The sequence below is a fragment of the Porphyromonas endodontalis genome (assembly GCF_052173515.1).
Lineage (GTDB): Bacteria > Bacteroidota > Bacteroidia > Bacteroidales > Porphyromonadaceae > Porphyromonas > Porphyromonas endodontalis_A.
The window spans coordinates 1-57,671 of sequence record NZ_JBQMYL010000007.1 but is presented as its reverse complement, the minus strand read 5'-3'; the positions used below and the strand labels follow the sequence as shown (position 1 = coordinate 57,671).

Genomic DNA, 57,671 nt, shown 5'->3' with positions numbered 1-57,671 from the left:
TACTGCCATGATCGTGCGTTATGTGGTGCGAGACGATATAAGCCATGGGGTTACCAAGATACTTATTGCTTTGTCTCAGCGCAAGAGCCGTATCAAACCGCATAATATGTGGTCTTCTGTTTTGTCTAGTGCCATTACCATTGGGATGGGGGGATCTGTGGGAGCGGAGTCTCCTATTGTGCTTACGGGGGCTGCCATTGGCTCTAATTTGGGGCGTTTCTTCAAGATGGAGCAGCGCAACCTGATGCTCCTTGTGGGGTGTGGTGCAGCCGGTGCTATTGCCGGTATTTTTAAGGCGCCTATCACGGGATTAGTTTTTGTCATAGAGGTGCTTTTGATGGATTTGACCCTTGTGAGTATTCTGCCCTTGCTTACCACCTCCGTTACATCAGCCTCTCTCGCCTATATCCTGACGGGGCGTCAGGCTATGTTTAGCTTCATGCAAAGCGAAGACTTTATCCTAGATCGCATCCCCTATACCCTCCTGTTGGGCATCCTTTGTGGCTTCGTGGCACTCTACTTCTCCCGCATTATGTTCTTTTTGGAGCGGCGGTTTAAGCGTATCCCTAAGTATGTCAATCGCTTCCTCCTCTCGGCGGTGATTTTGAGTGTTCTCATTGTACTTATGCCGCCACTCTATGGCGAGGGGTATAGTGTTATTGAGCACTTGCTGACCAATGATTACAGCAGCATCATGGAGGGCTCGCTCTTTGCCACATTGGGAGACTCGTATTGGTGGATTGTGCTTTTCCTCACCTTGGTGCTTCTCTTTAAGGTATTTGCCTCGGTGGCTACCAACTCAGGTGGAGGTTGTGGGGGGCTCTTTGCTCCTACGCTTTTTGTGGGAGGGCTTACGGGCTTTCTTTTCTCGCATACCCTCAATTACTTCCCCTTTATCCGAGTCTATCTGCCCGAGAAAAATTTTATCCTCATGGGGATGGCTGGAACCATGGCGGCCGTAATGCACGCCCCTCTTACAGGGGTATTCCTTATTGCCGAGCTTACGGGGGGGTATAATCTTTTCCTTCCGCTTATGTTGGTTGTGCTCAGTGCCTATTGTACCATCCGGGTATTTATGCGCCATAGTATCTACTCGTTGCGTCTTGCCGAAGAGGGTAAATTGCTCACGCACCAAAAGGACCAAGCTGTGCTTACTCTGATGAATCTGGATAGTGTTATCGAGACGGAGTTTAGCATCGTAGCCCCCGAGATGACGTTGGGCGATGTGGTACGAATCATTGGAGAGAGCCGACGCAATGTTTTCCCCGTAGTGGATGGGGACAAACGTTTGGTGGGGATAGTTCTTCTCGACAATATCCGCAATATTATGTTCCGCCCCGAGTTGTACGATCGCTTCCAGGTGGAAACGTTCATGGTTTCTCCTCCTGCCAAAATCTTGTCTACGATGTCTATGGAGGAGGCAATGCGCACATTCGACGATACCAAGGCATGGAATCTCCCTGTCGTAGATGCCGAGGGGCACTACCTCGGGTTTATCTCTAAATCGAAGATCTTTAATACATATCGAGAGGTACTCACAGACTTAAGTCAAGGAGATTGACCTCTCTAGATCCTTTTTGTCGCACTATATGGAACAGCAAGATATACGCATTCTCTTTTTGGGTACAGCCCCTTTTGCAGCGCGGCATCTCACCTTTTTGGTAGAGGCCGGTTACTCTGTGGTGGGGGTGGTGACTACTCCGGATCGCCCTGCAGGGCGAGGGCATAAGTTGCAGCCATCTCCCGTAAAGGTGGAGGCTCTGCGCCTAGGGCTCCCCATTTGGCAACCGGAGCGGCTCCGAGATGAGAGCTTTCTTGCAGAAATGCGTGCCTTACGACCCACTCTGGGGGTGGTTATTGCTTTTAGGATGCTGCCCGAGGAGTTATGGGCAATGCCCGACCTCGGGACGGTAAATATCCACGCATCGTTGCTCCCTCGCTGGCGTGGTGCAGCACCCATCAATCATGCCCTAATGGCAGGAGACAAGGAGACGGGCGTTTCTCTTTTCCGCCTTACCAAGGGCTTGGATGAGGGGCATATCTTGGGGCAACGCACTCTCTCCATTGACGAAAATACCCTGTTTGGCGATCTCTATGATACTCTGGCAGAAGAGGGCATTCTCCTGCTCGGGGAGTTTTTACAGGCGTGCCGAGAAGGCAACATCCCCGAAGGTATAGCTCAACCGAAGGATACCGAAGAGCCCTATGCCCACAAGTTGACAAAAGAGAATACACGAATTGATTGGAGCCGATCTGCCCGAGAAATTCATAACTTTGTGCGTGGTTTATCCCCTTTGCCTACGGCATGGACTACTCTTGTCTCCCCCGGTATTGGAGAGCCTTTGACGTACAAACTGTTTGTCACACGCGTCGTTTCCGAAGATCCTCTGCCTGTGGGTACAACGCCCGGCACCGTGTTGCCCTCTCCTCGTCGCTCTCTGCATGTTGCTACAGGAGGTGGCATCTTGGCAATAGAAGAGCTGCAAGCCCCTGCTAAAAAACGCTTGCCCATCGCAGACTTTCTCAATGGAGTACAGCTAGGAGAGGGGGCATTTTTTGAATAATTGAAGGACTAATCACACACCATACAGCCTATTTTAATATGAAAATTCGATCGATTATACTTTCCGTCTCTCTCTGCACTGTCGTGGGAGCTAGTTCGTTGCCCCTTTTGGCTCAGTTGAGTTTGGGAGGGATGCCTTCTAATATCTCCGCCTCTTCTGAGCTTCGCTCCGCCTCGTTTGGGGCTGAAAAGGTCGTTACATTACCAGCGCCCCCAAAGGGAGAGATTGAGCGACTTTTGGAGGAAGAGAGCCTTGGAGCTCCCCTTGTGCGCGCTACATTTAGGATGGGAATCCCACAGGAGGTTGACCTCTCCCCAAGTAATAGTGGCACCCTATCGTACGACAACGAAGGGCATTTGATTTGGGAATTGGCCATCCGAAGTGAGGGGGCAGCCTATCTTCAGCTCTTCTTCGATCGATATTCTCTAGAGGAGGGGAGCCGTCTCTTTGTACTCTCTCCCGAGAGAAATATAGTGCGTGGAGCATTTGGAGCCCACAACAATACGGAGTCTAACAGTCTTGCTATCGCCCCTGTGGCAGGAGAGCAGCTCATCGTTCGCTATGAGTCCCCAAAAGGCGATTACTCTCTCCCAAATCTGCATATCGGGAGCGTTTCTTATGGATTTCGCTCTCTGATGCATGAGACCGCAGGGGTTTATAAGCCGGGCGAACCCTGGTTTGTCGGAGGAATAGACTGTGCCCCCAATATCGTAACGCATCCTGAACTCGACAATGTGAGCCGTAGCCTCGTGCTGGTTGTTGCTCGGGGTAGTGTTGTCTTCTCCGGAGCTCTCATCAATAATACTGCCGAAAATGGAGAGGCGTACGTGCTTACAGCTTCACACTGTCTTAACGGATCGTTTAGTTATGCCAACAACCAAGCTTATCGCGAAAATACGGCGCGGCAGTGTGTTTTTTACTTCAACTTCCGAAGTCCGACGGGTAATGTGCTTACTCGCCCCAGCGAAGAACAGACCCTCTCGGGGGCTGAGATTGTAGCATGGGATGAGGATCACGACCTTTGTCTCTTGCGCATTACGGGCGTGGAAAAAGAGGACGCGAATTCTGTAGGCAGGGTACCGGCTTCTTACCGTCCCTACTTTGCAGGGTGGAATGCAGGGGAGCATAATCCTCCCTATACGGCAATTCACCATCCTCAAGCCTCCACGGCTCGTTACACTCGCTGCGACAGCAAAATCCCTATTGTGGACTACGACGTAAAGAATAAGGTGTGGACTAATGCACACTACCACATCGATAAGTGGGCGGTGGGTACCACGGCCGGAGGTTCTTCGGGCTCTCCCCTCTTAGATCCGGAAGGGCGCATTATCGGAGGATTGACAGGAGGAAGCTCCTATTGTAATACCCCCTTTAATGACTATTATTTTGCTATCTCTCGTTGTTGGGAGGGTGCCAATATGTCAGATGCAACAAGGCTGCAACCATGGCTCGACCCTAAGTCTACAGGCAAGCGCAATTTGGGTGGACTTGATCCCTATGCTCCCCTTAATCCGCAACGTCTGTCGCACAATCTCTACTCGCTCCGGCGCGACTCTATTGAACGTACGGCAGAGTATGTCACCCGTATTTCCGGGGTGCGTACCTTTTATCATCTCTCGGATAGCTCTCGTGTATTGGGGCTTAAAATTGTGGCAACTACGGGCGGAACTTTCCCCTCCGGGGATATAACCCTCTATAGTGGTGATGCAAAAGGACCCAAAGAGGAGCTTTATACAACAAAGCTCCGTCACCCTAACTACACGCATTTAGGGGGTAAGGCTCCTCGTACGCTCGGAGGAGATATGGAGTTTTTTGTGCCCATCCCTCAGAATGTGACACTTACCAAAGATGCTTATTTGTACATCTCGGTAACAGGAGCAAAAGACAATTCTTCAACGCCTTTGCAGCTCCCCATTCTACGAAGCAAGCAGCTCCCACGCTCGGGTAACTCTACACAAATCCTTCCCCTTGGGGCTAGTTTGTGGCAAGAGTCGAATAGCGGGAATCTACCCTCAGACCTGCAATATACCGGATCGTTTTGGATCGATGCTATCGTTCAGCCCATTCAGAATGGGAATTCCAAGGAAGAAGACCCTGCAAAAGAGCGTCCTTTCGTTGTCCTACTCGATAATACGATGCGGATTGTTCTTCCTAAGGGGGGCTCCGGCAAAACCGCTGTTGTTTCTCTTTATACCATATTGGGAGAACGCCTCTGCCGTGTGACTACCTCGCAAAGCGTTACCGATGTTTCTCTCCCTCGGCTGGATTCGAATAAATGGGTACTTTGGTCGATTGAGTACAACGGAAAGGTATATAGGAATTTAACCCAGACTTTCTAAGACTAGAGGGGGAGCGTGTAAATATCAAAGAAGCCCACTATAATGGGGCATCGCGGTATCTATGTGTACAAAGAAAGATTGGGAATTGGAGGTTTGTGCCTCGCAGTATTACGATGCTCTTGCCGCAGAAGAGGGCGGAGCGCAGCGTATTGAGCTTTGTTCTGCTCTCTCTCTGGGCGGGCTTACTCCCTCTTTGGGGCTCTTGCGTCAGCTCCGTGCAAAGCTCAGTATCGCCATCTTCCCTCTTATTCGTCTGCGCGCAGGAGACTTTTGTTATACCCCGGAAGAGGTGGCAGTAATGGCAGAAGATATACGTTTGATGCGCCTAGAAGGTTCCGATGGATTTGTCTTTGGATGCCTTACCTCCGGGGGGGATTACGATACGGAAGCGAATGCAAAACTTCTAGAGGCTGCGGGGGGATTACCCTGTACTTTTCATCGCGCCTTTGATGTTGCCCCTCGGCGTGCCGCGTTGCTCTCTTCTATCATGGAGGCTGGGTTTGTTCGCCTTCTTACCTCGGGAGGAGCCGCTACAGCTCTTGAGGGGGCTGAGGAGCTACACGATCTTGTATCGCAGGCCAAGGATCGTATTAAGATCCAGTGTGGTAGTGGGGTGATGGCGGATAATATCCTCTCTTTGGCACAAAAGACGGGGGCCCGTTGCTTTCATGGTTCTTTCCGTCGCCCTCTTGCGGATGGTTCTCTAGCGACAAGTGCAGAGGAAGTGACACGTGCCAGGGAGCAACTTCTCCTCTTGTAGAGAAGTTACCCTTTCCCTTTTTGTTTTTCTTTTTAGTGATAGGTGAGGGTGAAAAGACGCTCGGGGGCGAAAAGCTCCTGCGCTGTGCATTGGAGTTGCTCCGCCGTGATGGCTTGTATTCGTCGCTCAATAACGTCTAGAGCATCGTACTTACCATAGAACAAAACACTCTTACCCATAGAGAGAAAGGCGTTCTCACGAGCATCGCCCGAGATGGCAAGTTGTCCCATAAGTTGCCGCTTGGCATTGGCAAGTTCGTCTGCTTCTAGAGGGATAGAAGAGAGTTTCATGAGTTCGTCTAACACCTTTTGAGTCGCTTCTTTGGCGTCTCGATGGGCGCATCCAAAGTAGATTGAGAAAAGCCCACCGCCTGAGAATATCGTGTAGTTACTATCCACGGAGTAGACCAGCCCGGCCTCCTCTCGCAGACTTAGATTGAGCCGCGAGTTCATCCCCGGCCCTCCCAAAATGTTGTTGAGCAGCGTCAGCACGATGCGTCGCTCGTCGTACATGCTGTAGGCAAATCCCCCCATAAGTTGGTGTGTTTGGTAGGTGTCGAAACGATGCGTAACATGCCGTTTGTTGGGGAGTAGAGCAGAGGTGGGATCCCAAGAGAGGGAGGGGCGCTCTATTTTTGTGGGAGGGGTACCCCCGAAGTGGTAATTGCAGAAGTCGAAAATCCACGCAAGGTCGAATTGCCCCCGGAGGCAGAGGATCATATTGTCTGCCCTGTAGTGATGCTGGCGGAAGTCTCTAGCCGCTTTGCTTGTAATGCGTTCTACCGAGGCGGTTGACCCTAAAATATTATGCCCGAGGGCGGTACCATGGAATAGATGCTCTTCAAACTCATCGAAAATCATCTCGGCAGGAGAGTCGCGATAGCTATTAATCTCCTCGATAATTACCGTCTTCTCTTTTTTTAGTTCCTCCTCGGGGATATGGCTGTGTAGTACGATGTCTGTAAGTAGTTGCAGTGTACGTATGGCATACTTCTGCCCAAAGGCAGCGTAGAGGAAGGTCTCTTCCTTGGTCGTATAGGCGTTTAGGTCGGCGCCCACCACCTCCATACGATGTATAATTGACTTGGCTTTTCGCAGAGGGGTGCCCTTAAACAGCATGTGCTCTACGAGGTGCGCCATCCCATGATACCTATTGGGGTCTTGGGCTGCCCCTGTGTGTACGATGTAGCCGGCGTAGGATATAGCGCTAGGCTCGGGGTAGTAGGCAATACGAAGTCCCGAGGGGAGTTGATACACTTGATAGAGATCGGTTTCGACGAGGGGTTGTAGCATAGCTTGAGCGTACGAGAAGACTCTTTTTCTATGGGCGAGGGGAATAGTGGAAAATCTTTGGTGGTGGGATGGGGAGAGACCCCTCTGTAATAAAAGTACCCCTCAAATCTCTTAGGATAGAGACCTGAGGGGTATTTTCTTTAGGGTTGCTTAGCCTCTAAGAACCCCCGACTATTATGCTTCGGCAGGAGCCTCAGCAGCGGGAGCTTCTTCCTCTACGGCGGGAGTTTCTGCGCTTATTGCGGCAGCTTCTTCAGCCTCTTTAGCGGCCTCTTCTTCTGCCTTTGCCTTAGCTTCGGCGGCACGCTTTTCGGAAAGGGCTTGAGCCTTTACTTTGTTGATTTCTTGCTCTGCAGAGAGACGTTCTGCATTTGCTTTCGCCTTAGCTTCGTTGCACTTCTCGGTTACGGCGTTGAGTGCATCTTGCTTTTTCTTGCGCCAAGCTTCGAAGCGGCTTTCTGCGGTAGCTTCGTCGAACGCACCCTTCTTCACCCCACCAAGGAGATGCTTTTTGAGTAATACACCCTCACGAGAGAGAATGTTGCGAGCGGTATCGGTGGGTTGAGCACCTACACCAAGCCAATAAAGAGCACGCTCGAAGTTCAGATCTATCGTAGCAGGATTAGTGTTCGGATTATAAGAACCTATCCTTTCAATAAATCTACCATCACGTGGTGCCCTGCTGTCTGCGACTACGATCTTATAGAAGGCGTGACCCTTGTGACCGTGACGCTGCAATCTGATTTTAGTTGCCATTTCTTTTTGTTTCTATTAGTGCTGTACACTTTACAGCGACGCAAAGGTACATCTTTTTTGGGAGATACGCTCCCTTCCCACCTGAGTATCTTTTTATTTCTCCCTAGAGTAAGGGGAAAACCCTCATTGTTCCGATTCTAGGGAACGAACACTTTTTCTACATTTCCTATCCCACCATTAGCTCGCGCTTCTACCACTAAATAGTAGGCGTGAGGGGGGAGAGTGATGCTTTTTGTCTCTCCTCGGGAGAGTGAGAGGCTTGCGATGGGTAGGCCTTCTGTCGTGTAGATGCGGTATTCTGTGGCTTGACTTTCGGGTGCCGTAATAAGGAGTTCTCCTCCGCATTGTGCGATCTTTATTCCCGGGCGGAGAGTTCTTGCTAGGTTGCTAGGGTCCCCTGGCCAGTTCTCTTTGAGGTCGATGCGCCACCCATTCCGGAGCGGTAGGGTGAGGTCTACTTCGCTAGCTCCCGGGTTGTTGGCGAGTCGCAGCCATTTCTTCCACCAAGCCTTATTCGCACTCACTGTTATGCCGGAGATGTCGGGTAGTTGATTGACTATCTTTTGTAGTTGGGGGGTAGAGAATTGGTTGTTGGCAAGGAATAGAGAGAATAGATTGCTGGCAAAAGGGGCTATGTCTAGTTCTGTGAATTGGTTGCCATCGAGCCAGAGGAGGTATAGGTCTTTGTTCTCCGAGAGGTTAATTTCCCTTAATTGATTGTCGGAGGCAAGTAGCTCGCAAAGCTCCTTGTTCGCTTTTAGATCCAACTCTTGGAGTTGGGTTTTCTGGCAAAATAGATATTTGAGAAGAGGAGTCTTCGTTAGGTCTATCTTTTGCAAGGGGTTATTGCTGCAACGTAGGTCGGAGAGAATGGGCGCCGATATGCTGAGCGATTGGAGCTTATTGCCCATTACCTCTACCTTCTCCAGCTCGGGTTGCTGGGTGAGGGTAAGTTGAGTAAGCTCATTATTATTGGCATAGAGAACGTGCAGCGCAGGGTTGCCCGATAGGTCTAGCTGGCTTATCCCACAGCCGCTCAAGTTGAGAACTCGGAGGTCGTCTAGCGTACTTACATCGATATGCTTGATGGCACTATTTTCGATAAACAACTGCTGCAACTTTTTGTTTTTGCTTACATCAAGTTGCTCTATTGGGTTGCTTCCACAACGTAGTACCGTAAGGTCTCCTAAGTGATCTACCTGCAAGCTGGATATCTTATTATTCTCGCAGCGCAGTGCCATGAGTCTGTTTAGTTCACTTAGATCGAGAGATTCGATTTCATTCCCATAGCAAATAAGCATGTCAAGTCGGGGAGAATGTTTTACATCCAAGTTCTTGAGATGGTTATTGGCAAGGTGCAACTCTTCGAGCATAAAGCCTGAGGATAGGTCAAGCTGAGAGAGTTCGTTGCATTGACAATGGAGGAAGCGAAGCCTTTTAAGCCGTGTTACGTTGAGTTCTTCGATACTATTCCCTTTGTCGTTGTTGCCTAGGTAGAGGGCAATAAAATCTTGAGGGTCGCTATAAATGCGGATGGTATTCCCTTTTGCCTCCCCTTGGATGCCATCTACTCCGTAGTTCTTTGCTGGGAACTCTTCGCGAACGCCATCTCCCCAGTCTATGGAGAATGGAGAGCGGCAGTGGATCCCTAGGACAATCTCTTTGGGAGCATTCGCGGAGCGTTTGAAGGTAATGGCCTCCTCCTCTTGGGCCTTTGCTCCGATAATAGAGCCTAGAAGCAAGAGCGAACAGACTATTAAGCCACCCTTCTTTACTAGAAATCGTAACATAATCTTTAGCCTTCGTTTTCCATGTAATTACCAGCAGGGGCAAACATGAGTACGAGTACCTTTTTGTCCCCTTCCTCCTCTGTTATCTCGGAGAGCTTGGTGAGGTTAATCATAATGTCGAGGTTTTTCTCCTTGTTTGTCGCTACGAAACCATCTTCACCCAGCGATTGGGGGGTGCTAAAGCCGCTTGCAGCGAGTAGCTGAATAAAGGCTCCGGTGAGCGCAAAACTCTCCCCTTTGGGTTGCGTGGCATACTCTATTTGATGATAGAATCCCCAAAATTCATCAAATTCCCCTGCTCCATTTTTAGAGACAAAGTAGCATCGGAATGAGATTTCATCAGAGGCAACATCGAACCACATAAGCGCGTGAAACCCCTCCTCAGGGTTACTTCGCTCCTCGTTGTAGGTGCCATTGTGAGCCGCCTCATAGGATTTGATTTCGTCTTGACTAGCTCCAAATGCCAAGGAGGGCATGGGTAGTGTGCTAAAGGTCTTGGACTCTTCGTAGGCTACAATGGTTGCTTTGGAGAGATCGATGCTTTGCAATGCCCCCTTTTCTCCACCCATCTCTTGTAGGGTCTTGATGTCGAGGGTGTTGATCTCTCCTGAAACTATGATTTTTGAGGTTTTTGCATATTGCTCGTCCGATAGAAGGCTTCTAAGGCTGCCTGCCTTGTCTACATGGAGTGTAAGGGCTGCTTCGTTTTGGGCGAATAGGACGCCGATAGAGAAGAATAGGGCGGTGAAAAAGAGGATTATTTTAGTCATAACTCAAATCGGCTTAGAGAGATACTTTTGTTATTTGGTTGTTGAAGGAGACGAAATAAACACCCTGAGGTAGGGCAATTTCTAGAGCCGTGTTGGCAGAAGCTTTGGTTTGGTATAGGAGCTGACCTTGAGGATCGAAGATGTGTATGTCTCCCACGCTGTTGGGCAGAAGGGAGAGTATGTTCTCTCTCGTGCTTACTGAGAGGATCCCCTCATTCTGTGTCGGCAAAAGAGCCAAGGGCTTGCCTATCTCAATCTTAGTCTTGCTAAAATGAAACACGGCATTGAGGGCAAGGCGCATTTCTTCTGTGGGTACGTAGAGGGTAAGCCCCTCCTGATCGGGGAAAGCGTCGATGTTGAATTGTGTGGGGTTGCCCGGGGTAATGATAATTTGTTTCAGTTGGGTACATCCCCTGAAGGCATGCGATCCGATCTCTTTGAGAGATTGGGGAAGGGTAATCTCTTGGAGCTTTACACTCCCCTCAAAGGCTTGAGCCGGAAGCATATCCTGAGGATACTTAGGCGAATTTTGGAGCTGCTGCCCATTGAGCAGCAGAGCGCTACCGGAGAAGAAAAATAGAAAAATTAGGATTAGTCTTTTCATCGGATACTTTTGTTGGGAACGTTATACCTGTCTTTGTAAGTTGCTCTCTAGGAAGGAGAAATTACCTCAGATAACCATAGATGGCGTTCCAAGGGAAATGCTCCGTGCCAAGAGAAAAAGCTTTCGCCACAAATATAGTAAAAGATTTTATTCCTATTATTTTGATAATATCAACATGCTTGTGGAGGGTATCCTAGTTGCACGTGTCATGTTTTGTGTTCAATAGGTTTGGATCTGCTCTGTGGGCTTGTTTGTTTTCTTTCTTACTCTAATTCTGCTAGAGTGTTTGCTTTTCTGTATCTTTGTATCTGCAAGTTTTTATCCCTCTTTTAGGGGGCTTATTTTGGAGTGATGGAAAGAAAGATTCAGAGGGCATTGATCTCCGTTTTTCACAAGGAAGGACTGGAAGATATCGTACGTGCTCTGCACGATTTAGGAGTAGAGATTGTCTCTACCGGAGGTACTAAAGACTTTATAGAATCTCTTGGTGTGCCGGCTGTGGCTGCCGAGGACCTAACGAAGTATCCCTCAATGCTTGGGGGGCGTGTAAAAACGTTGCACCCCGCCATCTTTGGGGGGATTTTGGCTCGTCGTGATGAGGAGAAAGACCTCCAAGAGGTGGCTCAGTATGACCTTCGTCTCTTCGACCTTGTACTTGTGGATCTCTATCCTTTTGCCGCCACTGTTGCCTCCGGAGCTTCCGAAGCCGATATTATCGAAAAGATAGATATTGGCGGAATTTCCCTCATCCGAGGGGCTGCCAAGAACTTCCGAGATGTACTTATCGTCTCTTCTTCTGCGCAATATCCCCTTTTGCTAGAGATCTTAACCAACCAAAAGGGATGCACATCGCTAGAAGAAAGAAAACGTTTTGCCGGAGCTGCTTTTGCCGTGTCGTCGGGCTACGATAGTGCCATCTTCAACTATTTCGATGGAGGAGAAGGCTCTGCTTTGCGCATTGCTTACGATGGAGTAGAGACCCTCCGCTACGGAGAAAATCCTCATCAACAGGGGCGTTTCTTTGGCGATTTTGATGCTTATTTCGATAAGATACAAGGCAAGGAAATCTCCTACAACAACCTGCAAGACATCGCGGCAGCTTGCGATCTGATTGCCGAATACAAGGCTCCTACTTTTGCCGTTCTTAAGCACAATAACCCTTGTGGAATAGCTTCTCGCGCAACGATAGAAGAGGCATGGTTAGCCGCTCTCTCCTCAGACCCTGAGTCTGCTTTTGGTGGAATTTTGGTCGCTAATCGCCCTATCGATAAAGCAACGGCAGAGGCTATTGGGAATCTCTTCTTTGAGGTACTCGTAGCTCCGGATTACGATACAGATGCCCTCACGCTCCTCACGCAGAAGAGCAAACGTATCCTGCTTATCCAGAAGAAGCCTATCGAAAGTCGCTTTACTTTCCGCTCCGCTTTGGGTGGCGTTTTGATGCAAGAGACCGACCTCCGTAGCGAAAATAAGGGAGACTTTGAGGTCGTTACGAAGAAGCAACCTACCGAAGATGAGTTGGACGACTTCGTCTTTGCCCAAAAGGTGGCAAAGCACTGTAAGAGTAATGCCGTGGCTCTCGTAAAGGATAGTCATTTGCTGGCAGTGGGGATTGGCCAGACCTCGCGTGTGGCAGCCCTCAAGCAAGCGATTGAGAAGGCGCAGCATTTTGGCTTCGACCTCCGAGGCGCCGTGTTGGCTAGCGATGCCTTCTTTCCCTTCGACGATTGTGTGACTCTCGCTGCCGAAGCCGGCGTAACAGCCGTAGTGCAGCCCGGGGGGTCGATGCGTGATGGCGACAGTATAGCCAAGGCCGATGAACTGGGCCTAGCTATGGTATTTACGGGGGTACGCCACTTCAAACACTAACTTGCCCTCTGAAAGACTAACAGACTAGATGTTTACAAGATAATGGGACTTTTCTCCTTTAGACAAGAGTTGGCCATGGACCTCGGTACTGCCAATACCATCATCATGAAAGATGGTAAGATAGTACTAGACGAGCCCTCTGTTGTCGCTTTCGATCTCCGCACCAATGAGGTGCTTGCCATTGGGCACGAAGCGCGTGAAATGTACGAGAAAGCACACGCTTATATCCGTACCGTTCGTCCCTTGCGCGATGGCGTAATCGCAGATTTTAATGCTGCCGAGCAGATGATACGCGGTATGGTCAAGATGCTGAATAAGAAGTCGCATCGACTATTTACCCCTTCTCTCCGTATGGTGGTGAGTATCCCCTCCGGGAGTACCCAAGTGGAGATACGTGCCGTACACGACTCTAGCGAACATGCCGGAGGGCGTGATGTGTACATGCTTTTCGAGCCAATGGCTGCGGCTATTGGTATCGGCGTGGATGTCCTTGCGCCTCAAGGGAATATGATTGTGGATATAGGTGGAGGTACCACTGAAGTGGCTGTAATATCGTACGGCGGTATTGCCACGAAGCAAAGTATCCGTACGGCCGGCGATGAGTTTACCAACGACATTATGAAGTACATGCGTCAGAAGCATAATGTTCGTATTGGGGAGCGTACTGCCGAGCAGATCAAAATACGTGTAGGAGCTGCCGTTAAAGATTTGGAGAATCCTCCCGAAGACTTTGTTGTTTGTGGGGCCGACCAAATGGATACACTCCCCCGTCAGATCCCTGTTTCAAGCGCGGAGATTGCCGGTTGTTTGGATGAGTCTATCGTAAAGATTGAGGCGGCAATCCTCAAGACATTGGAAGAGACTCCCCCGGAGTTGTACGGCGATGTAATGGAGAATGGTATCAACCTAACGGGAGGGGGAGCCCTGCTACGTGGGCTTGATCGCCGTCTCACCGATCGTTTTGGAATCCAGTTTATAGTGCCGGAAGACCCCCTTCATGCCGTAGCTAAGGGTACCGGGGTGGCATTAAAGAACCTAGATACATTTAACTTTTTAATCCGATAGATCTTGATAAATAGGGAGGGGTATGTTTTGTGCCCCCTCTCTATTTTGACACTTCTAGCTTGACTTACAACAAAGAGGTGCACAAGGCGACCGAATTCCTCCTCTCCCGAGGGCATTGGATTCTCCTCTTAGTGATTGAGGGGCTAGCTCTTGTGCTGATTTTTAACAGCGGGTTTTACCATCGCTTCCTCAATGTTGCCTTTTCTAATCGCCTAGTGGGATCTATCCAACAGGTCACGGGGGAGGTCTCTAGTTATATAGGGCTTCGGGAGAAAAATCGCCTACTTACGGAGAGCAATGCACAGCTAGAAATGCAGTATTTGCAGCTTAAGCAGCAAATGGATTTTGCTCTTGCCGATACCATAAAACCTCTCACTTTTGTACGAGACTCTACTGAAGCGATCCCCGAAATGCAGTTCCTTACCGCTCGGGTGGTTAGCTCAACGATTAATAGAGGGCACAACCTTATTGTGATCAATCGAGGTGCGGAGGCTGGAGTGAAAAAGGATATGGGCGTGATGAGTGCTCGTGGAGTCGTGGGGATTGTCTCCTCTGTATCGCAGGGCTATTCGGTGGTGGTTCCCCTGATAAATCCCTCGCTTAAACTCAGTTGTAAACTTAAACGGACAAACCATTTTGGTTACTTGACTTGGGACTCCCCGGGTTCGGTTACATCAAGACTTACCGATCTACCTTCGCATGTGCGAGTAAACGTTGGCGACACCATCGTGACGAGTGGGTATAGCTCTGTATTCCCTCCCAATTTGTATGTGGGGAGGGTGGATAGTTCGTATCAAGTACGAGATGGGGTTGCTTTGGGCAATGGCAATATCCCTGTTGCTCTGGGTGCCGACTTTGGTACCCTTGATTTTGTATATGTTGTGATGGCGGGAGTCTTTGTTCCGCATGAAGCATTAGACTCAGTTCAATCCCTCTATATTCCATAGATTATGGGGCGTTATCTACTTCTCTTTTGCAAGATTATAGTACTGGTTTTGCTGCAAGTGTGGGTCTTTAGTCCGCTCTATGTCTTCCGGTTGGCTACCCCCTTCCCTTATATCTATATACTCTTTCTTATCCCGATAAATGTCTCTAAAATGGGGATTACTTTGTGGAGTGCCCTTTCGGGCCTTTTACTTGATATCCTATCGGGGACTCCGGGGTTGCACATGGCAGCTTTTACGGCTACAGGCTTTTTGAGGAGCTATCTTTTGCCTCTGTTTGTGGACGCAGATACAGATGGCTCTTATCCCCCTTCGCTTGCTGTTAGTGGCTGGGGAATCGCTCTCTTACTCCTGATCCTCACAGCATTCCACCATACACTTTTATTCTTGCTTGATGCGGTGGGTGCGTTTGATTTACCCTATTTCTTGCTTCGCTTGGGTACCAGTATTGTGGCAACTTATATACTCACCCTCGTGTGTCTGTTGCTGCTGGGATATCGCCCTCGTAAGCGTAGAGGTTAACCCTGTCTGCCCCGATGAAACAGGAGAATCGTAACGAAGCGCAACGCTCCATCTTCCTTATGGCTCTAGCCGTACTGCTTGTCCTCGGATATGTGGCGCGGCTCTTCTACCTCCAGATATTGAGCCCGGAGTATAAGTCCAAGGCAGAGAATAACGCCTTTTATCATCATGTTATCTATCCCGAACGTGGGGCTATTTTCGATCGTACGGGCAAGCTCCTTGTCTACAACGAGCCTGCCTATGATGTGATGGTTATTACTAAGGAAGTGGGCGAAAATCTAGATTCGCTTGCCCTCTGTCAATTGCTCTCGATCAATATCGAAACACTCCGGCAACGCTTCGAAGCTGTACGAAACCGTGACCTCAATCCGGGCTATTCGCCTTATACCCCTCAGCGTCTTTTGGCACAGGTTAGTGCAGGAGATGCCGGTCGTTTTCAGGAGGTTTTGTATAAATTCCCGGGCTTCTCTGTACAGCATCGTAGTATCCGGCGATATGGTACGGAGGTGGCAGCCCATGTCTTGGGGTATATGAGCGAATGCAGTCCCGGCGATTTGGAGCAAGATAGCCTCTTGGCCCCCGGTGACTATGTGGGGAAATCGGGAGTAGAGCGTACCTACGATGCGGCCTTGAGAGGTACTAAAGGCTATGAAGTAATGCTTCGCGATGCACGAGGAAGAATACAAGGAAGGTATAACAATGGAGCCAACGATAGAAAGGAGGTGGCAGGGCGTAATCTGACGCTTTCTATTGATGAGGGGTTACAAGCTTTGGGTGAGAGGATGATGCAGGGTAAGCGTGGCGGTATTGTGATGATAGAGCCTGCTACGGGAGAAGTACTCTGCCTCGTTACAAGTCCCGCCTATTCGCCTTCTCTCCTATCGGGGCGGGATATTGGGAAGAACCACCTCCTCTTGGCATACAATCCGAGTAAGCCCTTGTTTAATCGTGCCCTGCAGGGGGCCTATCCTCCAGGCTCAACATTCAAACCGACACAGGCGGCAATTCTGCTCAACGAGGGGGTTATTACACCTCAAACGCTCTACACTTGCTATCGGGGTTACCCCTATATGCGAGGGAGACCTGCCTGCCACGGTCATGGTTCGCCCTTAGCTGTGGAGTTTGCCCTAACGACCTCGTGCAACGCTTTCTTTGCTTGGGGATTGCACTATATGCTCGATGATCGGAGGCGTTACTCCACGGTACAGGAGGCCTTTACGCATTGGAAAGATTATATGGTGCGGATGGGGTATGGCTATCCTCTTGGGATTGACTTACCGGGAGAGAAACGAGGCTTTATCCCTAATAGCGAGTACTACGATAAGTGGTATAAGGCAGGATGGAACTCCTCCACCATCATTTCAAACTCCATCGGTCAGGGTGAAGTCTTGGCAACGCCCCTACAGATGGCTAACCTTGCAGCTATTGTTGCCAATAGAGGCTACTATTACCGTCCGCACGTTGTACACGAGATAGAGGGAATGTCGCTTGATACGGCTTATAGTCACAAGCAGTACACAGGCATTGCCGCGCAGCACTGGGAGATCGTGGCAAATGGCATGGCAGGGGCAGTACGTGCAGGTACTTGTCACGCTGCCAACTTTGCGCCCGGGGAGATTGAGGTGTGTGGGAAAACAGGTACAGCCGAGAATCCCCATGGTCCCGACCACTCCGCGTTTATCGGTTTCGCCCCCCGCAATAATCCCCAAGTAGCCATTGCCGTATATGTGGAAAACGGAGGCTTCGGGGCTACTTATGGGGTTCCGATTGGGCGTGTGATGCTGGAGTACTATTTGCGTGAAGGGCATTTATCGCCCACGGCTGAGGGGATCGCCTCACGAATGTCTCACTCTTACCTTTCTTACAGAAATGCGCCCTAATGCTCCATCTTCTCTCTTTCGCAGGATTGATTGGATCCTAGTAGGCTTGTACCTCCTGCTTGTCGTTACGGGCTGGTTCACCATCTGCGGAGCTAGCTATAGCTTCGAAACGTCGAGTCTGATAGAGTCGGGGAGCCGCCCTGCTATGCAGCTTATTTGGATGGGGCTAAGCGGAGTCCTTATATTCTTGATACTCTTGAGTGATGTAGGATGGTTTGAGACTTTCGCACCTGTTTTCTACCTCGTGATGATGGGGTTGCTGCTGGTAACGATATTCATTGCCCCCGATATTAAGGGGTCGCATTCGTGGCTGGTATTGGGCCCTATGCGCTTGCAGCCTGCCGAGTTTGCCAAGATTGCTACGGCTCTGATGCTGGCAACAACGCTCAATCGCTACAAGTTCCGCCTTAATTCTTGGCGTGCCTATGGTGAGGTTTTTGCCATTGTGCTTCTCCCCATGATGCTCATTTTCTTGCAAAAAGAGGCGGGTTCTGCCCTGGTGTATACCGCTCTCTTTTTAGCTCTCTATAGGGAGGGGCTCTCGGGTATATTCCTTGGCTTGGCCTTTATCTCCGTGGTGCTTTTTGTGATGGCTCTATCCCTTGCCGATACCATGTGGGGGGCAACAAATGCTGCCTATTGGGCTATTGCTACGGTCATTACTTTTTGCATGTGCATTGCTCTCTTACTCAGTCCAAAGTACCGCTCTCGCCTCTTCAGTTGGGGGCTGCTAGGCTATGCAGGAGTCTATCTTTTGGCACTTCTCTTTAATCACTTCTTCCCCTTCGATATCAGTTTTGTAGCCATCGGGATCCTCGCTCTGCTCATTGGCTATTGTCTCTGGATGGCGGTAAAACGCTTTGCTCGCCGCTACCTGCTTGCCGCTCTTTTGGGGATTGGATGTGTGCTTTATTCCCTCTCCGTCTCGTTCGTTTTCGACAATGTGTTGCAGCCCCACCAGCGAGGGCGTATTGCCGTTGCGCTCGGACTTAAAGAGGACCTCAAAGGGATGGGCTACAACGTAAATCAGGCAAAGATTGCGATAGGGTCGGGGGGACTTACGGGCAAGGGCTTCTTGCAAGGGACACAGACGAAGCTCAGCTATGTACCCGAGCAGGATACGGACTTTATCTTCTGCACCGTGGGCGAAGAGCACGGATTCCTAGGTTCTACGGCGTTGTTGCTGTTTTATTTACTTCTTATCCTGCGCTTTTTCTACTTGGCAGAGCGGCAGGTGAATGCTTTTGGACGAGTCTATGGCTACTGCGTTGGCTCGATATTCCTTTTCCATCTTGCCGTGAATGTGGGTATGGTACTAGGGCTGGTGCCTGTGATTGGTATCCCCCTGCCTTTCTTTAGTTATGGGGGCTCTTCGCTGTGGGGCTTCACCATCCTGCTGTTTATTTTTGTACGGATTGATGCCGACCGCAAGAGGGAGCATTCGCAGCGTTCCTTCTGATCTGTTTGGAGGTAGTGCCTATCTCCTTAGTCGTTGATGCGTTTTCGTAGGAATCTTTTGTAGATGTAATAGAGCCAGGGGCCTGGCACAAGGCGAGGAGGAATGCGTAGCATAAGGTTGCGCACATACTCCCATTTGTTGATGAACCCGATTTTGTAGAAAGTTTTTTGCAGGCAGATGTCTCGCCGGATATAGTACCATCCCCTCCGGCGACCGAGGGTGGCGTGGTTCATGCGAAAGTAGAGAAGAGGCTCGGGTAGGGAGTGAAGTCGTCCCCCCTGTAGGATAACTCGAGCCCAAAGGTAGTAGTCTTCGAATAAGGGGAAGTGCAGGTATCCTCCGGCTTTTAGGATGGCGGCTTTGCGGAAGGCTACGGCAGGATGATTGACAGGGCAGCGATAACGTGCAAAGCGTACAATCTCCTCGTGCTTCTCGGGTAGGGTGCGGCGGGAGATTACCTCGCTCGGCGAATCTACAAATTCGTCGATGCTGCTGCTGAGAAGATCCACCTCCGGATGTTCGTGAAGGAAGGTGATTTGACGCTCAAAACGTGTGGGGAAGGCAATGTCGTCCGTATCCATACGCACCACAATATCGTAGGAACAATTCTTCATCCCTTCGTTTAGGGCGTTGCCCAATCCCCCGTTTTTTTCGAGTCGTACCACCTTGAGCACTTTGGGGTGTTGCTTTTGGTATCCCTCGATAAGGGCGTCTAGCTCCGGGGTGAGAGGTCCATCGCATACGAGTACCACCTCCGGGGCGGGGAGGGTTTGAGAGAAAACGCTATCTAGTGCTGCTGTGAAAAATTGAGGATGCTCCTTGTAGTAGGTGGAGAGAAGTACGGAAAACTCCATCCGTTTTTCGTCGATTGTGGAATTGTTCATCGTGTCAAATTAGTTCCTTCCTCTCTTTTCTAACGAGCTTTTCGCGTGGATATTGTCTCTCCCTCATGCTTTCCTTTGAAATGGAGGTTACTCTGTTGCAGGGGCGGCTTGGAGTAGCGTGTGGGCATGTTGCAGGGCAAGATGGATGTCTTTACAGATGTTTTCTTCGCCTATCTGTTCGGCAATTCCCGACTTTTCCAGTGTTTCGTGTACTTCGTCTCGTACCCCCGAGAGCACAAGTACGATCCCGGCTGCGCGGCACTTCTCGGCCATTATGGCGAGGTTGTGTGCGCCCGTGGCATCCATAAAAGGTACTCTACGCATCCGCAAAATACGCACCTTAGGCTTCCGAGCTACGAACTTGGTTACTTCTTCGAAGCGGTTGGCAATGCCGAAGAAGAAGGGGCCTTGGATCTCAAAAATCTCTACTCCTTGGGGTACTTCTAGGGGTTCATCGGAGGAGGTTTGAGCTACCTCGTTGTCTAGAGGTACCACACGGTCGTGGCGAACCACGTCACTGGCAAGGTAGGTACGGCGCATGAAGAGAAGCATACTCAGCAGCATCCCTATCTCAATGGCAATGGTGAGGTCTAGCATAACGGTGAGTACAAAGGTCACCACTAGCACAACGATATCTCCCTTGGGGCCATGTAATATGGCAAGGAAAGACTTCCATTCGCTCATATTATAGGAGACAACCACCAAGATGCCGGCAAGGCAAGCCATGGGGATGTAGGCCGTAAAGGGGCCCAAGAAGAGCATAATGAGGAGTAGAACTACGGCATGTACCAGCCCTGCAATGGGGGAGCGACCGCCGTTTTTGATGTTGGTCATGGTACGAGCAATAGCCCCTGTTACGGGGATCCCTCCCACAAAGGGTACCACCACATTGGCGACCCCCTGAGCTACCAACTCTACATTAGAATTGTGTTTCTCCCCGATAGCTCCATCAGCCACCGAGGCACTCAGTAGGGATTCTATCGCCCCCAGCATGGCAATGGTAAAGCCGCTCGGGAGTAGCTCTTGGATGGTAGCAAAGTCGAGTTTGAGGGGGTGAATCTCGGGGAGCTTCGAAGAAAAAGTAAAACGATCGCCAATGGTCTCCAGACCCGAAACTGTTGTATACCTTTGTAGTAGGTACACCACCAATGTCATTACGATGATGGCAACGAGAGACCCGGGTATCTTCTTAGAAATTTTTGGGAAGAGGAAGACCAAAGCCACCGTGGCAATTCCTATGAGAGCCGTAGCCCAATCAAGGGTGCCAAAGCTCTCGAAGTAGACACTCCACTTGCCGATGAAGTCTCCTGGGAGAGCCTCCGTTGTCAGCCCGAATAGGTCTTTTATCTGGGTCGTGAAGATGGTAACGGCAATACCGCTCGTGAAGCCTATTATAATAGGATAGGGGATGAAGCGAATCACACTCCCCAGCCGCAATACGCCCACAAGGATGAGGATAAGCCCGGCTATGAGGGTGGCAACGGCAAGTCCTTCGATGCCGTGTTGCTGGATAATACCGTAGACAATGACGATAAAAGCACCTGTCGGTCCCCCAATCTGTACGGAACTCCCACCCAAAAATGAGACAATAAAGCCCCCGATGATGGCTGTTGTGAGGCCAACCTCGGGGCTTACGCCACTGGCAATACCAAAGGCTATGGCAAGGGGTAGGGCAACGATACCTACAATGACTCCTGCCATAATATCCTTGGTCAAACGCTCCGTTGTATATCCGCGGAAGCACTTAAACAGTTGAGGCGTGAACCCCTCAAGGGCATGTTGCCATGCTCGTTGCTTTGTTGTATTCATAACGTCGGTAATCCCTAAAAACTACCGCAAAGATAGCCCCTTTTTCTTCATTAACATTATTTCTAGGGGCTACTGCATCTCTATCGGATAAGCTCTAGTACAGTCTTGTTGAGGTAGAATGTCTGTGTCTTATCCACCCATACAGCATTGTTGGGGGCTTTCAGAAGCTTCTCTTTTCCGCGCTTGAAGTCCTTATCTGTACCGATCGCCATCTTGGGCGTAAAGGGGTAGATACGAAGCTTCTTGGACTTAGCGAGAGAGACCTCTAGGTAATCCGGGATCTGTCCTTCTGCCCCTACAATACGACAGTTATACCCTTCAAAGACTTGTTTGTGAGGAATGTATGCCTCTTGAGTGATGAGGGGAAGTTGACCCTCTAATCCCCAAAGTCGGCATAGATATTCATTGACTTCGGTGTTCAATATCATACCCATGGGGCGAGTGTCTTGGGGGTGGTAGGCTGCCAAGAATACCTCTTCGCCTGTGTGGCTATGGGTCGTAAATCCAAAGGGCATGTGCTGCTGATAGATAAGGATAACCACGGCACTCAAAGATCCGTTGTAAAGCCCTGTTTGTGCGGAGCTCCCCTTGCGTTGCTCTAGAGGGATGGGGCTGTGCTCGTATTCTTCGCACTGGTAGAGGGCATCGAGTTCCTCGTCGGAGAGATCAATAGCAGCGTACTCGCGGAAGAGCTCGCGAGCTTGGTCGTTGGGAGCTTCGTTGAGCATCTGAGCGAGTCCGGCAGCGGTGCGCTTAATGGCTGTGAGCTGACCAAAGAGTACTTCCGGCCCTTGCTTATCTCCTTGACGGAGGCGTTGCAACCCAATACTCAAACCGCTATTGCCGTGGTCGGGCATGATAATGATAGCGGTATTTCCGTCGCGGCGAGCGAAGTCTAGGGCTACCCCTACGGCTTTGTCAAAGGCAAGCATTTCTGAGGCTATCCCTACGGGGTCATTAGCATGAGCTGCCCAGTCTACTTTGCTCCCTTCTACCATAAGGAAGAATCCTTCGCCCTCGGGGTCGTTGAGTAGGGAAATGGCTTTCTGACAACTCTCGGCTAGAGAGGGGATCTTGCTGGGATCTCGATCGAGGTCGTAGGGCATATCGTACTCGCCAAAGAGTGCCCACATTTGCTTGCCTTGGTAGGCGCGCATGGCTTGCATGTCGTTGGCAAAGTAAGGGATGCCCTGCTCTTTGAGTGATTGTTGTAGCGCAGGGGTTATGATCTTGTTACCTCCTCCTATCACTACATCTACGGGGAGGTTTACTATTTGCGGTGCAATCCAATCATATTTCTTGCGATTATAGGAGTGTGCAGAGCAGTCCGCCGGAGTAGCATGGGTAAATTCGCATGTAACAACAAGTCCCGTACGCTTTCCTAGTTTCCACTTCCCGGCCTCTAGTAGGGTAGTCATGGGTTGATAGGCGAGCTTAGGGTCTAGGGGTTGTAGGTCGTGATCGGTACTTACGGGATAGGTGGCAATAAATCCGCTTTGCGAGGGAATGCCGGTCATGTAGCAGCTCGTGGTGGGGGCGGAGTCGCCGATGGGGGCATCGGAGCAGTCGGTGAGTACCGTCCCGCATAGGATTGAGTCGAGGTGCAAATGCAGTTTGTCAGGCTGCTGATAGCGTTGGTACCAGCGTGCTAGAGATAGCGCAGGTAGGGAGGTGCCATCCGGTATCATTACAATAATGTTGCGCACGGGTTTTACCGTAGTAGGGAGTTGCCCCCATAAGCTTCCAAAGCTAAGGGCAAAAAGGGCTAAGAGTAGGATTTTCTTACGAATCATAATGGAATGGTTAAAAAAAATGGGGCTGTTTATTTAATTGGCTCGGGCTAGCTCGGGAATGATTTGAGCAAGTACGCTCACCACCTCTTCGCGAGAAACCCCATCCGCCGGTATTACGAGTATTGTGTCATTGCCTGCAATCGTGCCCACAATGGCGTTGTTGGCAATGGAGTCTATGTCTACACAGATGCTGTGGGCATAGCCCGATCGCGTTTTAAGTACAACAAAAGCCCCCGAGTAGTGGATAGAGCGAAATCCCTTTGTTCCCATCACACGGAATACTTCTTGCGTGGTCCGTGCTTGGTCGTTGGGCATGCGGTAGCAGCTAACATCCTCTCTGGAGTAGCGGTCTTTGGAGATGTTGAGTTCGTACATGTCACGCGAGATGGTTGCCTGAGTGGCACTGATCCCATTGATCAAAAGTAGCTCGCGTAGCGTCTTTTGGTTGGGAACATCGTTGTTGCGGATAAGACGACAGATGAGCGCTTGTCGTATTTCTTTCTTTGTTGCCATGATGCGTTTTTGATATGTCTAGGGGTATGTACTCCCTCTTTTTGTTGCCTTTCTGCTCTTTTTTAGGGGAGACTACCACTTTGCAAATGTAGCAAAAATGAATAATATAAGCGATATGAATAAGGCTGAGCTCCAAGTTTTTTACGCTCCCTGCCTGCTGGCTCTAGTGCCTCTGGCCAATAATCAAATCTTTGTTGCCTAATTTCTTGTCGGGATTCTGCTCTAAACTTTTTTCATTTCTGCCTGTGGAATAAAAAATTTCCGGCCTGTATCTATTTCTTTTTCACCCGGACTTTTTTGGCGGTTTCACGCATGGATTTTTCCTGCTCACGCGCTCATTCTGGCGAGATGGGCTATGCTCGTTTGGGTAATAATAGCTAACTTTGTGGGGCTTAACGCACGAATATATAAATGACTACGTTGTGCCTTCTTCTCTTTCTCCCCCTGGGGGGCTTTGAGAGGAGAGCGGCAGAGCTAGACCTAATGAATATTGCACAATGGATTTGATGAAAGAAATCGTAGCGCGTGCTGCTGCTAACAAGCAACGCATTGTGCTGCCCGAGGGGACAGAACCCCGTACTCTACAAGCTGCCGACAGACTTTTGGCAGATGGTGTTGCAAACCTCGTTCTCATTGGCGAACCTGCCGCTATCAAGGCTAAGGCTGCTGAGTTGGGGCTTACCCATATCGGCGAAGCAGAATTGATCGACCCCAATTGCCACGCCAAGAAAGAGGCTTATCGTGATCTCCTTATGGAGCTTCGTAAGTCTAAGGGGATGACCCAAGAAGAGGCTGATAAACTCGTGGTAAATCCGCTCTACTTGGCTTGTCTTATGATTAAGGCGGGCGATGCAGATGGCGAACTTGCCGGGGCACAAAATACAACAGGTAATGTACTGAGACCTGCCCTCCAGCTTATCAAAACAATGCCCGGCCTTAGCTGTGTGAGTGGAGCATTCCTCCTCTTTACCCAAGCAAAGCAATACGGCAGAGAGGGGCTTCTTGTGGTGGCAGACTGTGCCGTTACCCCCAATCCGAATGCGAATGAATTAGGGCAAATCGCTGTGGCTTCGGCTACTACGGCGCGCGCTATTGGCGGTATGGAACCCCGCGTAGCTATGCTTAGCTACTCTACCAAGGGGAGTGCCAAGGGCGAACTTGTAGATAAGGTGGTAGAAGGGTTGCGCGTGGCCAAAGAATTGGCTCCCGACCTCGCTATTGATGGTGAGTTGCAGGCAGACGCGGCTCTTGTGGAGGCAGTGGCATCCCTCAAAGCCCCCGATAGCCCTGTGGCTGGTAAGGCAAATGTGCTCGTATTCCCCTCTCTCGAGGTAGGGAACATCGCCTACAAGTTGGTAGAACGTCTCGGTGGTGCCATGGCTGTAGGGCCTATCCTCCAAGGTATGGCTGCACCTGTAAACGACCTCAGCCGTGGCTGCTCGGTAGACGATATTTACAAGATGGTGGCTATCACAGCCAATCAGGCTATTGCTGCTAAACAATAAAATCACCTTTTAGTCTCATATCTATAATATGAATGTATTAGTGCTTAATTGCGGAAGTTCGTCCGTAAAGTATAAATTGTTTCAGATGCCCGAGGGCAAAGTTCTTGCCCAAGGCGGAGTGGAAAAATTGGGTTTGTCGGATTCTTTCCTAAAGTTCAAATTGCCTTCGGGAGAGAAGGTGGTACTTGAGAAAGATATGCCCGAGCATACGGTGGCTATCGACTTTATCCTCAAAACGATTACCGGTAGCGAATATGGTTGCATCAAGAGCCTCAGCGAAATTGATGCCGTGGGGCACCGCTTGGTACATGGGGGCGATAAGTTCAGCGAAAGCGTGGTAATTACCGATGCGGTAGTAGAAAGCGTAAAGCAGTGCATTGATCTTGCTCCTCTGCACAACCCCTCTACGCTTAAGGGTGTGGCTGCCGTTACGGAGCTAATTCCCGGCGTGCCTCAGGTAGGCGTGTTTGATACCGCCTTCCCTCAGACGATGCCGCAACGCGCTTTTATGTACGCACTCCCCTATGAGTACTACGAAAAGTATGGCGTGCGCCGCTATGGCTTCCACGGAACAAGCCACCGCTTCGTAAGTAAGCGTGCCTGTGAGTTCTTAGGACTTGACTACAACAAGGCTCGTATTATCACGGCTCATATCGGTAATGGTGCCTCTATGTGCGCTATCAAAGAGGGCAAGTGCATCGATACCACCATGGGACTTACCCCTACAGAGGGGCTTATGATGGGTACTCGTGTAGGGGATGTAGACCCCGGTGCGCTTGTTTTCATTGGAGAGAAAGAGGGTTTGTCTATGGCACAGCTCTCCGAGGTAATCAATAAGAAGAGTGGGGTACTCGGCGTGAGTGGAGTCTCTAGCGATATGCGCGAAATAGAAGAGGCTATCTCTCAAGGTAACGAGCGTGCCAAACTCGCGTTGGAGATGTACGACTACCGCATCAAGAAGTATGTAGGAGCCTTTACCGCCGCTATGGGAGGTTTGGACCTTCTCATCTTTACGGGAGGAGTTGGCGAAAATCAGACCACCACACGAGAGTACGTTTGCGAAGATATGCAGTATATGGGTATTGAGATTGATAAGACACTCAATGCGAAGATACATGGAGACGAAGCTCTGCTTTCTACGAAAGAGAGCAAGGTAAAGGTAGTGGTAATTCCTACCGACGAGGAGCTCATGATTGCCCTTGATACGGTGGCTCTCACCTCAAAATAATCCCTTCCCTCCCTCTTAAGGAGGAAGAAAGAAGCGGTTCTTACCTGTATGGGTGGGAGCCGCTTTTCTGTTTTCTCGCCCTTCTTCTGATGTTGCGCCCCTGATCCCCCCCCCTCTCCTCCATAATTAAAAAGAGGATCCATATATAATAGGTGTACCCATTGCAAGAGGTGGATGCCGCTTCTCCTTGCCCTTCTCAGGTCTTTCTTCTTTTCTTCTTCAGAAGAGATTCTCACGATAAAAAGGAAGGGGATTTACATCTCTTCTTAGATTCTCGATTCTTCTTTTTCTGTGGGAGGATTTCTCTTCCCTCTCTATCTGGGAGGAGAAATTTGCTCGTTGGAGTAAAAAATATTGTATGAAAAATTTTAGTGAATGCGTTTTCCTTTATATCTAGGCTATATGCGTTTCGTATTTTTCTACCCCTATTTCTTTGTTAATATAGACCCCTATTTTGCCTTTTTCCACCGTCTTGTTTCTATATTTTATGTAATGCCCAATCTTGGGAGGTGTATTTTGAATGGGAAAAAGAGTGCTTACGTCGAGATTCTTTTTATCTTTGTGCGTTGAAGTGTATACAGCGGTATATACAGAACTATGTCGTAGATGGGGTTTTGTTCGGAGAAAAAGTGCATAACTAGCCTTCCAGACTCAAGATTTTGCTGAGGACTATGGTCTGAAGATTTTGTCTTGAAGTCTCTTTGAGGTGTTTGCCCAAAACAGAGATGCTTTATTTGGTGAGGCTCTCCGTTTTCGTCTTTTTCTCGATGATTCTTGCCCTGTCTTCTAAATCTGCGACAACTTTGGATACTCGGGTATAATAAATTGATTACTAATATAATTCAGAACAAAATGAAACAGAAATTTTTGAGTAAATGGATTTTTGCCGGAGCAGCCTTAGTCCTAGGGCTTTCTGCGTGCAATAACAAAAATGAGGATGACCTCGCTCGAGAGAAAGGGTATGATACCTACTCTACCATCTCTCTCTCTCTCCCCGCAAGCCTCCGTGCCGGAGAAGATGATAATTACAACAAGGAGGGGGATGCTTACAAGGGTGTTGATCATATTAAGACCCTAACTCTTTATATTATTGATGAAGCTAAGCCCACAGACCAACCCGAAGCCCATCACTTTACAGAAGAGAATCTGCATCTTGATGGTGCAACCGGTAAGGTGACGATGACTCCATTCCGTACAAAGAGTGGGAATAAGACTGTATACGCTGTAATCAACATTACCAATCCCATTAAGGCTGATCTTGATGCTGCTGCTAATAAAGCAGATTTCAAAACAGCTTATGAGAAAGCTTACGAGGCGTTTGGAACAAATCCTATCGCTTCTTTGGAGAGCAATAAGGACGTGATCGTGATGACAGGGAAGCCTGTTACACAGGATATTAAGCCCAATGTTTCGGCTCTCAATGCCCCCGATCTTAATAATGTACCCATTGTCCTTACTCGTGCAGCCGCTCGTGTCTCTGTGACAACTACAGCTGCAGAGAAGTCCGCTGGGGTATATGAGATAAAGGCGACTCTCCCTAATGGCAGTACGAAGGTTTTTGGAGAGATTAGTGATCTTAAGTGGTCAGTAGCTCAATATGAAAAGAAGTTCTTCCTCCTCCAGAGGGATGATCGTCAGAGTCCTAGCTACGACTGGATTACTAGCAGCACTGATTACACTACGGAAGCTCCTAACAAATATGACTATACGCAGATTAGTGGTGATGATAAATTCCTTGGCGTTAAGCGTATTACTTCTTACGGACTTCCTGAGGTTGCCTCTGTAGAGTACAAGTATATCTCTGAAACCACCCATAAGAAGGCTACAGATTCTTCAGATCCTATGACCTCGGGTTACCGCAAGGGGAATACTACTTACGTATTAGTTAAGGGTAAGTTTAGCCCTGCTAACGATATGTGGGCAGATGGGGAAAAGGCTCTTATGGCTCCTAATGGGGACCTTTTCTATGGTCTTGCTACTCAGAAATTCTATAGCTCAGAGCAGGCAGCTAAGACTGCCGGTAACAATGACCGCAAGATTGTAACCTACAAGAAGGGTATGGTATTCTACTTCCTCTGGGTTAATCCTAATGAAGTTAATATGACCAAGTGGGCGATGTCTCCTGTATATCGTAACAACATCTACAACGTAAACATCAGCTCTTTCCAAAACATCGGTCTTTCTGGTAATCCTCTTATTCCGGATCCTGATCCAAATCATCCTGATAAACCAGACCCAGATGATCCAGATACTCCCAAACCGGAAGAGCCTCTGCCAACTGAAAAGACCTTTATGGTAGCAACCATTACCATCACTCCTTGGACGTGGCATAACTACAATATCGATCTCTAAATCTATGGGCTCTAATCACACGAATGCCCTTGTGGGGCAAGAAGCGTGAGAGAGAACCAAACTACGAATTAAGTCTGTGGGAGAGAGGTCCCTCCTAAGGAGAAGTACAAGAGACTTCTCATGCACTCTCTCCAAGGAAATCCCCTCTCCCACTTTCTAACTCTTATCAATGTAGTAATGAAGAGTATTTATAAGCTGTTGGGAGGCCTACCCCTCGTGCTGTTTACTTTGCTGGGGCTGACCTCTTGTGACAAATGGATATATGAAAACTTTGAGGATTGCCCTCAAGCAATAAAGGTAGGATTCTATTCTAAAACAGAATGTGCAGATCAAAAATCCTATCCCCAGGGGGTGACTCGGCTGAATATCTACGCATTTGACAAAAACGATGTGCTCTATAGCTCCCATGTTGTGGATAATGTACGTCTGTCTGAGGCCTATGAGTATTCTATCCCGGTAGAAAGACCCGGATTGTATTCTGTCTTATCGTGGGGAAACCTTGGCGACCACTACTATGATATTGGTACCGTGGAAGTTGGCAAGACCACGAAGCAAAATATACTTTTCCGCTTGCGACAAACAGGCAAGTGGGGTGAAGATCTCCGAGAGACAACGCTTTGGTATGGAGAGAGCCCCGTTGTGCAAGTAGAGCGGAATACAACGAACTACGAGCGCTACACAGAGACTTCTGTAAACCTAAGAGAGTATACCAATCGTATTGCTGTCATTGTCGAAGGTGTACCCAGTCCGGAAGAGTATAAGATAGAGATTGCCTCCAGCAATGGCACCTATCGTGTAAATGGGCGAGTTGCAAATGCAGATTCCACCTTCTATCCGGGAGTGACCAAAGTAGTAGGGGATAGTACTTGTCGTGCCGATTTCACAACACTAAAACTGGAGAGCGGGCATAAAAATACCCTCATCGTGACCAATAAAGCGAAGGGCGTGGAGATGTTCCGAACAGACCTCGTAGGGGTAATTCTCTCTAGTAACTATGCGGAGAATATCAACCTCCGTTGTCTCAACGACTTCAAGGTAAGGCTTGTTGCACATCATTGCGATTGCCCCGAAAATACCTATCAGATTGTTGAGATTTGGATTAATGATTGGCTTGTCCACTCCTATAGTATTGTAGTATAAGGATAACCAAAATAGATAACAAAAATCCCGGATAAGCCTCCGGGGAATAGCATTCACCCTTGCCATACACACGCATAGAGTTGTATTGCCGTGGTATTTGATAAAGGATATAACAATGATAAATAAGTCATATTTGTCTCTCATCAGAGGTTTTGCCAGTCTGCTCTCTTCTTTCGCACTGGGAGGTTTGCTCCTAGTTTCGTGCGAAACCAAGGGGACTGGAGGCAATGTCTCTCCCATTGATCCCAATGGGACGCAGGCTTCTGATAGTACCCTGCTTTCTGTAAGTCTTCAGATGACAGAGACGGGTACGGGTACAGATCTTAGAGCTGGAGGGACTATAAATACAAATGACGAAGACTATGTGTCTGAGGTACGTCTCATCCTTTGTAAGTCTGCGACAGGGGCAGTCGTTTTCAATAGTAAGTTAGATTTCCCGACATCGGGTATTGGCTCTAATAACAATGGATATTCCAATCGGAGCCTTCCTACCCGTATCTTGCCGGGCTTCTACAATGTTTATATAATCGCCAATGAGTCTTACTGCACCGGGGTCTCGCCAAGTGTTTTCAACGCTCTAAGTACAGAGAGTGAAGTGCGTGATCTGCAGTGTGACTTCAAAAAAGAATTCTCTCCCTCCCAAGCTACTAAAAAGGGATTGCTTATGACCGCTCGGAAGGAAAATTGTCAGATCCCGAAGGGGCATACACTGGCAAATCCTTTTGTCCTAAAGGCAGAGCTTGATAGGGTAGTCGCAAAGTTGTCCATAGAGATTCGCAGGCCTCAAGGGAGCCCCGCCGAACGAAAAAAATTATATGTAAGCGAAATGGGCCTGTCTAAGGTCTCCTCAAAAAGTTTTCTCTTTTCGGAGCCCTCTCATCCCGCTTATGCCGGAGCTTTGAATGTACAACATACTTTCCAGACAACGGGTACTCCCCAAAAGATCGCTTTCGGTGTCGTGCAATCTCGTTATATCCCCGAGTATACAGGCACGCAGCCTCTCCAGCTTGCTCTAAAGATCCGCCAAGAGGGAGCCTCCGAAGAGCAGACAAGGATAATCAAGTTGGGAGAGCAAGATAGTTATCACTTTCGACGTAACCATCACCATAACTATGTACTCAACCTTAAGGACTGGAGTGATATCGCTGTAGGTATCTCTATTGAAGATTGGAAGGTGGAGACCTCTTGGGACTATGTTGGCGAATACTTTAATCTCTGGTGTGCATCCAAGATTAAACCGAACTCGGACATAAAGCTTCGCTTGTACACCTCTAAGGCTCCTGTCCCCAGAGGGCACGAGGTAATCCTTGAGCCTCTCAATGGCGCAAAGATCAACAACTCCACGAACAAGGTTTCGTTTACAGAAACGGATTACGGCGCCTTCAGAGAGTACACACTACACACCGCTCCAACAGGCAATTCGCTCAGGGTCCTTTACAAGGTGAGCGGCCGCTCTGCCATAATAGAAACAGAGTTTTGAGGAGTGTATATTTAACCACTACAAAGATGAAAAGATTCTTTTCTCACACACTATACTGGTTGTCTTGGAGCATTTTGCTTCTTACTTCAGTGGCATGTAGCCACCAAGGGGAAGACGATTTGCAGTCCAACAGCCGTCTGGGCCTCGCCCTCAAAGTGGAGGATTCTCAACTCATGAGACAGGGCACAGCGACCGCCGAAGAGACGAAAATAGACAATGTTATGGTCCTATTTTTTGAGACGACCGGTCAGCAGAGGCTTTGGAATAATAAGATCTATGAGTATGATGCTACAGCTACGGGGCTTGCCGATCCCACAAAGTGGGAAGATGGTCAGACCATGTTGTTCCCGCTCTCGCCGGAGGAGGTAGGACTCAAAAAGGTGGTTGTTATCGCCAACTATAAGGGAAAAGGAGCTCTCGAGACGAAGTTGCGTGCCGTACAGAAGTTTGGAGACTTCTCGGATGCAACCAAACAGATTTACTACGAATCTGCCAGCGAAAACTCTCAGATAATTGCACCGCTCCTCTTGATGCAGGGGGAGGTCGTACACACTTTTACGAAAGTGGATCGTAAGGCTCAGGTTGTACTTAGAAGGGCGGTTGCCAAGATTACGGTAAAGCTGAATCTGCAATGGAAACCCCTAGATGCTAGGCGCACAGTTCCCTCGGAGCGTTCTTTTTATCAGTTTCGGGATGTAGCAAAGCGAACCCATGTTGTGGAGCATGCCAACCTCTTGTTGGATCCCTCCAAGCGCAGCGTACGTTACAATGACAACCCTGCTACGGCCACAACACCCCTTGTTGCCGGGAATCAATATATGTGGGAGTTTGCTCCTTTGACTACACCTCGAGAAGGTCCCTTTGTAGTATCGGCTTATATCAATGAGTATAATCAAGGGATGGAAAAGGCCAATGTGCCTCCTTATCTCTACCTTGCCCTTTATGCAGAAGTGCCGGAGTCTCATGCGGATGATCCGGAAGGGAAGTATCCGCCTCCTGCAGGGGGAGATATATACCCGGCTCATAAGGGATACTATTACTATAGAGTGATCTTGCCCCGTCAGGTCAAACGTAATACGCACTATATCCTAGATGCCCAGATCTTATCTGCCGGCTCCGGAGATGCTGCAAAGCCTGTGGAGCTTTCTCCCACCATCTCTGTGGCGGGATGGTCTGAGGTTGATTTGTCGGGAGAGGGCACAAGCAAAATTTATAATTAATTGTTGATCCCATATGAGTAAGTATACTAAGAATATCGTAAGACTATTCGCTGCAATGCTTATAGTAGGGAGCTTGGGGGCTTGTACCGATCGTGATGCAAAGAACCCTCAAGATGCTCTTACTGCTTCGGTGAATGCTTCGTCTGTTGATGGAGAGCTTCGTGCGGGAGAGATCAGCAAGTTACGCGTTATATCTTCTGCTCATCGGTATAACCGAGAGGTTACTGTACAGCAGAATAAGGTTCGTTTCACCCTCCCAAGTAATGAAAAACAAACATTGTTCTTTGTTGCAGGGGAGCGAGAAAATTTGGGCGCACTGCAGGCTACAGAGTTTAATCAAAAGGAACTTAGGACAGTAGACTACTTTGGCGCCAATGGAAAAACAGAGCCAAAGCTATATGTAGGGTCGCTATCTCTAAAAGATGGTGTAGAGGCAGTGCCTTCTATTTCTCTTGCTCCTACGTATGCCAAACTTTCGTATAAGATTCGCTTTTTAGACGAGCCTCGCTCTTCCACTCCGGGACCGGAGCTTAGGGCGGCATGGCCGCCAAGGGAAGTTACGAAAGTGTGGATTGCCAAAGTGCCTCCCACCTTCTCTTTAGGAGGGGTGAAGACTTACTACACATGTCCCGCTACCGATTATAAGACTTTCCAGCTCGGTGAAGAGAAGAGAGGAGTCTGTTATTTGCCGGAGCACGATCCCTCTGATATCAATAATCGTACCTATATTGGGGTTCAGGTAAAGACCCCTTGGGAGGCTGGAAATAATTTGCACGAATACTATGTAGTAGTGCATGAGCCGTACGATAATGTCAATTACGGAAAGATTGTACGTGGGCGGCACTACAAGATGACCGTAACTCTTCCTGTGAAGATATACCCATAAGAAAGAGTCTTATAACGGGTTTGAGTTACAACTAAATAGAACGAAAATAGCGTATTGTCTTCTATGAAGAAATATATACTACTCCTATTAAGCTTGGTATTGTTTGTGACTGAGGTAAGGGCACAGGGTGCCCCTTATCCCAACTTTCACAACACGACCCAGTTAGTAGAGTTTACGACGACTAAGGCTGGAGGTCAGGACTTTTCCTTCACGTTGGCTCCCGATATGACAACGGGACGTCCACAGTACCCCATTGTCTTTATAGACTGGAATGGGAATGGAAATCGACAGATGATAAACCTTGTACAGGAAGAGACTTTTGTTGTGAAAGTGCCTTCTGATAGGGTTGTTAAGATTACCGGGGAGAATGGACTTTGGACGGTAAAGGCGGTAGATCAGTCTATCACAAAGGCGGTAACCAGCGCAGCATCTATCCTGCAACACCTCCATTTGGATAAAAATCTATTGGGGAAGCAGGGCAGCGAAGGGAGTGATTTTAAGACGAATAGAGAGCTTAAAACCCTATCCGTTCCGAACAACTACTACAAGACGTTGGATGTGAAGCTGAACACGAAGTTGGTGAAGCTCAATGCCTCTTCTAACCTCTTGTCTACTCTGGATTTGAATGGCCTAAGCCTTCTTACAGATTTGGATTTGAGTAAGAACCTATTTACAGGTCCTCTCACTCTCCCCCAGAACGTCTATAGCAATATAGACTTGAGGGTGAATAAATTCAAGATTTCAACGCTTCCGGCTCTCCCCAACGGCACTCCTACAAGTGCCTATCACTACGACTTGCAAGAGCGCTATGTGCTACCACAAAGGGAGCTTACTGTGGGGAAAGATTGGATCGACCTCTCCCCTGAGTTTCGTGCAAAGGGGGTCGCTACTTCTCAAAAGACGACGAAGTATACTTGGTATGTGGAAGATAATGCTGCAACCGATAGGTACACACGTCTCCAAGAAGATGTGGACTATGAGGTGGTGAATGGGAAGACTCGTTTCCTTCGTAATGTGAGGGGGAATTTGTTTGTTGCAATGAGTACAGAAGCCTTCCCCCACTTCGATAGTTTTGAGCGTCTTACAGGGGCTTTTACAGCTACCGGTGATGAGCATATCAAGACACGCCATGGGCATTCTGACTCTGAAGAGTTGTACACTCGCATTGCCGATAAATACAACAATAGCGAGCCTATCTATAGAAGTAATACCCTATCTCTAAAGTACAACCTGTGGTATGGTGGTACTGATAATACGTGGTCTAAGGCCGAAAACTGGACCGGGAACTATGTGCCTAAGACGCTGAAATCGGATGGCGCAAAGGTCGAAGAAGTGGAGTTCGCTACCAAGGTTAATAACAATGGTAACCCCGCCCTACGGAATTTACATGTGGCTCCGGGAGAAGATCGAGTTGTCACTAATCTTATAAATAAGAGCGAATCGGGTAAGGGAGTTGTTGTTAGCGCAGGTTCTTCTTTGCGCGTAAAAGATAAGGTGGAGGTAGATAAGGCAACTACTTCTTCCTATGGCACTGCCGATCCTGCCTACAGATTTTTGTTGAAGTCCATCCCCGAAAAACCAAATGGAGCATTATTTTTCGATGCTCCTGCGAAGAATAAAGATTTGTTTGTAACCGTAGAGTTTTACACTAAGGGCTACGACGGGAACTTTGATAAGCAGCACGCCAAATGGCAATACTTTGGTACGCCCATAATGGGAGGATCTGTCGAGAAAGCTTTCCCCTCATCTGCCATCGTGCGTAAGTATAACCAAAGTAAAAACGATGAGTACGACGAGAAGTGGGTGGCTACCCGGCCTACAGATATCTTGACTCCCTTCCATGGCTATGAAGTGACGCAGCCGGTACCGGCAACCTATATCTTTAGAGGGAAACTCAATCTTGAGGCTCCCAATAATCTAGAGGTAGCGGCTAAGGCAACAGGCGTCTTGTATGGCGCATTCAATTCGTTTGCCAATAGTTATACCGCATCGTATGCCATCCCTTCAATGGAGTTTGGCACGGGGCTAGAGCAGACGGTCTTCCTATACAATACGGGAAGCCGTATAGAGTGGCTTGCACACAATCAAGACGAGAGCTCAACGCTGGTAGGAACTTACCTTTCTGTTCCGAAGAATCTTGCCGGAACTGGGGGGCTACCTCGTGAGATCCCCTCCCTACAAGGCTTTATGATCTGCAATAAGGGAACGGCAAAGGCTTCCCTCTTCATGCCCTACTCCGGAATTGTAAAAGAGAAGGCTTCTGAGGCGCTTAGAGCCGGAGACGAAGAGGACGTGAGAGAGTTCTTACATATAGATGTAGCATCTAATGAGGGTGCAGACCGCTTGTTCGTATTCCGCAAGGAGGGTACGACAGCCGGATTCGATAATGGATGGGATGGTAGCAAGATCTTGGTCGGAGACCATCCGCAGCTCTATGTGATCTCGTCGGAGGGGCCTCTGCAGGTAGCAACCTCAGCACAGATAGAGGGCTTGCCAATCGGATTTGAGGCACCCAAAGATGGAGCTTATACGCTTTCGTTCCGCGTTAGCCCCGAGCTACAGAGGCGTTATCCTTCGCTATGTCTTAGAGACCGTGTGACGGGTACGCTTACCCCCGTGGGGCAGACCAGTTCGTACACCTTTGTTACTACTAGGTCTCTAGATAAGCATCGTTTCGATCTTGTAACTGAGGGGGAAGATAGCCTCTCTCCTGCCACCGAGCCTATTCGTGTAGTAGGGCTAGGGGATACGAGAGTGTTGGTAGACAATGCTACGGCTCTCGACTCTAAGGTGCTTGTCTTCGATGCTACAGGAGCCTTGGTGCTACAGGCTGAGGTTCCTGCCCGTTCGGGAAAGGAATACTCTTTGCCTCTCCCCGGAACCTATGTGGTGAAGGTGGTTAATAACCAGACTTCTACAATTGCAAAAGTGTTGTTACCCTAATCTTGATGGAACATAACATGAGTCAGAATACGATTTTTAATTTCACCTCAAGGGGAGTGGCGAGGCTGTCGGTTATCCTATTGCTTCAGTCTCTAGCCTTCTCTCTCTTTGCACAAAATACCAATAGTGTGGGGATCAATACCGGGACTTCTACCGTAGACCCTTCTGCCATAATGGAGGTAAAAGCCGATACCCCGGGAAGCTCTACGAAGAAGGGCTTCCTTCCTCCTCGTCTGGAGCTTAAAAACCAAAAGGATAAGACCACTGTACCCATCGCTACGGGTACGGAAGATAAGGCAAAGGCAATGCTTGTGTACAATACCAAGGATACATACAACTTTAGCCAAGGGCACGTCTATACCGATAACTATTACTATTGGTTGGGAGATCGCTGGGAGCGTATGGTGTACACCCCTCTTGTATACGAAGCCGTTATCCCTCGAGAGTTTTATATTGAGGGTAAGACTAAGCAGGAGTTTACAACTGAGCAATTGAATCCTTCTTGGAGCAATTCTCCCGTAAATGGACCTGACCTTCCTCTCAAGTTTGTAGAAACTCCTGTGCTTAATAGAGGAGATATATTTACCAAGTTAAGCAACGAGAATTTTCAGGTCAATGTGACAGGAACTTATGACATGAGTGCCTTTGTTCACTACAATCCTCGCTCTACAGAGGAAAAAGGAAATGTACCAGGGAAACCTGGGGTATCTTATGCGAAGAGGGCATTTCTTAATCTGAAGATTCAGAGACAAGAAGGTAATGTTTGGAAAGACCTCGTAGTGGTGCGTGCTGCTTGGGGATACGATGCCGGTGGTTTTGTGAAGACAGCGACGATCAATTCGGTTTCTGTTCGCCTCTTTAAAGGGGATAAGATACGTCTTGTGATACAGTCTCCCTATAAGAGTAGTAGTCAGGGTGCCGGGAAGTATAACCCCTATACAGGACCTGATTCGAATCATCCCGTTGCAAGGGGCTTTCGGGCTCTCTTGTTAGACTTTAATCTTTAAGAGAAGAGAGATAGAAATATGCGTATGAAAAGAAGTAGACCCTTTTGGGTTGCGTCGCTTTTGATGATGCTTCCATTCTCAGGGCGAGGTTTTGCCCAGTCCGTAGGTGTTTTTACCAAAGCTCCTGATGCTTCTGCCGCCTTGGATGTGGATGTCTCTGCTCTCCCTGCTAATGGGAAGAAGGGGATGTTGCTCCCTCGCGTGCAACTTACGAGTAAGACTGACCGTACAACCATTCCCAACCCTGCCGTAGGCTTGGTTGTCTATAACCTGGAAGATCGCGGTACTGGGGTTAATCAAGTTGAGCACGATATGTTCTACTTTTGGGATGGGACAAAGTGGCTTGATATGACCAATATAGACATTGTGATCCGCGAGCTCCTGCCCCAAGTCTTTTTTATCTTGCAAGGCGACTATCAGAACGTGGCTTCGAAAAACCATCGTCCCTCTTTATACTACGAGAATGATGAGGTCCCCCTGACTTATGAAGAGAAGTCTGAGGTTAAGAAGGATAATAATGTAGTCGAGATCGTTGATAATATCACTCTTAATACGGGGAATAATGTTCGGTTTCATGATGCCGAAGATACTTTCGAGATTCTAAATGCCGGTGACTATGAAATATCCGGGATCATTGGCTATAATCCCACTATGAGTAACCTTAATGCAAGTACTAATCTAGAGTTTATCATCCAACGGAAGTCTGCTCAGGCGGGAGGAGCATGGAAAAACATTGCGCGCTGTGTCTCTGCTTGGGGTAACAATACGGTCTTAAATAGCCGTCATATGGTGATCTCCCCTATGGTGGTAAAGTTTGCTAAAGGGGATAAAATCCGTGCTGTTGTTAAGCGGACGAAAGGAGCTAGACCTGGCCGTGCAGGCGGAGTAAATAACTCGGATTGGGTTGCCAATATAAACCCTTCGGGGGGGGCTAATACCTCCAAGGTGATCAAGATTCAGAAACTCTCTTAGTCAATTGTTTAGTGATGAGATATAAATTATACTATAGCCTTCTTTCCTTGAGTTTGAGCTTACTGGTAATCCCAGCCCATGCTCAGCAAGAGGATCGTGCCGTTGGTGTAGGGACACGTACTCCCCATTCGTCTGCATTAGACCTTGATGTCTCGCATCTCCCCGATGGGAAGAAAAAGGGATTTTTACTGCCCAAGGTTGCTCTTACGGGGAAACGGGATGCCCAGACGATACCTTCTCCTAAGAAGGCAATGATGGTGTACAATACGCAGACTGCCGGGACTGGGGATCTGCAAGTACAAGCTAACCTTGTCTATGTTTGGACGGGACAAGAGTGGGTGCCTTTTTCTAATCTAACAGAGATACGCCGGCTAAAGAAACCGATTCACTTTGTACTTGCTTCTAAGCGGAGGTTCGAGATTCTCAATCAAGACCTCGTGGACTTCAATAATGCCTCAAAAGGGATGACGGTAAGGTGGAATACTAATGAGGTCTATCTGAATAATGAGAAGGATGTAAAAGTGATACCGAATGGTAATTCTTTTGAAGAGGTAGAGATCCTTACCGAGGCTTACTACGAGTTTACCGGGAGCTTTAATTTCAAGTCCAATGCTGATAAGGCTACTTCTGTGGTAGCCCTTCTTCAGAAAAAGCTAACTAATGGAGCTTGGTCTACAATAGCCTCTTCTTCTCTTCCTTTTGAAGATGGGGTGCAAATTTGGTCACAAACCCTTGTTTTCCCGGTTGTCACCCATCAGTTCAAAAAAGGAGATAGGGTACGCGTTGTGCTCAAGAGAGGAGATGGAGCTCTCCAAAAGGCTGGTGCTAAGATTGCTTATGATCCAGTAAATGACGGGGATGTAACGATGAATGCACGTCTCACTCGATTGAGAAATGAGGGAGAAACTCATGATTAAATTCTGAGATTTCTCTAACGAAGAATGTTCTTTTGCGCATATCTAAGCCGCAAAAGTTATGGATTGCCTGCCCCCTTTACCTCTAGAGGCGAAGGGGGCTTTTTGTAGTCTGTTACGCACAAGGAAGCCGAGTGAAAAGGAGAGAAATATAGGGCAGAATTCGATCTATTACAGGGTGGTTTCGTGCCGGAATTTGGCGAGAAAGAAGGAGGAACTAGGCCTGTGTGTGCTCCTTTGCTAACGGAGATGCCGCGCTCCTGTTGAGGGGAGTTTCCGGTATATCCACTGGGGCGTAGGGTGCTAGTCGCAGATTAGTAGCTATCTTTGTAGCATGGAAGTATATCCGCGTTATGTAGTTGAGGAGCCGCTCCTTCGGCGTAATTTGAGCCTTATTCGCAAGGTAGCGGACGAGGCCAAAGTAGAGATTATTGTCGCTTTTAAGGCCTTCGCTCTATGGAAGCTCTTCCCTATCTTTCGGGAATACGGCTTTGGTAGTACTGCCAGTTCTCCCTGGGAAGCTCGTCTGGGGTATGAGGGCTTGGAGCGTAAGGCACATGCTTTCTCACCGGCTTATCGGGCGCAAGATTGGGCAGAATGGACGCGTTGTTGTAGCCATATAACTTTCAATTCCCTCAGTCAGTACCGAGCATTCTATACCCCTTCTTCGGAGGTCTCTTACGGCTTACGTATCAATCCCGGTTACTCGCCTGTGGAGACAGATCTCTATAATCCGGCTCTACCCGGCTCGCGTTTTGGGCTCTCGCCCGAGGAGTTGGGCTTGCATCTCCCCGAGGGAATAGAGGGGTTGCATGTACATGTTTTGTGCGAGGGGAATAGCTTCCAGCTAGAGAAACTGCTCTCCATTATAGAGCAACGTTTTGCCTCGCCCCTCTCAGAAGCGCGTTGGCTTAACCTAGGCGGTGGTCATCTTATGACCCACAAAGAGTACAACGTACCTCATCTGATTGCCGTACTCAAAGCATTCCGTCAGCGTCACCCCCATCTACAACTTATCATGGAGCCGGGGTCGGCATTTGCTTGGCAGACCGGTTTCTTAGAAAGTCACGTGCTGGATATTGTAGAGCACGACGGTATTAAAACGGCAATTCTCGATGTTTCGTTTACTTGCCATATGCCGGATTGCTTGGAAATGCCCTACAAACCCGTGATACGAGGTGCGCACCACGATCCTGTGGAGGGGCTACCTACCTATCGACTCGGGGGGAATAGTTGCCTAAGTGGCGACTTCTTGGGAGACTGGAGTTTCGATAAGCCTTTGGAGGTGGGAGATACTCTTATCTTTGAGGATATGATCCATTATACTACGGTTAAGACCCATATGTTTAATGGAGTAGCGCATCCCGACCTCGTGTTACAAAAGGCTAATGGTGAGGAGGTGCTGCTACGTCGCTTCGACTATCAGGACTACAAAGAGCGAATGGATTGACGCCGGAGGATAGTTTTAGTAGAGAGAAATTTAGATAGATATGGGATTATTCGGAATCTTTTCTAAGAAGAAAAAAGAGACACTTGATACAGGGCTTGAGAAGACCAAAGACTCGGTACTTGGTAAGATATCTCGTGCACTTGCCGGTAAGAGCAAGGTTGATGACGAAGTACTCGACAACCTCGAAGATGTGCTCATCTCCAGCGATGTTGGGGTAGATACCACCCTCAAGATTATCAAGCGTATAGAGGAGCGAGTGGCTCGCGATAAGTATGTGTCTACCGCCGAGCTTAACGGCATCTTGCGTAGCGAGATAGAGGCTCTACTTACCGAGAGCGGTACCATAGACGGAGATAGCTTTGTGCTGCCGGCAGAGAGTAAACCCTATGTAATAATGGTGGTAGGGGTCAATGGCGTAGGCAAAACCACGACAATCGGCAAGCTCGCGTACCAGTTCAAAGCAGCGGGTCATAAGGTGGTAATTGGTGCTGCCGACACCTTCCGCGCTGCGGCTATTGACCAATTGAGCGTCTGGGCAGAGCGTGTGGATGTACCCATGATCAAACAGAAAATGGGGGCAGACCCTGCCAGCGTTGCCTATGATACGGTGGCTAGTGCCGTGGCACAAGATGCCGACGTTGTGTTGATTGATACAGCCGGTCGCCTCCACAACAAAGTGGGGCTGATGAATGAGCTTACCAAGATAAAACGTGTGATGCAGAAGGTAGTACCCGATGCCCCTCAGGAGGTATTGTTGGTGCTTGATGGCTCTACGGGGCAGAATGCTTTTGAGCAAGCTCGCCAGTTTACCGCCGCTACCGAGGTGAATGCTCTTGCCGTAACCAAACTCGATGGCACGGCTAAGGGTGGAGTGGTGATTGGGATTTCTGATCAGTTCAATATCCCCGTAAAGTATATTGGCTTAGGGGAAAAAATCGAAGACCTCCAGGTCTTCCGTAAGCACGAGTTTGTAGCTTCGCTCTTTGGCGAATGAGAAGAAACGAGGTAAACGTAATTACGCTCGGTTGCTCCAAAAATCTTGTGGATTCGGAGCTCTTGATGCGGCGTTTTGCGGCGGCAGGCTACTCGGTTCGCCATGATCCCAAGCGCATAACGGGGGAGATTGTCGTGATCAATACCTGCGGCTTTATTGGTGCGGCTCAGGAGGAATCTATCAATACGATACTCGCTTTTGTGCGTGCTAAAGAAGAGGGGCGCATTGGCAAATTGATTGTAATGGGTTGCTTGAGTGAGCGATTCCGTGGTGACCTTAAAGCCGAAATCCCCGAGATCGATGCTCTCTACGGCAAGTTCGATTGGAAAAATCTAGTGGCCGACCTAGGTCCTTCCTTCGCCCCCGAGACAGATACGGCACGCCTCCTAACCACCCCCAAACACTACGCCTATGTGAAGATTTCGGAGGGGTGTGATAGGGGTTGCTCCTACTGCGCTATCCCTCTTATCACGGGGCGGCAAAAATCGCGTACCATAGAGTCTCTTGTAGATGAAGTAAAAACGCTTGTAGACGAGGGCTGTAGCGAATTTCAATTGATCGCACAAGACCTTACTTCGTACGGCCGGGATCTTGGAGGAAAGGTGCTGTTGGCTCCCCTTTTGGAGCGACTTTCGGATCTCCCGGGGGTGCGTCGCCTTCGTTTGCACTATGCCTATCCTACACAGTTCCCCCGAGAGATTCTCCCCATAATGAGGGAACGAGATAATATCTGTAAGTACTTGGATATTGCGCTGCAGCATGCAACCGACAATATGCTCCAAAAGATGCGTCGTAATATCACCCAGCTCGAGACAGAGCGGCTCCTTGATGAGATTCGTAAAGAAGTGCCGGGGATTGCGCTGCGTACCACATTGATCGTGGGGCATCCCGGGGAGACGGAGCAAGACTTTCGAGCCCTATGCGAGTTTATAGAGCGCAGGCAGTTTGAGCGCATGGGTGCCTTTGCCTATAGTCACGAGGTTGGGACGTATGCTTATAAGCACTATCAAGACGAGATACCCGAGGAGGTGAAAATGGAGCGTCTGGAGCAACTTATGACACTGCAGGAGCCTATTGCCGAGGCGTATAGCCGTAGCTTGGTAGGGACTACTCAGGAGGTGCTTATTGATCGCAGGGAGGAGGAGTTTGTCGTGGGGCGCACGCAATACGATTCTCCTGAGGTGGATCCCGAGGTGCTTATCCCTGTAGAGCAGGCTCATTCTCTCCGTGTTGGGCATTATTACCCCCTACCTATCGTAGGAGTAGATGGCTTTGATTTATTGGCGCAAGCCCCATTGTCCCGATAGTTATGATAGAGACCCTACAATGGATTAGTCAACTTGCCGAGCGATCGGAGTTGCAATACGAGAGTTGCGAAGAGCTGTGGAGCCTTCTGGGGCGCATAGTTTCGGATCGGCTTGCATCCGCCATTCCCGTTTCTGTAGCGGGGGTCGTGGCGTGGCACGTGCGTAAAGAAATGGAGTACGTTGCTCTTTTGCCTTCTGGGAGTCGGCTTCTCGTTCCTCCCCGATTGCACCTTGAGACCGGTTTAGCCTCAAGTGCTGCCCCCGACGACCTCGAGGAGATACTACAAGAGTCTTCCCCTCTATCCCCCAAGAGTGTACATGCTTTTTATCAAGCTCTCACCGAGCAGATGTTGCACCATTTGCACAGTGGCAATGCTTTCCTTTGGGAAGGAATTGGACTATTTGAGGGCGTGGCTCAAGAGGAGCTGGCTTTTACATTTACGCCCTCTGAGCGACTCCTCCAGAGTATCAATAAGCCTTTTGACGCCTTTTCTCCCATTGCGTTGCCCCAAGACAGGGCTTTCGACGATCTACCTCAGCGTGCTATTGAACAGGAAGAGGAGCTGACAAAAATTCCGGTCTACTCAGTGTGCCAAGCTTTCCCAGCCGAAGAGGTTGAGGAATCCTCTCCATCTCCTAGCCTTCTAGAGATAGAGGAGGTCGCCCCTGAGGCGGAGAACGAGGAGCCTCTTTTGCCCGAAGGGGATCTTTTGCCTCAGCAAGAAGAGGTGGTAGAGCTATCCCCCTTGCCTACCTTTCCCCCGGAGCTGCCCTCTCTCCCGGAAGAGAAGTTTATGGAGCCTTCGCCTAAGGAAGAAGAGGAGGCGTGCTGTGCATCCGAGGAGCCTACCCCTCCTATCCCTCGCCATCCCCACTCGCAACGTAAGGTATGGCTTTGGATTGTTCTCCCCTTGTTGTGCCTACTCCTTGTAGGGGGCTACTTTGTGGGAGCGAGGTTTCTTTTCCGCTCCTCGTCTAAACCCAGTCGAGAAAAAACGGCTGCCGCCCCTCATCGTACAGATCCTACCCCCACAGATTCGGTGGTAGTTGCCCCAGCCCCCGAGGCTGTTGAGGAGGTCTACATTACGATCAAAAAGGGGGATCGCCTAGCCGATTATGCCCGAGAGCATTATGGTAATAAGAAGTTTTGGATTTATATCTATCTTGCTAATGAAGCGAAAATCTCCAATCCCGATAATGTACCCATCGGTACAACGCTGAGAGTACCTCGCCCGGAGGAGTATAACATAGATGCCCAAGACCCCGAAGCCCTGGCGCGAGCCGATAGTCTCATTACCGCAGTGCGTAGTCGTCGCTAAGAGCCTAGAAAAAGTTGTACATTTGCACCCAGAAAGATTGTAAGTAACCCTGAGAAGAAGAAAAAGAAGAATGAGCAATATCTTTGGAAACATCATCCCCAACACCTTTTTTGTGACCAAGGGGAGCGGAGAGAGTGATCTCGAACTCCACGCCGGTAGCTACCATATGGCTCTCTACGATGCCGGTATCTCCGACTATAATATCATGACGTATTCGTCCGTGCTACCAGCAACGGCTCGCCTTGCTACTATGGACGAAGTGGATATGCCCCCCTTTGGCTCAGAAATGAAGACGATTATGTCCGTTTCGCATGGCTATCAAGATGAGTTTGTATCGGCAGGAATTGTCTACGCTTGGATGTACAAAGACGAAAACTTTGATGAGAAAGTGGGAGGTCTTGTATGTGAAGTAAACGGACGCTACCGCATTGAGGAACTTGAGTCTCGTCTTATCCGCGTGATTAACGACCTGCATCAGAAAACCTACAGCCAGTACTACCTCGGCGAGCTTACCTTCCTCACGGAGGGTATTACCATTACCAAACGGTATGGAACGGCGCTTGCCTCTCTCTGTTTTGTAGACTTCGTTCAGCCCTCATCTCCCATGCTAGAGAGCTAATCCTTACCCTTACTCCACAAACAAATAATGAACAAATGCTACGCTTGGGTAGTGCGCTTTGCCTTGCTTTGCGCACTATCTTTTGTTTTTTTACTCCCCCTTTGGGGGCAAACTTCGGCCTTACGAGCTACGGATCGAATCGTCGTAACGCTATCCCCTCAGCCCCTAGAGGGGAATCAAAAAGTTTACTTTTCTATCTCCGAAGGAGACCAAGTCTCCCTTGAGTCCCCCACCTCGGGCAGACTTACGTTAGGAGAGAAAAAGAATCGTAAGCAAGCCGTTTCGTTGGAGTTACCCTCGGGCACTACGTCTTTTTCTCTAGTGGGTTCTCTGCGAGAATTCTTCATCCCATACAGAGCGAAGGGCGAGAATACCCCTAAGGTAGCGGCTCTTGATCTACAGGAGGCGCCTCGTCTTCTTACGCTCAACTGTGCGGGCAATGACATTACCTCCCTTGATGTTTCTAAGAACACCAGCCTTACCTATCTCTTCTGTGACGCCAATCCCATAGCCGAGTTAGACTTATCGAGACTGCCCAATCTCACTTCGCTCTCGGCTTCGGATCTGAAGCTAAAGAAGTTGGATCTCTCGGCAAATCCTAAAGTCGCAGCCCTGGGGATAGGGGGGAATCCCTTTGACCAAGACTTCAATCTCTACGCCTATAGCTCTCTGCCCTTGCTCCAACTTACGTGCGATCGCTTGGGGCTAGAGGAGTTTGATTGCAGCAAGTTCCCCAAATTAGAGATGCTCTACATCCATGGGAATAAGCTGAAATCTATGGGAGATCTTCGCCCTCTTCGCTCTTTACTACACCTCTCCATTGGGGATAATCCCCTTCGCGATTTTGACGAAAACAAGCTACCCCATGGGCGATTGCGCTCGCTTTATTGCTTTGGACTGGGCATTTCTTCTCTCGATTTAAGCCGCTTTACCTATATCAATAGGGTCGACTGTAGCAACAACCAATTGACCCATCTTAGTGTTAATCGTTGCGAAAACCTGGAGGTTTTGCGCTGTGGACGCAATGCACTAACGGAGCTTGATCTGACGTCCCTTTGGCTCAAAGAATTACAGTGCGACCGCAATCAGCTATCCGCTATCCTCTTGAGTGATAGAGCGAATCTACAGAAGCTCTCTTGCTATGGCAATAGATTGTCTTTGGAGCGCATGGAGCAACTTGTTGAGCGTTTGGTTAAGAGCAGCCCTGAGCAGTCCCCGAGAGTTTTTACTCCTTTTACTACTCGGGCAGAAGTGCCGGAGTATAATGTTTGTCCTAAAGCCCTAGTTGACAAGGCGCGTACTGCAGGATGGGAAGTGCGTGTCGTGACCGGTGTAGATGCCCAAGGAAGGGAGATTACAGAAGATTTTGAGGGCTCTCCTATGGCTCTAGAGCCTACTCCGCAACATTCTGTTGCTCTCTATCCGAATCCCGCCGGAGAGTATCTTTTGGTAGAGAATCTATCTCCAAATACTTGGTTATACCTCTATAATGCATCAGGAGAGTGCGTACAAAAAGAGCTGACGGGAGCATCGGGGAGGCTAAAGTTGCCCCTATCTCACCTACCTATTGGGAGCTACTTTTTGCGTGTAGATGAGGGTGTATTCCCCTTTATTATAGAGAGATAGGGAAAGAGTCTTTCCTGCTTTTGGAGGGATTCCCGAGAATCCCTTTGCTATTCTATTGCTTTGTCTCTTAGGAGATTTAGGGCCTTCCTCTTCCAACTTTACATAAAAAAAGAACCCTGCTTCCCAGCGGGGTTCTTTCGTCTTGTTAAACCTAAATCCAATACTATTATGAATAAACCACGGTGCAAATGTACGATAAAATTTGACATGTACAAGCGTTTGGTAAGAAAAATATCTAGATTTCTTTCTTTTTGACTCTCCTTGCCCTCTTTAAGGGCGAAAGTAGAGGTTTTATTCCTAGGAGGGTAACCACAGAAAAGGAGAAGGGTTTGAAAAATAATTCCCTTGCCCTCCTATTGGATTAGCCTTGCCTATTTGGGTGGATTTGGCGGAGTTATTTGGGATTTAGACTAGGAGAAATATATCTCTCCATTGTGCTGTATGCTCTCTATTTTGTCACTTTGTGGATTTGTAATTTTTGTCAGTCCAATTTTTAATTCTAACTTTAGTCCGTCGTGCTCAGATCGGGGAGATATTCATCCAGAAAAGCTACCCATTCGAGGGCGTTCGCTTGATTGTTATTAGAAATTAGTTTTGTTGTCCGGCCTGTGACGGCCTAGACTTTAGTGAGAAATGAAGATGAAAAGTAGAGCTTTTTGTATTGCATTTGCATGGGTGTTTTTGCTCAGTGCTACGACCCTTTTTGCTCAAGATGCAGCAGGCACGAAGGGGAAGGATCAGCGTGGCGGTCTCTCAAAATGGCTTACCTCTGTAGTAGACGTCTCTTATGAACGGGGAATTTTGTATTCGGACTATCGCCTTGGGCGTACTGCGGCATTGCATACTCAGCTGGATGGGTTTCGAGTGCAGTATTCGCTCTTTCCTCACTTTGCAAAAGAGGGAGGAGACTGGTTGGGCTTGTATGTTGCCCTCTCGGAATATACTCGTAAGGCAGAAAATGACCCCTCAAGTCTCTCCTCGCTTTCAGGCTTTTATGGGGGATTGACTACGAAACTCTGTATGCACAAGATGGGGAACCACCGTGTCTCTTGGGTTCAGAATGCAGGAGCCGTTCTTGCAAATTTTGCCTTTGGTGTGGGATCGGTCACTCCCTTTACAAATAGTAAGTGGGGCATTGGCCTACAAGAAGCTGTCAAGTATGATTATATTTTGTCCTCAGGAGCCGCTTTGGGAGTGAAGGCTTATATTGATTATAGTTACCTATTTCGCAACTCCTCCTTCACCGGTTTTGCTGTCAATCCTCAGCATATTACTTCTCTAGGTGTTGCGGCTTCTGTTACTTTCTAGTACTAGTCGTACTTTACTCTAAGGCAATTCTCTAATTTTAATCTTACGCGGGGAGGGCACTATCTTTGCCCTCCCCATTTTTTATTTAGGGTAAAATATGCGCCCTCCTTGCCTGGTTTTGGAGGAAAAATTGGGCGAAAAAAGCTTCTGTGCTGGGCAGAACTTTGTACTTTTGCAGCCGTAAATAGACTTTGTAAACCTACGGATTGATGAATTTCTACAAGTTATTGGGTTTCGACCCCTCTCGGCACAATCGTCGTACTGAGCTAATGGCTGGTTTTACCACCTTCCTTACGATGAGTTACATTTTGGCGGTAAACCCCGACATTTTAAGTCAAGCGGGGATGGATCAAGGGGCTGTATTTACAGCTACGGCACTTGCTTCTGCCATTGGTACTATCCTGATTGCTTTCCTTGCTAAGCTGCCTTTTGCCCAAGCTCCGAGCATGGGTATCAATGCATTCTTTGCCTTTACGCTCGTAAAAGGGATGGGGTATAGTTGGGAAACAGCCCTTGCTGCCGTATTTGTAGAGGGGATTATCTTTATCATTCTCACGGCATTTAATATCCGAGAGCAGATTGTAAAGTGTATCCCGCTCAATCTTCGCTATGCCATTTCTTCGGGGATTGGTATGTTTATTGCCTTTATCGGGCTGAAAAATGCAGGTATAATCGTCTCCAACGAAGCTACATTTGTCACCCTTGGGCAGTTTACTCCTACCGCCATTTTAGCGTGCATCGGGATTGTGATAAGTGGTGTACTTATTGCCCTCAAGGTGCGTGGAGCCCTCTTTTACGGAATCTTGATCTGCACCCTTATAGGCATCCCTATGGGGGTTACTCAGTTGCCTGATGGTTTTATTCCGGTCTCTATGCCCAAGTCGTTGGATCCTACCTTCCTAAAATTTGACTTCAGTTCGCTCCTTAATATGGACATGGCGCTCACCATCTTTGCCCTTGTCTTTATGGATATATTCAATACGGTGGGAACCCTCATCGGGGCTGCTGCCAAAACGGAGATGATGGATGAGAAGGGGAATGTGCGTCACATCAAGCAGGCAATGATGGCCGATGCTCTTGCTACGAGCGTGGGCGCTGTATTGGGCACCTCCACGGTTACAACTTTTGTGGAGAGTGCATCGGGGATCGCAGAGGGTGGTCGCACGGGGCTTACTTCCTTTACTACGGCAGCTCTTTTCATCTTGGCTCTCTTTTTTGCTCCTCTCTTTTTATTAGTGCCCAGTGCGGCTACCACAGGAGCCTTGGTTATGGTAGGAGTATTTATGTTGGATGCTGTACCCAAGATTGATCTTACAGACGTGTCGGAAGCTCTACCTGCATTCATTACGATGATAACGATGGTGCTTACCTACAACATCGCAGAGGGGATGGCTTTGGGGATGATTTGCTATACCCTTGTGAAGCTATTGAGTGGTCAATGGCGTCAGATTTCCCTCACGCTTGCTATTGTTACAGTGCTGCTTCTCCTGCGCTATATATTCCAGTAAAAGCCTGTAAAAAACGAGGAAGAGGCCTCTCTTCTTAATAAAATAGGCTGCAAATGTTTGTCGGTTGTGGAATTATATCTACCTTTGCAGTCGCGTGTATGGAGAGGGGCTCCTGAGAAGACGCTACCCCTTATGCACTTAGGATAGTAGAATAACAACATAAGATAGAAGTATAAAAGTAATATTGTAGACTATGATTATAGTTCCAATCAAAGAGGGTGATAACATCGAGCGCGCGTTGAAGCGTTACAAGAAGAAGTTTGACAAGACTGGTTCAGTTCGTGAGCTAAGAAGACGTCAGGCTTTCATTAAGCCCTCCGAAGTGAAGCGCAAGAAGATGGAAAAAGCCATCTACGTGCAGGCACTTCGTCAGGCAGAAGAGCAATAAACATAGGCTCCAAAGAACTACCGGCTCTTATCTCTTAAGAGCTTGGAGGAAGAGAGGGAAGGAATGCTTCCGATCCTTTCTTGAATGGGATTCTTGGTGGCAGAGCCTTTTGACCTTTAGCTCTAGGGCGAGTTGTAAGATGCCATGTTGAGCTAAAACTTAATTGCCTCGCCTCTCTTTTTTAGTATGTGACTTAGCGTTGCTTCCCTCTTTTGTGTGGGGAGCAACGTTTCTTTTTTAGGAGCTTATGCCTCATTTGAGTATAGAACGTTTCCTTAGCTACCTCCGCTACGAACGAAATCAGTCGGAGCATACAGTTGCGGCATACGAGTTGGATTTGCAACAGTATGTACGGTATGTGGAGGAGGTGCTGGGTGAGGAGTTTGTACCCAGCGACGGGGATAGAGACCTGATTCGAGGCTTCTTGTCGTCTCTAATAGAGCAGGGGCGGAAGAGAAGTTCCGTGCATCGCAAGTTAAGTTCCCTCAAGAGTTACTATCGGTACCTTGTAAAGATCGGACTGTTAGAGCAGAGTCCTGCTCGCCTCGTGCGTGGCCCTCGAGGAGAGAGTCCGTTGCCTGCGGTGCTCTCGGAGCAAGAGATTCGTAACTTGCTTTATGCGCAAGAGGTAGACAAAGACGATTTTGTCGCTCTACGGAATCAATTGATCCTAGAGATGTTCTACGAGACGGGCATGCGTAGAAGTGAATTGGTAGGGCTTTCGGAGGGGGGCGTTGATTTGTCTTCGAGGGTGCTGCGCGTTTTTGGTAAGGGGCGGAAGGAGCGAATAATCCCCTTCGGAGATCGTCTTGCCGCTCGTATCTCAGAATATCTTGCACTCAAGCACCAAAAGGTAGGCTTATCTCAGATTTTTTTTGTTTCTTTGGGTAACCAACCTCTTAGCGGAGAGGTAGTGTATCAGATTGTACACGAGCGGTTGCAATCTATCCCAGGTTTGGCACGTCGAGGTCCTCACGTATTAAGGCATACATTTGCCACGGCTATGCTCAACAATGGAGCGCAGCTAATGGCGGTAAAGGAGCTTTTGGGGCATAAAAGCGTGGCTACAACGGTACTATATACACACACTTCGCTAGCAGAGTTGCAACAGATGTATAACGCTCATCCACGAGCATCAAAGAAGAAGTCTATTATGGAAGTTAGGATTCAATCAGTACATTTTACCGCTACTACGGCATTAGAAGAGTTTGTACAAAAGAAGCTCGATCGTTTGGATCGTCTCTATGGAGGTGTAGTTAAAGCTGAGGTGGTGCTAAAGGTTGCCAAGGGAGGCGAAGATAAGAATAAGGAGGCTTCGATTCGTTTGGAAGTACCCGGTCCCGACCTTTTTGCAGAGAAGCAGGCTTCTAGTTTTGAGGAGGCTGTGGATTTGGCTGTAGATGCTCTTAAACGTCAAATCGAAAAGATAAAGGATCAGCATTAAGTATAGCTCTCAGTCTTAGTCGAGGTGCATCCTCCCGATGTCTCTATTGAGGGACGAGGTGGTGTTGCACCGGAGAGGGAAAATCTGGAGGCTGTCTTTGAGACTTTCTTCCCCCTTCTGATATTGAGGATTCAAGATATTTGTGACATAGATTGAGATGGCTTTTGCCCCGATACCATAGGAGGGTATTTACTTTCATAGAGAGTAAGCCCTCCTTTTTTATATTCCATTTTCTAAAGAAGAAGGAGAGTCTTCTCTCTATTTCTTTGGATCAAGCTTTAAAATCAAGCGGGGGATTACAATGTACTTCCGGAGAGAGTCTTGTCTGGTCAGGCAACCTATAGGGAGTTGTAGCCGAAGATAGTATCTGAAAATAAGGTGTTTATAGGGGTAAGTACCTATATCAAGATATTTAGTCTAGGTTGTTTTAGTCGCAAATAGATGTAACTTTGCACACAAATATATAATACATCGTATTTATGAAAATCACAGCAAAATTTTTATTTGGAGCTCTTTTGATGGGAGGATTGTTGTTGGCTTGCCACACTTCGTCTCCCAATAAGGGAGGCACTACACCCTCAGATGCAGACTCCGCCTACCTCTCTTTCTCCTTAGATTGCCCTCAAGGGGTATTGCGCGACGGGAGTGAAGATCCTATCCGTCAGGTTTATCGCCTTTCTCTTTACATCTTCGATGGGAATAGTCCCGAGAGCAAAATGATCGGAATTAAGAGGGTGGAGGGAAATATGGCTACTCCCACACCGATCAAACTTGTACGTAAAGAATGTTATATACTCTCCTTTGTCAATACTACAGAAGCGCTGGAAAAGAGGTTACAGGGCTATACGCAACTCAAAGATTTTCGGGAGGCTATCAAGGGCGATATTTCCTATCTGGCAGATGTGGATGGGAGTAAAGTTCATAGCGTTGTCATGTCTCCCGTGAGCTCAGATCCCTGCCATGTTTCAGAGGACCAGTTCAGTGAAACAATAGAGGGGCTTGGCGGGAAAACGGCTTGTCAGCTAGAGGTGGAGCCGATGCTCGCTCGAGTTTTCGCTTACGGCACACCCCATGTGGCAAATGGTGAGGTCCTCTTGCTGGATGAGGAAATCGGCTTTCGTACGATATATTTCTCTCAAGAGTTTGACTTAATCCGCCGGACCAAACTAGAGGGAGAGGAGCAGCCTCTTGCCCAAGACTATGCTTATAGCCCCGGTTATGAGGCTTTAAGGGATCAGGCTCCCGGCTCTCTGACCACTGAGTTTATCGGGAAATATCGCGTAGCCCCTAATCCGGTATTGTTTTATGCTCCCGTAGGGAAGGAGCGCAATAGTGCGGATCTATCCGACAAGAAGCTATATGTAAAGGAGACGACTTGCCCGCCTAATCAGTATCTTGTTTCCCTTGTTCCTCATATTGTTGTAAGGGCAAAGGTGGTACCAAAGGCCTTGAAAGACGGGCTAGCCCCAGGCGAGGGGTGGATCCGTTATAAGGGAGGAGTGATGAAGGAGAGCGCATTTTCTGCTCTTGTGCAAGAGGTGCTGAAAAACGTAGATGCCTATAATAACCCAGTAGATGGAATGCCTTCTGGATTTTTAGAGGCTTTGAAGCAGGGTTTAAAAGACTCGGAAAAGAAAGGTTTGATCACGGCTCGCAAAGCCTCCTTTACCATTAATGAGATACAATTCTATCACCGGTCCTACAATTATTACTTCCTCCCGATTCGCCATTTCGGGCAAACAGAAGCGCCTTTGTGGAACTCCTTCGGGCGTTACGGAGTAGTGCGCAATAATGAATATGCCATCCATCTGAATACAATTCTGGGGTATGGAAGTAACCTTTTCCCCGACAAACTGACCTCAGAGCGTATTGCCGAAAAGTCCTCCCTCTCCTTTACTCTCACGGTTAAGGATCTGTCTTCGCATACGGCCGAGGCTGATTTGGAGTAAAATCTCTCCCTAATCATCGATCCGGTGCGGCCCTAAATCTTTCTAGGTTTAGGGCTGTTTTGTTTTCGTTCTTCGCCTAAAACTCCTAGGAAATCAGCTTTAAAGTACTCAAGGAGAGCAGACTGTGGTTTTTCGTCTAGTGGGTGGATGGGGAGGAGTGTCCATCTAAATGCCATTATATACATACCTTTGTTGCCGAAAGAGCCAGCCAATAATGGGTTGGGAGTTTAAACTAAAAGACGATATAGAGATGAAGACAATTCGTTACACTTGGCTTGTGGCAACGTTGCTAGTGGTAGGACTTCTTGCCTCTTGTAGCCCCAAGGGTGCTAAGAAATTACTCGAGACGATCCCTCAAGAGAGCCTATTTGTGGGCTATTGCAACGGAGCAGATTTGATCAAAAAGGGGAATTTTGAAAAGTATATCCCGAAAGATGCTGCCGAAGATGAGAACTTTATTCTTTTGAAGGATCTGGTTAAGTCTGTAAAGTTGCACGATCTGTTCTTCTTTATCACTCCGGAAAAGAATCTTACCTTCACCTTTTTCGTAAAAGACTTTAAGCAGTTTAGCGAGGCTTATTCTCAGTTGGACTTGGACGGGAAGCGTGAAGAGAAAGAAGGATACTGGATTGCCTCTAATAAGAATTGTACCGTAGTAAGTAATAAAAAACAGGTTTGGATTTTTTCGAATGACATGGGTTTGGCTCCTCTTGAGGCAGTCAAGAAATATGTAGAAATAAAGCCCGAGAAGAATGCTAATACCATACCGCACATCAGCGATATCTATGCTAAGGATGCCGGTATGTATATGAATTATGCTCTCCTTACTAATCTGAACGAGCTTCGCGGTCTGAACTTTAACCACAACTATGCAGCTGACGAAGATATCGATTGGCGGGACTGGGAAGAAGATTTGAAAGAACTCTCTAAAGAGGGGGTAGAGCAAGATGAGGTAGAAGCCATTGAGGAAGAGTCCCCTGAGACCATGGATCTTGAGAAAGCGCTCCCCATGCTCAAAGAGCAAAAGGATATGCGTGTGATTGCCACCCTCTCTTTTGAGAAAAAAGAGATCAGGAGCGAAATCAAACTTTATGATCCGGAGGGGAAGCCCTACACCAGTCCTTTTGTGAGTGACGTTAAGGTGACAAAGGAACTTCTTGCCAACTTCCCAAAGGATGTCGCACTTATTGCTGTTTCGTCTTTTGGAGAGAAAGCCTTAGACGCAGTGTGCCAGGCATTGGCTCTTACAAGTGCATCGGAGTCTGAGGCTCTCTTGGCGAAGCAGGTTATTTGCCGCCTTGGGGGAGAAATAGCCGCAGGTGTAAAGTTGCCAAGCTCAATTATGGATTGGGATTCTGCCCCTGAGTACATGTTGCTCGCTCAGAGCAAGAATAGCGCCGAACTTCTCCTGCATCTGGATACCCTCTTGTGCCAAATGACTAAGGAGAAGAGTTCGCAAAGTAATGGAGTGTATCACTTAGATGAAGACTTCTTTAATAGTGACAATGGTGCTTACTATGGGGCTCTAAATAACTATGTGTACTACCGAAATGCACCTTTTATTCAACCCAAAGAAAGTGCTCTTGAGAACAAGTATATTGCCTCTTTTGTGGGGAGTTATGGGGGGCTATTCGTTGATTTGTCTTCCCAATCTTCTCTAAGCACGCTTGTAAAACAATTTACAGAGTATAGCTTAGATGGGTACCTAATGGTGCATATGTCTTCTCCGCACGAATCTACTATCGTCTTCCGCAATGATGCTGCCGAGGGGGATAATATCCTAGAAGGGTTCGTAAAGCGGATGTTTCAATCATAAGTAGAGTGCAAACAATTACCTTACAAGATACCCTGCCTTGTGTCTTCTCGGCAGAGCCGCCACTCCGGTCGGAGGTATGGCTTCAGTCGGGGCTAGACCTAAAGCAGGGTGTCTCCTATCTTGTGTCGGCAGAGAGCGGAGCCGGCAAGTCGTCGCTGTGTGCCTATATCTGTGGTTACCGACGCGACTATAAGGGCTCGATTCTCTTTGATGGAAGGGATATAAACTCCCTTACCGTGAAAGATTGGTGCAGGATAAGAAGGGAAGAAATTGCCTATTTACCCCAAGATTTGGCGTTGTTCCCGGAGCTCTCGGCGGCGGACAATGTATTCCTCAAAAACCGACTTACCCATTACAAGTCCAAAGAGGAAATAGCTCGACTTTTCGATACCCTTGGGCTTAAAGACAAATGGAATAGCCCTGTAAGTAAGTTGTCCGTGGGGCAGCAGCAGCGTGTGGCCATCATACGCCTACTTTGCCAAGCATGCCAATTCTATCTGATGGATGAGCCTGTGAGCCACTTAGATGAGGAGAATAATAGGATCGTTGCAGAGCTTGTTCGGGACGAGGCGAAGAAGCAGGGTGCGGCTATTATATCCACCTCTGTTGGTAACCCCTTACTCCTCGATTATACGCATACACTCAAGCTATGAACCGCAATCTATTAGGGAAGCTCTTGCGTAAAAACGTAAGTGCAGGACAATTGATCGGCTTTGCTCTTGCTAATGTGATAGGGCTATGTATCGTGATGATAGGGCTGCAATTCTATGCTGATGTACGCACTGTTTTCTCTAGCGAAGATAGCTTTATCAATAAGGATTATCTGGTGCTCACCAAAAAGGTGGGGGGATTAGATGCCGTAGGCGGCCTTTTCTCGAGGGGGAATAGCAAGACCGGGGTGTTTGCATCCAAGGAGATAGTGCAGCTCTCATCCCAGCCCTGGGTGCGTAAGTTGGGTACCTTCTCCTCCTCTAGGTACAATGTGACAGCTGTTGTTGCTCAGCCGGGGCAGGGAGGCTTGGAGACACAAATGTTTTTCGAATCCATGCCCGAGGAGTTCCTCGATGTAGAGGGGGCAGCTTGGCATTTCGATCCGGTTCAGCCTCAAGAGGTGCCGGTTATCATCCCGAAAGATTATCTAGCTCTCTACAACTTTGGGTTTGCCTCATCGCAAGGCTTGCCACGTGTTAGCGAAGGAATGGTGGGGTTAATCCCGATTCAATTTTATCTGACAGGGAGTGAGGGGCAGAGCTTGAGCGTTACGGGACACATTGTCGGTTTTTCTAGTCGCATCAACACAATAATAGTGCCGGAGAGCTTTATGGAGTGGAGTAGTAGGCAGTTGGGGACATACTCTTCTGTAAACGAAGTAAGCCGAATAATCCTAGAGGTCTCTCAGCCCGGGGATGCAAAGGTGGAGCAATACCTCAATGCACATAATTATGAGGTGGCAGGAGATAAAATGAATAGGAACAAAGCAAACTACCTCCTAACCATTAGTCTCGTTATTGTGCTCGCTGTGGGGCTTCTCATCTCCACGTTGTCGTTTTTTATCCTCACTTTGAGTATCCATTTGCTCCTGCAGAAGAATACAGAGAAGCTGCGTATTTTGCTCCTATTGGGGTACTCTCCTTTTGAGGTCGCTCTCCCCTATGAGAGGCTTGTTTCTTTGGTGAATCTTGCGGTTTACGTCCTTGCCACAGGGGTACTCTTTTGGGTGCGATGTCTATACCTCCCGAGGTTAGATGGACTTGCAACTCCCAGCAGTATATTCTCATCTCTCGGTCTAGGTTTAATCATCATTCTTCTTATCTCTGTGGGGAATATCATTGCCATCAGACGCTTCATGAGGCGCCTTAGGTACCTATGAGTTTCTCAGAATCGAAATCTGCAGAGAAGTTTTTTTCGCTAGAAGTTTGGTGATTTCTGATTTTGTGTGTACCTTTGTCCTCGATTCTTGAATGCCCTCCTGTGGATTGGTGTGTTTACAAGAGAATGCGGATCGTCCTTCCCACTCAGAGGAGTGATAGTAGATAAGGGATGATGCGCTATAGACGGAGGGGCAGTTACCAGAGTGGCCAAATGGGGCTGACTGTAACTCAGCTGGCTTACGCCTTCGGTGGTTCGAATCCATCACTGCCCACTCTTGAAGAGTGTAAATATAAGTCTCATTACGACTATAAGATGCCTGTGTAGCTCAGCGGTAGAGCACTTCCTTGGTAAGGAAGAGGTCCCGGGTTCAAGTCCCGGCACCGGCTCTCTGGAGTAGGGCAAAGAGATCGTTGTGTTGCTCAAGTGAGAGGGTGCGCAATCTCCAAAGTAAGATCAATAAGAATATAAATTGCTATGGCAAAAGAACATTTCAACAGAACGAAACCGCATGTAAACATCGGTACTATTGGTCACGTAGACCACGGTAAGACTACTCTTACGGCAGCTATTACGAAGGTGCTTGCTGATGCAGGTCTCTCGGAGGCTCGTTCGTTTGATTCAATTGACAATGCTCCTGAAGAAAAGGAACGTGGTATTACCATTAATACTTCACACGTTGAGTACGAAACAGCTAATCGTCACTATGCACACGTAGACTGCCCGGGTCACGCCGACTACGTTAAGAACATGGTAACGGGTGCTGCTCAGATGGACGGTGCTATCATCGTAGTTGCTGCTACTGATGGTCCTA

General features: G+C 48.4%; 45 protein-coding genes and 2 tRNA genes (1 of these 47 running past the window's edge). 38 read left to right on the top strand and 9 right to left on the bottom strand.

Annotated features, from left to right (window positions below):
- The 4 genes from ACTTHR_RS04835 to ACTTHR_RS04820 form a co-directional block, all read left to right on the top strand.
- On the top strand, positions 1 to 1,561 hold the 3' portion of the coding sequence (locus tag ACTTHR_RS04835) for a chloride channel protein (protein ID WP_442605382.1). It extends 239 nt beyond the left edge of the window; the window shows 1,561 of its 1,800 coding nt (coding positions 240-1,800); its start codon lies beyond the left edge, outside the window; its stop codon occupies positions 1,559 to 1,561.
- 28 nt (positions 1,562 to 1,589) lie between these two features.
- Positions 1,590 to 2,564 carry a methionyl-tRNA formyltransferase gene (gene fmt, locus ACTTHR_RS04830; protein ID WP_442605381.1) on the top strand — a complete coding sequence of 325 codons (975 nt, stop codon included), beginning with the start codon at positions 1,590 to 1,592 and terminating at the stop codon, positions 2,562 to 2,564.
- A gap of 38 nt (positions 2,565 to 2,602) precedes the next feature.
- Positions 2,603 to 4,903, top strand: coding sequence for a S1 family peptidase (locus tag ACTTHR_RS04825; protein ID WP_442605380.1), 2,301 nt, complete (start codon positions 2,603 to 2,605; stop codon positions 4,901 to 4,903).
- Between the two features lie 61 nt (positions 4,904 to 4,964).
- Positions 4,965 to 5,663, top strand: coding sequence for a copper homeostasis protein CutC (locus tag ACTTHR_RS04820; protein WP_442605379.1), 699 nt, complete (start codon positions 4,965 to 4,967; stop codon positions 5,661 to 5,663).
- 32 nt (positions 5,664 to 5,695) lie between these two features.
- Here the strand turns inward: ACTTHR_RS04820 and ACTTHR_RS04815 are convergent, their stop codons facing one another.
- The 5 genes from ACTTHR_RS04815 to ACTTHR_RS04795 all read right to left on the bottom strand — a co-directional run bounded on the left by ACTTHR_RS04815 (position 5,696) and on the right by ACTTHR_RS04795 (position 10,875).
- Positions 5,696 to 6,955 (bottom strand): M16 family metallopeptidase, encoded by a 1,260-nt coding sequence (locus ACTTHR_RS04815; protein ID WP_442605378.1) that lies wholly within the window; start codon positions 6,953 to 6,955, stop codon positions 5,696 to 5,698.
- Positions 6,956 to 7,129: 174 nt separating this feature from the next.
- Entirely contained in the window at positions 7,130 to 7,711 is a 582-nt protein-coding gene (locus ACTTHR_RS04810; RefSeq protein WP_276775139.1) for a 30S ribosomal protein S16, read from the bottom strand.
- 137 nt (positions 7,712 to 7,848) lie between these two features.
- Positions 7,849 to 9,501 (bottom strand): leucine-rich repeat domain-containing protein, encoded by a 1,653-nt coding sequence (locus ACTTHR_RS04805; RefSeq protein WP_442605377.1) that lies wholly within the window; start codon positions 9,499 to 9,501, stop codon positions 7,849 to 7,851.
- A 5-nt stretch (positions 9,502 to 9,506) separates the two neighbouring features.
- A complete protein-coding gene (locus ACTTHR_RS04800; RefSeq protein WP_442605376.1) occupies positions 9,507 to 10,271 on the bottom strand; it encodes a hypothetical protein in 765 nt (254 codons plus the stop codon).
- Positions 10,272 to 10,284: 13 nt separating this feature from the next.
- The gene (locus tag ACTTHR_RS04795) at positions 10,285 to 10,875 is read right to left on the bottom strand and encodes a leucine-rich repeat protein (RefSeq protein WP_442605375.1); all 591 of its coding nucleotides are present in this window, start codon (positions 10,873 to 10,875) and stop codon (positions 10,285 to 10,287) included.
- Between the two features lie 351 nt (positions 10,876 to 11,226).
- On the opposite strand from ACTTHR_RS04795, the gene purH reads away from it, so the two are divergent.
- The 6 genes from purH to rodA are packed head-to-tail and all read left to right on the top strand — an operon-like array spanning position 11,227 to position 18,614.
- Entirely contained in the window at positions 11,227 to 12,744 is a 1,518-nt protein-coding gene (gene purH / locus ACTTHR_RS04790; protein WP_442605374.1) for a bifunctional phosphoribosylaminoimidazolecarboxamide formyltransferase/IMP cyclohydrolase, read from the top strand.
- Positions 12,745 to 12,786: 42 nt separating this feature from the next.
- A complete protein-coding gene (locus ACTTHR_RS04785) occupies positions 12,787 to 13,809 on the top strand; it encodes a rod shape-determining protein (protein WP_004333527.1) in 1,023 nt (340 codons plus the stop codon).
- Between the two features lie 59 nt (positions 13,810 to 13,868).
- A complete protein-coding gene (mreC, locus tag ACTTHR_RS04780; protein ID WP_442605373.1) occupies positions 13,869 to 14,756 on the top strand; it encodes a rod shape-determining protein MreC in 888 nt (295 codons plus the stop codon).
- Positions 14,757 to 14,759: 3 nt separating this feature from the next.
- Entirely contained in the window at positions 14,760 to 15,275 is a 516-nt protein-coding gene (locus tag ACTTHR_RS04775) for a rod shape-determining protein MreD (RefSeq protein ID WP_442605372.1), read from the top strand.
- Between the two features lie 14 nt (positions 15,276 to 15,289).
- On the top strand, positions 15,290 to 17,155 hold the full coding sequence (gene mrdA / locus ACTTHR_RS04770) for a penicillin-binding protein 2 (RefSeq protein ID WP_442605371.1): 1,866 nt from the start codon (positions 15,290 to 15,292) through the stop codon (positions 17,153 to 17,155).
- The gene (gene rodA, locus ACTTHR_RS04765; RefSeq protein WP_442605370.1) at positions 17,145 to 18,614 is read left to right on the top strand and encodes a rod shape-determining protein RodA; all 1,470 of its coding nucleotides are present in this window, start codon (positions 17,145 to 17,147) and stop codon (positions 18,612 to 18,614) included. The genes mrdA and rodA overlap by 11 nt, the downstream gene beginning before the upstream one ends.
- A 26-nt stretch (positions 18,615 to 18,640) precedes the next feature.
- Here the strand turns inward: rodA and ACTTHR_RS04760 are convergent, their stop codons facing one another.
- The 4 genes from ACTTHR_RS04760 to ACTTHR_RS04745 form a co-directional block, all read right to left on the bottom strand.
- Positions 18,641 to 19,468, bottom strand: coding sequence for a glycosyltransferase (locus ACTTHR_RS04760; protein ID WP_442605414.1), 828 nt, complete (start codon positions 19,466 to 19,468; stop codon positions 18,641 to 18,643).
- Positions 19,469 to 19,585: 117 nt separating this feature from the next.
- Positions 19,586 to 21,307 carry a SulP family inorganic anion transporter gene (locus ACTTHR_RS04755; RefSeq protein WP_442605369.1) on the bottom strand — a complete coding sequence of 574 codons (1,722 nt, stop codon included), beginning with the start codon at positions 21,305 to 21,307 and terminating at the stop codon, positions 19,586 to 19,588.
- Positions 21,308 to 21,387: 80 nt separating this feature from the next.
- Positions 21,388 to 23,100 carry an alkaline phosphatase gene (locus tag ACTTHR_RS04750; RefSeq protein ID WP_442605368.1) on the bottom strand — a complete coding sequence of 571 codons (1,713 nt, stop codon included), beginning with the start codon at positions 23,098 to 23,100 and terminating at the stop codon, positions 21,388 to 21,390.
- A gap of 33 nt (positions 23,101 to 23,133) precedes the next feature.
- Positions 23,134 to 23,613 (bottom strand): arginine repressor, encoded by a 480-nt coding sequence (locus ACTTHR_RS04745; protein ID WP_304285339.1) that lies wholly within the window; start codon positions 23,611 to 23,613, stop codon positions 23,134 to 23,136.
- 497 nt (positions 23,614 to 24,110) lie between these two features.
- On the opposite strand from ACTTHR_RS04745, the gene pta reads away from it, so the two are divergent.
- From pta to ACTTHR_RS04605, 28 genes are all read left to right on the top strand, one after another.
- Positions 24,111 to 25,118 carry a phosphate acetyltransferase gene (gene pta / locus ACTTHR_RS04740; protein ID WP_115321306.1) on the top strand — a complete coding sequence of 336 codons (1,008 nt, stop codon included), beginning with the start codon at positions 24,111 to 24,113 and terminating at the stop codon, positions 25,116 to 25,118.
- A 28-nt stretch (positions 25,119 to 25,146) separates the two neighbouring features.
- A complete protein-coding gene (locus ACTTHR_RS04735; RefSeq protein ID WP_442605367.1) occupies positions 25,147 to 26,346 on the top strand; it encodes an acetate kinase in 1,200 nt (399 codons plus the stop codon).
- Positions 26,347 to 27,198: 852 nt separating this feature from the next.
- The gene (locus tag ACTTHR_RS04730; RefSeq protein WP_442605366.1) at positions 27,199 to 28,698 is read left to right on the top strand and encodes an Mfa1 family fimbria major subunit; all 1,500 of its coding nucleotides are present in this window, start codon (positions 27,199 to 27,201) and stop codon (positions 28,696 to 28,698) included.
- Between the two features lie 177 nt (positions 28,699 to 28,875).
- Complete coding sequence (locus tag ACTTHR_RS04725; RefSeq protein WP_442605365.1) at positions 28,876 to 29,838, top strand: FimB/Mfa2 family fimbrial subunit; 963 nt, start codon at positions 28,876 to 28,878, stop codon at positions 29,836 to 29,838.
- A 115-nt stretch (positions 29,839 to 29,953) separates the two neighbouring features.
- On the top strand, positions 29,954 to 31,318 hold the full coding sequence (locus tag ACTTHR_RS04720) for a hypothetical protein (RefSeq protein WP_442605364.1): 1,365 nt from the start codon (positions 29,954 to 29,956) through the stop codon (positions 31,316 to 31,318).
- Positions 31,319 to 31,344: 26 nt separating this feature from the next.
- Positions 31,345 to 32,538 carry a fimbrial protein gene (locus ACTTHR_RS04715; protein ID WP_442605363.1) on the top strand — a complete coding sequence of 398 codons (1,194 nt, stop codon included), beginning with the start codon at positions 31,345 to 31,347 and terminating at the stop codon, positions 32,536 to 32,538.
- A 13-nt stretch (positions 32,539 to 32,551) separates the two neighbouring features.
- Positions 32,552 to 33,424 carry a hypothetical protein gene (locus tag ACTTHR_RS04710; protein ID WP_442605362.1) on the top strand — a complete coding sequence of 291 codons (873 nt, stop codon included), beginning with the start codon at positions 32,552 to 32,554 and terminating at the stop codon, positions 33,422 to 33,424.
- 63 nt (positions 33,425 to 33,487) lie between these two features.
- The gene (locus ACTTHR_RS04705; RefSeq protein ID WP_442605361.1) at positions 33,488 to 36,367 is read left to right on the top strand and encodes a T9SS type A sorting domain-containing protein; all 2,880 of its coding nucleotides are present in this window, start codon (positions 33,488 to 33,490) and stop codon (positions 36,365 to 36,367) included.
- A 5-nt stretch (positions 36,368 to 36,372) separates the two neighbouring features.
- Positions 36,373 to 37,374 carry a hypothetical protein gene (locus tag ACTTHR_RS04700; RefSeq protein ID WP_442605360.1) on the top strand — a complete coding sequence of 334 codons (1,002 nt, stop codon included), beginning with the start codon at positions 36,373 to 36,375 and terminating at the stop codon, positions 37,372 to 37,374.
- A 24-nt stretch (positions 37,375 to 37,398) separates the two neighbouring features.
- Positions 37,399 to 38,346, top strand: a complete 948-nt coding sequence (locus ACTTHR_RS04695) for a hypothetical protein (RefSeq protein ID WP_442605359.1) — start codon at positions 37,399 to 37,401, stop codon at positions 38,344 to 38,346.
- Positions 38,347 to 38,360: 14 nt separating this feature from the next.
- Positions 38,361 to 39,263, top strand: a complete 903-nt coding sequence (locus ACTTHR_RS04690) for a hypothetical protein (protein ID WP_442605358.1) — start codon at positions 38,361 to 38,363, stop codon at positions 39,261 to 39,263.
- Positions 39,264 to 39,594: 331 nt separating this feature from the next.
- Positions 39,595 to 40,710 carry a carboxynorspermidine decarboxylase gene (gene nspC, locus ACTTHR_RS04685; RefSeq protein ID WP_314940114.1) on the top strand — a complete coding sequence of 372 codons (1,116 nt, stop codon included), beginning with the start codon at positions 39,595 to 39,597 and terminating at the stop codon, positions 40,708 to 40,710.
- Positions 40,711 to 40,750: 40 nt separating this feature from the next.
- Positions 40,751 to 41,704 (top strand): signal recognition particle-docking protein FtsY, encoded by a 954-nt coding sequence (gene ftsY / locus ACTTHR_RS04680; RefSeq protein WP_276775191.1) that lies wholly within the window; start codon positions 40,751 to 40,753, stop codon positions 41,702 to 41,704.
- Positions 41,701 to 43,011 carry a 30S ribosomal protein S12 methylthiotransferase RimO gene (gene rimO / locus ACTTHR_RS04675; RefSeq protein ID WP_442605357.1) on the top strand — a complete coding sequence of 437 codons (1,311 nt, stop codon included), beginning with the start codon at positions 41,701 to 41,703 and terminating at the stop codon, positions 43,009 to 43,011. The genes ftsY and rimO overlap by 4 nt, the downstream gene beginning before the upstream one ends.
- A gap of 2 nt (positions 43,012 to 43,013) precedes the next feature.
- Complete coding sequence (locus tag ACTTHR_RS04670; RefSeq protein ID WP_442605356.1) at positions 43,014 to 44,330, top strand: LysM peptidoglycan-binding domain-containing protein; 1,317 nt, start codon at positions 43,014 to 43,016, stop codon at positions 44,328 to 44,330.
- 70 nt (positions 44,331 to 44,400) lie between these two features.
- Positions 44,401 to 44,949 (top strand): pyruvoyl-dependent arginine decarboxylase, encoded by a 549-nt coding sequence (locus ACTTHR_RS04665; protein WP_004333776.1) that lies wholly within the window; start codon positions 44,401 to 44,403, stop codon positions 44,947 to 44,949.
- A 27-nt stretch (positions 44,950 to 44,976) separates the two neighbouring features.
- A complete protein-coding gene (locus ACTTHR_RS04660) occupies positions 44,977 to 46,575 on the top strand; it encodes a T9SS type A sorting domain-containing protein (protein WP_442605355.1) in 1,599 nt (532 codons plus the stop codon).
- A 633-nt stretch (positions 46,576 to 47,208) separates the two neighbouring features.
- The gene (locus ACTTHR_RS04655) at positions 47,209 to 47,883 is read left to right on the top strand and encodes a hypothetical protein (protein WP_442605354.1); all 675 of its coding nucleotides are present in this window, start codon (positions 47,209 to 47,211) and stop codon (positions 47,881 to 47,883) included.
- A 209-nt stretch (positions 47,884 to 48,092) separates the two neighbouring features.
- Positions 48,093 to 49,391 (top strand): NCS2 family permease, encoded by a 1,299-nt coding sequence (locus ACTTHR_RS04650; RefSeq protein WP_314941955.1) that lies wholly within the window; start codon positions 48,093 to 48,095, stop codon positions 49,389 to 49,391.
- 193 nt (positions 49,392 to 49,584) lie between these two features.
- On the top strand, positions 49,585 to 49,779 hold the full coding sequence (gene rpsU, locus ACTTHR_RS04645; protein ID WP_004333564.1) for a 30S ribosomal protein S21: 195 nt from the start codon (positions 49,585 to 49,587) through the stop codon (positions 49,777 to 49,779).
- A 247-nt stretch (positions 49,780 to 50,026) separates the two neighbouring features.
- A complete protein-coding gene (hpf, locus tag ACTTHR_RS04640) occupies positions 50,027 to 51,223 on the top strand; it encodes a ribosome hibernation-promoting factor, HPF/YfiA family (protein ID WP_442605353.1) in 1,197 nt (398 codons plus the stop codon).
- A gap of 479 nt (positions 51,224 to 51,702) precedes the next feature.
- Positions 51,703 to 53,172: an Mfa1 fimbrilin C-terminal domain-containing protein gene (locus ACTTHR_RS04635; protein ID WP_442605352.1), complete on the top strand. Its 1,470-nt coding sequence runs from the start codon at positions 51,703 to 51,705 to the stop codon at positions 53,170 to 53,172.
- Positions 53,173 to 53,422: 250 nt separating this feature from the next.
- Entirely contained in the window at positions 53,423 to 54,988 is a 1,566-nt protein-coding gene (locus tag ACTTHR_RS04630) for a hypothetical protein (RefSeq protein ID WP_442605351.1), read from the top strand.
- A gap of 5 nt (positions 54,989 to 54,993) precedes the next feature.
- Positions 54,994 to 55,641, top strand: a complete 648-nt coding sequence (locus ACTTHR_RS04625; RefSeq protein ID WP_304284822.1) for an ATP-binding cassette domain-containing protein — start codon at positions 54,994 to 54,996, stop codon at positions 55,639 to 55,641.
- Positions 55,638 to 56,858: an ABC transporter permease gene (locus ACTTHR_RS04620; protein ID WP_442605350.1), complete on the top strand. Its 1,221-nt coding sequence runs from the start codon at positions 55,638 to 55,640 to the stop codon at positions 56,856 to 56,858. Before ACTTHR_RS04625 ends, ACTTHR_RS04620 begins: the two co-directional genes overlap by 4 nt.
- A gap of 190 nt (positions 56,859 to 57,048) precedes the next feature.
- A tRNA-Tyr gene (locus tag ACTTHR_RS04615) sits at positions 57,049 to 57,131 on the top strand.
- Between the two features lie 43 nt (positions 57,132 to 57,174).
- Positions 57,175 to 57,246, top strand: a tRNA-Thr gene (locus ACTTHR_RS04610).
- Positions 57,247 to 57,334: 88 nt separating this feature from the next.
- A partial coding sequence (locus ACTTHR_RS04605; protein WP_442605349.1) for a GTP-binding protein occupies positions 57,335 to 57,671 on the top strand: 337 nt, incomplete at its 3' end.

What these genes read in the sequence shown, in the direction of transcription:
- ACTTHR_RS04665 (WP_004333776.1), top strand. Translation starts at nt 44,401, where the DNA reads ATGAGCAATATCTTTGGAAACATCATCCCCAACACCTTTTTTGTGACC.
- ACTTHR_RS04750 (WP_442605368.1), bottom strand. Translation starts at nt 23,100, where the DNA reads ATGATTCGTAAGAAAATCCTACTCTTAGCCCTTTTTGCCCTTAGCTTT.
- rpsU (WP_004333564.1), top strand. Translation starts at nt 49,585, where the DNA reads ATGATTATAGTTCCAATCAAAGAGGGTGATAACATCGAGCGCGCGTTG.
- ACTTHR_RS04775 (WP_442605372.1), top strand. Translation starts at nt 14,760, where the DNA reads ATGGGGCGTTATCTACTTCTCTTTTGCAAGATTATAGTACTGGTTTTG.
- rimO (WP_442605357.1), top strand. Translation starts at nt 41,701, where the DNA reads ATGAGAAGAAACGAGGTAAACGTAATTACGCTCGGTTGCTCCAAAAAT.
- ACTTHR_RS04815 (WP_442605378.1), bottom strand. Translation starts at nt 6,955, where the DNA reads ATGCTACAACCCCTCGTCGAAACCGATCTCTATCAAGTGTATCAACTC.
- fmt (WP_442605381.1), top strand. Translation starts at nt 1,590, where the DNA reads ATGGAACAGCAAGATATACGCATTCTCTTTTTGGGTACAGCCCCTTTT.
- ACTTHR_RS04735 (WP_442605367.1), top strand. Translation starts at nt 25,147, where the DNA reads ATGAATGTATTAGTGCTTAATTGCGGAAGTTCGTCCGTAAAGTATAAA.
- rodA (WP_442605370.1), top strand. Translation starts at nt 17,145, where the DNA reads ATGCGCCCTAATGCTCCATCTTCTCTCTTTCGCAGGATTGATTGGATC.
- ACTTHR_RS04725 (WP_442605365.1), top strand. Translation starts at nt 28,876, where the DNA reads ATGAAGAGTATTTATAAGCTGTTGGGAGGCCTACCCCTCGTGCTGTTT.
- ACTTHR_RS04705 (WP_442605361.1), top strand. Translation starts at nt 33,488, where the DNA reads ATGAAGAAATATATACTACTCCTATTAAGCTTGGTATTGTTTGTGACT.
- ACTTHR_RS04690 (WP_442605358.1), top strand. Translation starts at nt 38,361, where the DNA reads ATGAGATATAAATTATACTATAGCCTTCTTTCCTTGAGTTTGAGCTTA.
- ACTTHR_RS04805 (WP_442605377.1), bottom strand. Translation starts at nt 9,501, where the DNA reads ATGTTACGATTTCTAGTAAAGAAGGGTGGCTTAATAGTCTGTTCGCTC.
- ACTTHR_RS04825 (WP_442605380.1), top strand. Translation starts at nt 2,603, where the DNA reads ATGAAAATTCGATCGATTATACTTTCCGTCTCTCTCTGCACTGTCGTG.
- ACTTHR_RS04755 (WP_442605369.1), bottom strand. Translation starts at nt 21,307, where the DNA reads ATGAATACAACAAAGCAACGAGCATGGCAACATGCCCTTGAGGGGTTC.
- mrdA (WP_442605371.1), top strand. Translation starts at nt 15,290, where the DNA reads ATGAAACAGGAGAATCGTAACGAAGCGCAACGCTCCATCTTCCTTATG.
- ACTTHR_RS04655 (WP_442605354.1), top strand. Translation starts at nt 47,209, where the DNA reads ATGAAGATGAAAAGTAGAGCTTTTTGTATTGCATTTGCATGGGTGTTT.
- ACTTHR_RS04745 (WP_304285339.1), bottom strand. Translation starts at nt 23,613, where the DNA reads ATGGCAACAAAGAAAGAAATACGACAAGCGCTCATCTGTCGTCTTATC.
- ACTTHR_RS04810 (WP_276775139.1), bottom strand. Translation starts at nt 7,711, where the DNA reads ATGGCAACTAAAATCAGATTGCAGCGTCACGGTCACAAGGGTCACGCC.
- ACTTHR_RS04760 (WP_442605414.1), bottom strand. Translation starts at nt 19,468, where the DNA reads ATGGAGTTTTCCGTACTTCTCTCCACCTACTACAAGGAGCATCCTCAA.
- ACTTHR_RS04700 (WP_442605360.1), top strand. Translation starts at nt 36,373, where the DNA reads ATGGAACATAACATGAGTCAGAATACGATTTTTAATTTCACCTCAAGG.
- ACTTHR_RS04795 (WP_442605375.1), bottom strand. Translation starts at nt 10,875, where the DNA reads ATGAAAAGACTAATCCTAATTTTTCTATTTTTCTTCTCCGGTAGCGCT.
- ACTTHR_RS04730 (WP_442605366.1), top strand. Translation starts at nt 27,199, where the DNA reads ATGAAACAGAAATTTTTGAGTAAATGGATTTTTGCCGGAGCAGCCTTA.
- pta (WP_115321306.1), top strand. Translation starts at nt 24,111, where the DNA reads ATGGATTTGATGAAAGAAATCGTAGCGCGTGCTGCTGCTAACAAGCAA.
- ACTTHR_RS04630 (WP_442605351.1), top strand. Translation starts at nt 53,423, where the DNA reads ATGAAGACAATTCGTTACACTTGGCTTGTGGCAACGTTGCTAGTGGTA.
- ACTTHR_RS04715 (WP_442605363.1), top strand. Translation starts at nt 31,345, where the DNA reads ATGAAAAGATTCTTTTCTCACACACTATACTGGTTGTCTTGGAGCATT.
- ACTTHR_RS04650 (WP_314941955.1), top strand. Translation starts at nt 48,093, where the DNA reads ATGAATTTCTACAAGTTATTGGGTTTCGACCCCTCTCGGCACAATCGT.
- nspC (WP_314940114.1), top strand. Translation starts at nt 39,595, where the DNA reads ATGGAAGTATATCCGCGTTATGTAGTTGAGGAGCCGCTCCTTCGGCGT.
- ftsY (WP_276775191.1), top strand. Translation starts at nt 40,751, where the DNA reads ATGGGATTATTCGGAATCTTTTCTAAGAAGAAAAAAGAGACACTTGAT.
- ACTTHR_RS04670 (WP_442605356.1), top strand. Translation starts at nt 43,014, where the DNA reads ATGATAGAGACCCTACAATGGATTAGTCAACTTGCCGAGCGATCGGAG.
- ACTTHR_RS04720 (WP_442605364.1), top strand. Translation starts at nt 29,954, where the DNA reads ATGATAAATAAGTCATATTTGTCTCTCATCAGAGGTTTTGCCAGTCTG.
- ACTTHR_RS04660 (WP_442605355.1), top strand. Translation starts at nt 44,977, where the DNA reads ATGAACAAATGCTACGCTTGGGTAGTGCGCTTTGCCTTGCTTTGCGCA.
- purH (WP_442605374.1), top strand. Translation starts at nt 11,227, where the DNA reads ATGGAAAGAAAGATTCAGAGGGCATTGATCTCCGTTTTTCACAAGGAA.
- ACTTHR_RS04800 (WP_442605376.1), bottom strand. Translation starts at nt 10,271, where the DNA reads ATGACTAAAATAATCCTCTTTTTCACCGCCCTATTCTTCTCTATCGGC.
- ACTTHR_RS04695 (WP_442605359.1), top strand. Translation starts at nt 37,399, where the DNA reads ATGAAAAGAAGTAGACCCTTTTGGGTTGCGTCGCTTTTGATGATGCTT.
- ACTTHR_RS04820 (WP_442605379.1), top strand. Translation starts at nt 4,965, where the DNA reads ATGTGTACAAAGAAAGATTGGGAATTGGAGGTTTGTGCCTCGCAGTAT.
- ACTTHR_RS04635 (WP_442605352.1), top strand. Translation starts at nt 51,703, where the DNA reads ATGAAAATCACAGCAAAATTTTTATTTGGAGCTCTTTTGATGGGAGGA.
- ACTTHR_RS04620 (WP_442605350.1), top strand. Translation starts at nt 55,638, where the DNA reads ATGAACCGCAATCTATTAGGGAAGCTCTTGCGTAAAAACGTAAGTGCA.
- hpf (WP_442605353.1), top strand. Translation starts at nt 50,027, where the DNA reads ATGCCTCATTTGAGTATAGAACGTTTCCTTAGCTACCTCCGCTACGAA.
- ACTTHR_RS04710 (WP_442605362.1), top strand. Translation starts at nt 32,552, where the DNA reads ATGAGTAAGTATACTAAGAATATCGTAAGACTATTCGCTGCAATGCTT.
- ACTTHR_RS04785 (WP_004333527.1), top strand. Translation starts at nt 12,787, where the DNA reads ATGGGACTTTTCTCCTTTAGACAAGAGTTGGCCATGGACCTCGGTACT.